Origin of the sequence: Pseudomonas sp. B10(2017) (assembly GCF_002113295.1) — a bacterium.
Taxonomy (GTDB): domain Bacteria; phylum Pseudomonadota; class Gammaproteobacteria; order Pseudomonadales; family Pseudomonadaceae; genus Aquipseudomonas; species Aquipseudomonas pudica.
This window is the reverse complement of record NZ_NEJU01000006.1, coordinates 226895-275562: the sequence shown is the minus strand read 5'-3', so window position 1 is coordinate 275562 and position 48668 is coordinate 226895. Positions and strand designations below refer to the sequence as shown.

At 63.9% G+C, this 48668-nt stretch carries 39 protein-coding genes and 1 pseudogene (1 of these 40 cut by a window edge); 21 read left to right on the top strand and 19 right to left on the bottom strand.

Annotated features, from left to right (window positions below; translation table 11 throughout):
• The first annotated feature begins 152 nt into the window (after positions 1 to 152).
• The 5 genes from CAF92_RS10850 to CAF92_RS10830 all read left to right on the top strand — a co-directional run bounded on the left by CAF92_RS10850 (position 153) and on the right by CAF92_RS10830 (position 6906).
• Positions 153 to 2870: a LuxR C-terminal-related transcriptional regulator gene (locus tag CAF92_RS10850; protein ID WP_046616038.1), complete on the top strand. Its 2718-nt coding sequence runs from the start codon at positions 153 to 155 to the stop codon at positions 2868 to 2870.
• 159 nt (positions 2871 to 3029) lie between these two features.
• Complete coding sequence (locus CAF92_RS10845; RefSeq protein WP_085600731.1) at positions 3030 to 4637, top strand: response regulator; 1608 nt, start codon at positions 3030 to 3032, stop codon at positions 4635 to 4637.
• Positions 4634 to 5326, top strand: a complete 693-nt coding sequence (locus CAF92_RS10840) for a sensor histidine kinase KdpD (protein WP_046616040.1) — start codon at positions 4634 to 4636, stop codon at positions 5324 to 5326. Before CAF92_RS10845 ends, CAF92_RS10840 begins: the two co-directional genes overlap by 4 nt.
• A 116-nt stretch (positions 5327 to 5442) precedes the next feature.
• Complete coding sequence (locus CAF92_RS10835; RefSeq protein WP_085600729.1) at positions 5443 to 6087, top strand: MBL fold metallo-hydrolase; 645 nt, start codon at positions 5443 to 5445, stop codon at positions 6085 to 6087.
• Positions 6088 to 6195: 108 nt separating this feature from the next.
• Complete coding sequence (locus tag CAF92_RS10830; protein WP_046616042.1) at positions 6196 to 6906, top strand: OmpA family protein; 711 nt, start codon at positions 6196 to 6198, stop codon at positions 6904 to 6906.
• A 135-nt stretch (positions 6907 to 7041) separates the two neighbouring features.
• Here CAF92_RS10830 and pta read toward each other — a convergent pair whose 3' ends face one another.
• Positions 7042 to 9129 carry a phosphate acetyltransferase gene (pta, locus tag CAF92_RS10825; RefSeq protein ID WP_046616043.1) on the bottom strand — a complete coding sequence of 696 codons (2088 nt, stop codon included), beginning with the start codon at positions 9127 to 9129 and terminating at the stop codon, positions 7042 to 7044.
• 31 nt (positions 9130 to 9160) lie between these two features.
• Positions 9161 to 9463 (bottom strand): DUF3565 domain-containing protein, encoded by a 303-nt coding sequence (locus CAF92_RS10820; protein ID WP_046616044.1) that lies wholly within the window; start codon positions 9461 to 9463, stop codon positions 9161 to 9163.
• Between CAF92_RS10820 and CAF92_RS10815 the strand changes: the two genes are divergently transcribed.
• Together CAF92_RS10815 and CAF92_RS10810 are read left to right on the top strand one after the other, a co-directional pair.
• Positions 9462 to 9947 carry a peptidylprolyl isomerase gene (locus CAF92_RS10815; protein ID WP_003259610.1) on the top strand — a complete coding sequence of 162 codons (486 nt, stop codon included), beginning with the start codon at positions 9462 to 9464 and terminating at the stop codon, positions 9945 to 9947. The two genes, CAF92_RS10820 and CAF92_RS10815, sit on opposite strands and share 2 nt — an antisense overlap.
• A gap of 144 nt (positions 9948 to 10091) precedes the next feature.
• The gene (locus CAF92_RS10810; RefSeq protein ID WP_085600727.1) at positions 10092 to 10574 is read left to right on the top strand and encodes a glutathione peroxidase; all 483 of its coding nucleotides are present in this window, start codon (positions 10092 to 10094) and stop codon (positions 10572 to 10574) included.
• Between the two features lie 131 nt (positions 10575 to 10705).
• On the opposite strand, the gene CAF92_RS10805 is transcribed toward CAF92_RS10810, so the two are convergent.
• On the bottom strand, positions 10706 to 11896 hold the full coding sequence (locus CAF92_RS10805; RefSeq protein WP_085600725.1) for a glycosyltransferase family 1 protein: 1191 nt from the start codon (positions 11894 to 11896) through the stop codon (positions 10706 to 10708).
• Positions 11897 to 12029: 133 nt separating this feature from the next.
• Here CAF92_RS10805 and CAF92_RS27845 point away from each other — a divergent pair.
• Together CAF92_RS27845 and CAF92_RS27840 are read left to right on the top strand one after the other, a co-directional pair.
• Positions 12030 to 12797, top strand: a pseudogene (locus CAF92_RS27845) (PAS domain-containing protein); the annotation flags it as partial.
• A gap of 156 nt (positions 12798 to 12953) precedes the next feature.
• A complete protein-coding gene (locus CAF92_RS27840) occupies positions 12954 to 13385 on the top strand; it encodes a methyl-accepting chemotaxis protein (protein WP_371262304.1) in 432 nt (143 codons plus the stop codon).
• A 170-nt stretch (positions 13386 to 13555) separates the two neighbouring features.
• Here the strand turns inward: CAF92_RS27840 and cysZ are convergent, their stop codons facing one another.
• On the bottom strand, positions 13556 to 14284 hold the full coding sequence (cysZ, locus tag CAF92_RS10795; protein WP_085600724.1) for a sulfate transporter CysZ: 729 nt from the start codon (positions 14282 to 14284) through the stop codon (positions 13556 to 13558).
• Positions 14285 to 14613: 329 nt separating this feature from the next.
• Between cysZ and trxB the strand changes: the two genes are divergently transcribed.
• Complete coding sequence (gene trxB, locus CAF92_RS10790) at positions 14614 to 15576, top strand: thioredoxin-disulfide reductase (protein ID WP_025337720.1); 963 nt, start codon at positions 14614 to 14616, stop codon at positions 15574 to 15576.
• Positions 15577 to 15636: 60 nt separating this feature from the next.
• Here trxB and nadC read toward each other — a convergent pair whose 3' ends face one another.
• A complete protein-coding gene (gene nadC / locus CAF92_RS10785) occupies positions 15637 to 16485 on the bottom strand; it encodes a carboxylating nicotinate-nucleotide diphosphorylase (RefSeq protein WP_046616049.1) in 849 nt (282 codons plus the stop codon).
• Between the two features lie 242 nt (positions 16486 to 16727).
• Here nadC and CAF92_RS10780 point away from each other — a divergent pair, with 242 nt between their 5' ends.
• The 3 genes from CAF92_RS10780 to ampE all read left to right on the top strand — a co-directional run bounded on the left by CAF92_RS10780 (position 16728) and on the right by ampE (position 20402).
• Positions 16728 to 18875, top strand: a complete 2148-nt coding sequence (locus CAF92_RS10780; protein ID WP_085600722.1) for a DUF1631 domain-containing protein — start codon at positions 16728 to 16730, stop codon at positions 18873 to 18875.
• 127 nt (positions 18876 to 19002) lie between these two features.
• On the top strand, positions 19003 to 19575 hold the full coding sequence (gene ampD / locus CAF92_RS10775; RefSeq protein ID WP_085600720.1) for a 1,6-anhydro-N-acetylmuramyl-L-alanine amidase AmpD: 573 nt from the start codon (positions 19003 to 19005) through the stop codon (positions 19573 to 19575).
• Positions 19572 to 20402 (top strand): regulatory signaling modulator protein AmpE, encoded by an 831-nt coding sequence (gene ampE / locus CAF92_RS10770; RefSeq protein WP_025337724.1) that lies wholly within the window; start codon positions 19572 to 19574, stop codon positions 20400 to 20402. Before ampD ends, ampE begins: the two co-directional genes overlap by 4 nt.
• A gap of 126 nt (positions 20403 to 20528) precedes the next feature.
• Here the strand turns inward: ampE and CAF92_RS10765 are convergent, their stop codons facing one another.
• On the bottom strand, positions 20529 to 21305 hold the full coding sequence (locus CAF92_RS10765; RefSeq protein ID WP_085600718.1) for a TatD family hydrolase: 777 nt from the start codon (positions 21303 to 21305) through the stop codon (positions 20529 to 20531).
• Positions 21306 to 21307: 2 nt separating this feature from the next.
• Positions 21308 to 22303 carry a catabolite repressor/activator gene (gene cra, locus CAF92_RS10760; RefSeq protein ID WP_046616053.1) on the bottom strand — a complete coding sequence of 332 codons (996 nt, stop codon included), beginning with the start codon at positions 22301 to 22303 and terminating at the stop codon, positions 21308 to 21310.
• A gap of 284 nt (positions 22304 to 22587) precedes the next feature.
• Between cra and ptsP the strand changes: the two genes are divergently transcribed.
• The 3 genes from ptsP to CAF92_RS10745 are packed head-to-tail and all read left to right on the top strand — an operon-like array spanning position 22588 to position 28124.
• A complete protein-coding gene (ptsP, locus tag CAF92_RS10755; RefSeq protein ID WP_085600717.1) occupies positions 22588 to 25440 on the top strand; it encodes a phosphoenolpyruvate--protein phosphotransferase in 2853 nt (950 codons plus the stop codon).
• The gene (gene pfkB, locus CAF92_RS10750) at positions 25441 to 26388 is read left to right on the top strand and encodes a 1-phosphofructokinase (RefSeq protein WP_085600715.1); all 948 of its coding nucleotides are present in this window, start codon (positions 25441 to 25443) and stop codon (positions 26386 to 26388) included.
• Positions 26385 to 28124: a PTS fructose-like transporter subunit IIB gene (locus CAF92_RS10745; protein WP_046616056.1), complete on the top strand. Its 1740-nt coding sequence runs from the start codon at positions 26385 to 26387 to the stop codon at positions 28122 to 28124. The genes pfkB and CAF92_RS10745 overlap by 4 nt, the downstream gene beginning before the upstream one ends.
• Before the next feature lie 121 nt (positions 28125 to 28245).
• Here the strand turns inward: CAF92_RS10745 and CAF92_RS10740 are convergent, their stop codons facing one another.
• Complete coding sequence (locus CAF92_RS10740; protein ID WP_085600741.1) at positions 28246 to 28467, bottom strand: DUF3820 family protein; 222 nt, start codon at positions 28465 to 28467, stop codon at positions 28246 to 28248.
• Positions 28468 to 28670: 203 nt separating this feature from the next.
• Here CAF92_RS10740 and CAF92_RS10735 point away from each other — a divergent pair, with 203 nt between their 5' ends.
• On the top strand, positions 28671 to 29147 hold the full coding sequence (locus tag CAF92_RS10735; protein WP_046616057.1) for a PA2169 family four-helix-bundle protein: 477 nt from the start codon (positions 28671 to 28673) through the stop codon (positions 29145 to 29147).
• On the opposite strand, the gene CAF92_RS10730 is transcribed toward CAF92_RS10735, so the two are convergent.
• The 11 genes from CAF92_RS10730 to norR form a co-directional block, all read right to left on the bottom strand.
• Entirely contained in the window at positions 29144 to 30634 is a 1491-nt protein-coding gene (locus CAF92_RS10730) for a GGDEF domain-containing protein (RefSeq protein ID WP_085600713.1), read from the bottom strand. The genes CAF92_RS10735 and CAF92_RS10730 overlap by 4 nt on opposite strands.
• Before the next feature lie 223 nt (positions 30635 to 30857).
• The gene (locus CAF92_RS10725; protein WP_085600711.1) at positions 30858 to 32192 is read right to left on the bottom strand and encodes an OprD family porin; all 1335 of its coding nucleotides are present in this window, start codon (positions 32190 to 32192) and stop codon (positions 30858 to 30860) included.
• Positions 32193 to 32397: 205 nt separating this feature from the next.
• Positions 32398 to 32622 carry a hypothetical protein gene (locus tag CAF92_RS10720; protein WP_085600709.1) on the bottom strand — a complete coding sequence of 75 codons (225 nt, stop codon included), beginning with the start codon at positions 32620 to 32622 and terminating at the stop codon, positions 32398 to 32400.
• 315 nt (positions 32623 to 32937) lie between these two features.
• Positions 32938 to 34326 carry a heavy metal sensor histidine kinase gene (locus CAF92_RS10715; protein WP_085600707.1) on the bottom strand — a complete coding sequence of 463 codons (1389 nt, stop codon included), beginning with the start codon at positions 34324 to 34326 and terminating at the stop codon, positions 32938 to 32940.
• Positions 34301 to 34975: a heavy metal response regulator transcription factor gene (locus CAF92_RS10710; RefSeq protein ID WP_025337735.1), complete on the bottom strand. Its 675-nt coding sequence runs from the start codon at positions 34973 to 34975 to the stop codon at positions 34301 to 34303. Before CAF92_RS10710 ends, CAF92_RS10715 begins: the two co-directional genes overlap by 26 nt.
• Before the next feature lie 9 nt (positions 34976 to 34984).
• Positions 34985 to 38077: a multidrug efflux RND transporter permease subunit gene (locus CAF92_RS10705; protein WP_085600705.1), complete on the bottom strand. Its 3093-nt coding sequence runs from the start codon at positions 38075 to 38077 to the stop codon at positions 34985 to 34987.
• Positions 38074 to 39237 carry an efflux RND transporter periplasmic adaptor subunit gene (locus CAF92_RS10700; RefSeq protein ID WP_085600703.1) on the bottom strand — a complete coding sequence of 388 codons (1164 nt, stop codon included), beginning with the start codon at positions 39235 to 39237 and terminating at the stop codon, positions 38074 to 38076. The genes CAF92_RS10705 and CAF92_RS10700 overlap by 4 nt, the downstream gene beginning before the upstream one ends.
• A gap of 293 nt (positions 39238 to 39530) precedes the next feature.
• The gene (locus tag CAF92_RS10695) at positions 39531 to 40265 is read right to left on the bottom strand and encodes a YkgJ family cysteine cluster protein (protein WP_085600701.1); all 735 of its coding nucleotides are present in this window, start codon (positions 40263 to 40265) and stop codon (positions 39531 to 39533) included.
• A complete protein-coding gene (locus CAF92_RS10690) occupies positions 40262 to 40573 on the bottom strand; it encodes a hypothetical protein (RefSeq protein WP_046616065.1) in 312 nt (103 codons plus the stop codon). The genes CAF92_RS10695 and CAF92_RS10690 overlap by 4 nt, the downstream gene beginning before the upstream one ends.
• Before the next feature lie 88 nt (positions 40574 to 40661).
• Positions 40662 to 41561, bottom strand: coding sequence for a chemotaxis protein (locus CAF92_RS10685; protein WP_046616066.1), 900 nt, complete (start codon positions 41559 to 41561; stop codon positions 40662 to 40664).
• Positions 41562 to 41743: 182 nt separating this feature from the next.
• Positions 41744 to 43297, bottom strand: coding sequence for a nitric oxide reductase transcriptional regulator NorR (gene norR / locus CAF92_RS10680; RefSeq protein WP_085600699.1), 1554 nt, complete (start codon positions 43295 to 43297; stop codon positions 41744 to 41746).
• A gap of 154 nt (positions 43298 to 43451) precedes the next feature.
• On the opposite strand from norR, the gene hmpA reads away from it, so the two are divergent.
• The 4 genes from hmpA to cyoB all read left to right on the top strand — a co-directional run.
• Positions 43452 to 44630, top strand: a complete 1179-nt coding sequence (gene hmpA / locus CAF92_RS10675; protein ID WP_085600697.1) for an NO-inducible flavohemoprotein — start codon at positions 43452 to 43454, stop codon at positions 44628 to 44630.
• Positions 44631 to 45025: 395 nt separating this feature from the next.
• On the top strand, positions 45026 to 45532 hold the full coding sequence (locus CAF92_RS10670; protein ID WP_039613829.1) for a disulfide bond formation protein B: 507 nt from the start codon (positions 45026 to 45028) through the stop codon (positions 45530 to 45532).
• A 559-nt stretch (positions 45533 to 46091) separates the two neighbouring features.
• A complete protein-coding gene (cyoA, locus tag CAF92_RS10660) occupies positions 46092 to 47036 on the top strand; it encodes a ubiquinol oxidase subunit II (protein WP_046616069.1) in 945 nt (314 codons plus the stop codon).
• Between the two features lie 3 nt (positions 47037 to 47039).
• Positions 47040 to 48668, top strand: the 5' portion of a protein-coding gene (gene cyoB, locus CAF92_RS10655) for a cytochrome o ubiquinol oxidase subunit I (RefSeq protein WP_013970980.1). It continues 390 nt past the right edge of the window; the window shows 1629 of its 2019 coding nt (coding positions 1-1629); its start codon is at positions 47040 to 47042; its stop codon lies off the right edge, out of view.

Genomic DNA, 48668 nt, shown 5'->3' with positions numbered 1-48668 from the left:
CCCCCGCCCCAGCCCCTGTCCATCAGACGTGTTGCTTTTTGTCGCAGTCTTTTCCAGGGGAATTGAGCCCATCATCTTCAAATGGGCAGCGTTACCCGCTAGTCTCGCAAGCATCCATACCGCCGTAGTCTTCCAACCAGAACGAGCCGGCCATGACAGATCTGTCCCGTACGCATGGATTCACCAGCCAGGCCCTGGGCCTGCTGGACGGGCGTTTCTTCCGGCCGCCCTTGCCGGACGGTCATGTACCGCGCCTGCGCCTGTGCCAGCGGCTGCAAGCCGGCCTCGGCGGGCGGCTGTTGCTGGTCAATGCCCCGGCGGGTTTCGGCAAAAGCTCCCTGGCCATTGAATTTTGCGAAGCGCTGCCCGAGCACTGGCGTAGCCTGTGGCTGGGCCTGAGCCAACGGGATGCCGACCCTGGCCGCTTCCTCGAACGCTTGCTCGAAGGCCTGCAACAATATTGCCCGGCACTGGGTGGCCAGGCCATGGGCCTGCTGAAAATGCGCCAGCGCCACCAGCCGTTCGCCTTCGAGGAATGGCTCGACGGCCTGCTCGACGAGCTGGCGTTGTATCTGCAAGCCGATACTCCCTTGTTGCTGGTGCTGGACGACTATCATCTGGCCCAGGGGCCAGTGCTCGATCGTTGCCTGCAGTTCTTCCTCAATCACCTGCCCCCCGGCCTGGTACTGCTGGTCACCAGCCGCCAGCGCCCGGACTGGCACCTGGCGCGCCTGCGCCTGTCGCGGCAACTGGTCGAGCTCAACGAACAGGACTTGCGCCTGACCGCCGAAGAATCGCTGGCGGTGATCGGCCGTCAACCCACCGGCCTGCGCGGCCAGGCCCTGGACAACCTGATCCAGCGCAGCGACGGTTGGGTGGCCGGGTTGCGTTTCTGGCAACTGGCTGCCAGCGAGTCCGCTGACGACCAGGCCTTGCCCCAGGCCTTGCATGGTGGTGAGGGCCTGATCCGCGACTATCTGCTGGAAGAAGTCATCGACATGCTGCCCGCCGACGTGCAGGCCTTCCTGTACGAAACGGCCTGCCAGGAGCGTTTCTGCGCTCCGTTGTGCGATGCCGTGCGCGGCCGCCACGACAGTGCCTCGATCCTGCGCTTCCTGCAGGCGCACCAGGTGTTTCTGGTGCCGCTGGACGAGCATGGCCACTGGTTCCGCTATCACCACCTGTTCTCCGACCTGCTGCGCAGCCGCCAGGCCAGCGAGCCGCTGGCCGGCCTGCAGTTGCGTGCCTGCCGCTGGTTCGAAAGCCAGGGCCTGCTGGACGAAGCGGTGGAGCAGGCGCTGCGGGCCGGTCACCTCGATGTCGCGGCCGACCTGGTGCAGAGCCTGTCCGAGGAGCAACTGCTGGCCGAACAGAACGTCGGCATGCTGCTGCGCTGGAAGATGGACCTGCCCGACAGCCTGTTGATAAGCACGCCGCGGTTGATCGTGTTGTACAGCTGGGCGTTGGGCCTGGCGTGCCAGCTGGACGCGGCCGAGGAGCTGGCGGGGTATCTCAGCCGCTTCCTGCCCGCGCCTTCGGCGACCGCGCAAAAGTCCATGCTGGCCCAGTGGCTGGCGCTCAGTGGTGTGATCGCTCGTGGCCGTGGCGACCGCGAGCGCACCCTGGCCTATTGCGGCGAAGCGCTGCAGAGCCTGCCGAGCAAGCGTTATGGCCAACGCCTGGTGTGCCTGTCGACGCTGTCCAACCTGGCGATTGCCGATGGCGACTTCTGGCGGGCCCGCGGCTGGAACCGCGAGGCCCTGGAGCTGGCCCAGCGCGTTGGCAACCCATTGTTCGAGGCCCTGGCCCATTACGACCGGGCGCGGGTGCTGCATGCCCGTGGCGAGGTGTTGCGCGCGCTGGACGAAGTGCGCGAGGGGCTTCAGCGCCTGCAAGGGCTGTCGGCACAGCGGCTGTATGCCGTGCGCGCCCGCCTGACGCTTTACGAAGGGTACCTGCTGGTATCGCGTCTGCAGCCGTCCCAGGGCCGTGCCCGGTTGCGTGCGGGATTGGGCGAGGCGCGGGCCTGCCGCGATATCAGCGTGCTCATCGGCCACTGCGTGATCGCTACGCTCGATGGCCGCGAAGGGCACTTTGCCGAGGCTTTTGCCGAACTGGCCGAGGCCGAGCGGCTGATGCACATCTGGGATGTGCCGCCGGTCTACTACCTGGCCATGATCACGCTGGTCAAATGCGAATTGTGGCTGGCACAGGGGCGCATCGACCTGGCCGAGTCCTGGTTGCTGCGCCTGGGCCAGACCTACGGTGGCGAGCAACCGGCGGCGGCCCCGGAGTTCCACCCGTTGCTGCCGTTGCACATCGCCTTGCAGCAGGCATCGCTCGAGCGTATCCAGGCGCGTAGCGGCGACGCGGCGCAACGCCTGGCCAGCCTGGTCGAGCACGGCCAGGCCAGTGGCGGCATGATGCTCAGCGTCAGTGCCCTGTGCCAGTGGCTTGGCTTGTTGCTGGGCGAAGGCCGGGAAGGGCAGGCCGCCCAGTTGTTGCCACGGTTGCTGGAGGCAGCCCAGGGCGGCGTGCTGCAACCGTTCCAGCCTCTGCTGGAGCAGCACCCGCAGTGGCTTCTCGAACAGCTGCGGGCTGTTGCCGCTTGCCCGGTGCAGGCCGAGCTGCTCAAACGCCTGCCGCAGATGCCAAGCACCAGCACCGGCAGCGGCGAAGCCCTGAGTAGCCGCGAGCTGGCCGTGCTCGAGCTGATTGCCCAGGGTTGTTCCAACCAGCAGATCAGCGAGCGGCTGTTCATTTCCCTGCACACGGTGAAAACCCACGCCAGCCATATCAACAGCAAGCTGGGGGTGGAGCGGCGTACCCAGGCGGTGGCCAAGGCCAAGTCCCTGGGGCTGTTGGCGTGATCCTGGCCCTCCAGGGCCTTGCTCGCTAAAGTGGTGGCACAAGGCTTTGGTTCGTGGCCGCCAACGCTCTACCCTCATCTTTCCCGACCAACTGCCGATACAGCTATCGGTGGCATCGCCTCGCGCGATTTTTCAATTATTCCAAGGCAGGTCGTGTTGATGCTGCAGTACGGGCAAAAGAGCTTTCTGATCGTCGACGACTTTACCGACTTTCGCACGTCGACCCGTTCCATGCTGCGCGAGCTGGGCGTACGTGACGTGGACACCGCCGACAGCGGCGAGCAGGCGCTGCGCATGTGCGCGCAAAAGCGTTATGACGTCATCCTGCAGGACTTCCACCTGGGCGACGGCAAGAAGAACGGCCAGCAGGTGCTCGAAGACCTGATCCTCGACAAGCACATCAGCCATGAGTGCATATTCATCATGGTCACGGCCGAGAGCAGCCAGGCCATTGTCCTCAGCGCCATCGAGCACGAGCCTGATGCCTACCTGACCAAACCATTCAACCGGGTTGGCCTGGCCCAGCGCGTGGAGAAGCTTTACCAGCGCAAGACCCTGCTCAAGCCGATACTGCAGGCTCTGGACCGCAATCGCCCGGCCGAAGTACTGGCGGCCTGTGCCGAGTTGTGCAAGCGCGACCCGCGCCTGGCCCCGCTGTGCCTGCGTTATCGGGCCGATGCCTTGCGCAACCTCAACCGTTTCGAGGAGCTGGAGAAGTTCCTCAAGGCCATCCTGGCCAGCCGCCCGCAGCCGTGGGTGTACTCGGCGTTGGGCAGCCTGATGCACAAACGTGGCCAGAACGCCCAAGCCCAGGGCGTGTACGAGCAGGCGCTAAAGGCCTTTCCGATCATGCCAGGCCTGTACGATGGCATGGCCGAGGTGCTGGTGGCCCAAGGCGAAACCAGGCGTGCGCAGAACATGCTTGAAGAGGCCGTGCGCCTGTCGCCGCTATCGGTGCGCCGGCAGTCGACGCTGGGCAAGCTGGCGTTGGAAAACGAAGATTTCGAAAGTGCCTCGAAGGCGTTCCGCCATGCGGTGAACCAGGGCCAGAGCTCACGCTACAAGGACCCTGAGAACAACCTGGGGCTGGTGCAGGCGCTGATGAGCAGGAATGCCGGCTTTGGCCTGGATGCGCGCACCCGGGTCGAGATCAACAGCACGCTGAGCGAAGTGGCCAAGGAAAACCCCGAGGACCAGGGCCTGCAGGTGCGTGCCCGCATGATGAAGGCCGCCAGCCTGCAGCAGGCCGGCGACCCTGAAACGGCTGCCAAGCTGACCGAACAGGCGATCCAGCGCCTGGACAAGATGAACCAGTTCTTCTCGGTCGATTCGGCCCTGACCGTTGCCGCGCAGTTGCAGGCCATGGGGCAGGAAGCCGCTGCCATCGGTGTACTGAGGAGCTGTGTGGAAAGTTATGGCGACGACCCCAAGGTCATGGAGAGGGTCGGCAAGCTGACGGACGACCCCAGCGTGCTCAACGCCATTACCGAAGCGGTCACCCTCAATCGCCAGGGTGTGCGCAATTACCAGGGGGGGCAGCTCGGCGAGGCGTTGCAGCTGTTCCGCAAGGCGCTGGGTTTGCAGCCGAAGAACATCAGCATTGCCCTCAACACTGCCCAGGCGCTGCTGCGCATCGGCGGAGACAGCCCTCAGCCCGCCATCATGCAGGAGTGTCGCGACGCCCTGACCAGCGTGGCCGGCATACCTGCCAGCGACAACCGCTACGACCGCTACCGCAAACTGCACATCCGAGTGTTCGGCGCATGAATCAAGATAACCAGGGGCTTGATTTTTCCACGGTGATCGCCTCCACCGTGCACGACCTTAAGAATTCCCTGTCGGCGCTGATCCAGTCCCACAACCAGTGGATGCAGCGCTTGCCCGAGGAACTGCGCGGTGGTGCCGAGCAGGGGGCGATGGAGCATGAATTTCGCCACCTCAACGGCATGCTGGTGCAGTTGCTGGGTTTGTACAAACTGGGCGTGAACCAGTTGCCGGTGTGCCCGGACTACCATGAACTGGACGATTTCATCGAAGCCCAGCTGGCCGCGCACGAGGAAGTGCTCAAGCACAAGGACATCCTTGCGACCTGGCGCATCGACACCGACAACCCGCTGGGCTTCTTCGACCGCGAGCTTGTGGCCTCGGTGATCGCCAACGTGATCACCAACGCCACCCGCTTTGCCGCGCATGCCTTGCTGATCACCATCGAAGAGGCAGACAACCAGTTGGCCATCTGCGTCAACGATGACGGCCCGGGTTATCCACAGCGCATGCTAGAGCGCCAGGAAGAATTCATCCAGGGTATCGACTCGACCAGCGGCAGTACCGGCCTGGGTCTGTATTTTGCGGCGCGGATCGCGGCACTGCATGAAAGCGGCGGGGTGCGCGGGCGGATCGAGATCTCCAATGGCGGCGCGCTTGGGGGTGGGTTGTTCAGATTGTTCTTGCCTTAGGATGTATGGCGCTCGATCTCACAGGCGCCACACATCTCAAGACATGAACCTCGTGCACCCACCCCAATTTCCTGTCAGGCTCTCAGCAGAACTCCAGCTTTGCCATCGAGAACACCATGACCCAAGCCCCGCCTGCGCTCATCCGCGAAACCTTCCCCTTAGGCCCCCTGCAATGCAATTGCACCCTGATCGGCGACCCGCTTACCAAAAAGGCCATCGTCGTCGACCCGGGCGGTGACCCGGACAAGATCCTGGCTCGCCTGCAGGCCCACGGCCTGACGCTGGTGAGCATCATTCACACCCACGCGCACTTCGATCACTTCCTTGCCTCGGGCAAGCTCAAGGAACTGACCGGCGCGACGCTGCACCTGCACAAGGATGACCAGGCGCTGTGGGACAACCTGGAAATGCAGTGCCAGATGTTCGGCGTGCCCTACACCCCGGTGCCTGCACCCGACCGCTGGCTGGGGGATGACGAGGAGCTGGCCTGCGGTTGTGGCGTGGCCTTGCATACGCCAGGCCACACGCCGGGCTCGATGAGCTTCTGGTTTGCCGATGCCAAGCTGCTGATTGCCGGCGATACTCTGTTCCGCCGTGGCATTGGCCGTACCGATTTGTGGGGTGGCGATCAGCGGGCCATCGTCCGTTCGATCAAGGAGCGCCTGTACCGGCTGGACGAGGAGGCAATCGTGGTGACCGGCCACGGGCCGGATACCTGCCTGGGTGACGAAATGCGTGAAAACCCCTTCGTGCGTGCCTGATGGCACATGAAGGCACTTTCATGGAATTTTTCGTTGCCGATGCAATCCAAGGCTTGCATAGATCCGTTTATGATCTGCCGCATTCATGAATTCAGTAGGAGCTTGTCCATGTTCACCATGCGTCGTCTGATTATCGTCGCAACCGCCGCTGCCTTGATGACCGGCTGTGCCGGCCAGAACCCTTATGACAGCCAGGGGCAGGCGCAGGGCTCCACAGGGATGAGCAAGACCGCCAAGTACGGCGGCCTGGGCGCGCTGGCCGGTGCTATCGCCGGTGCCGCCATCGACCACAACAACCGTGGCAAGGGTGCACTGATCGGTGCTGCTGCCGTGGGTGCCGCCGCAGCCGGTTATGGCTACTACGCTGACAAGCAGGAAGCCGAGCTGCGCGCGCAGATGGCCAATACCGGCGTTGAAGTGCAGCGCCAGGGTGACCAGATCAAGCTGATCATGCCGGGCAACATCACCTTCGCCACCGACTCGGCCAACATCGCGCCAAGCTTCTACTCGCCGCTGAACAACCTGGCCGGTTCGTTCAAGCAGTTCAACCAGAACACCATCGAAGTGGTCGGCTTCACCGACAGCACTGGCAGCCGCCAGCACAACATGGACCTGTCCCAGCGCCGTGCGCAGGCGGTCAGCACCTATCTGACCTCGCAGGGTGTGGATGCCTCGCGTATCTCCGTACGTGGCATGGGCCCGGACCAGCCGATCGCCAGCAACGCCGACGCCAATGGCCGCGCGCAGAACCGCCGGGTGGAAGTGAACCTGAAGCCGATTCCGGGTCAGCAGTATGACCAGGGGCAGGTTCAGCAGTAAGGCATCAATCCTGGGGCCGCTTTGCGGCCCATCGCCGGCAAGCCAGCTCCCACAGGTACTGCACAAGGCTCAAGGGCTATGCAAATCCTGTGGGAGCTGGCTTGCCGGCGATGGGCTGCAAAGCAGCCCCAGCTTTTAGCCCGCCACGCTGGCCTGAATCGCCGTCAGGGCAATGGTATGCACGATATCGTCAACCTGAGCCCCGCGCGGCAGGTCGTTCACCGGCTTGCGCAACCCTTGCAGCATCGGTCCCAGGCTGACCCCGTCGGTGCTGCGTTGCACCGCCTTGTGGGTCGTGTTGCCGGTGTTCAGGTCAGGGAACACGAACACCGTAGCCCGCCCGGCTACCGGGCTGCCCGGTGCCAGGTCCCGTGCGATCGCCGGGTTGGCCGCCGCGTCATACTGCAACGGCCCGTCGATCAGCAGGTCTTGCGCCGCGTCCTGTGCCAGGCGAGTCGCTTCGAGCACTTTCTCGACTTCCTCGTCGCTGGCCGAATCGCTTGAGTAACTGATCATCGCCACCCGTGGCGCGATGCCGAAGGCCTGCGCCGATTCGGCACTCTGCCGGGCGATCTCGGCCAGTTCGACAGCACTTGGGTGTGGGTTCATCACGCAGTCGCCGTACACCAGCACCTGCTCGGGGAACAGCATGAAGAAAACCGACGACACCAGGCTCGAGCCCGGTGCGGTCTTGATCAACTGCAGGGCCGGGCGGATGGTGTTGGCGGTAGAATGCACCAGGCCCGAGACAAGGCCATCCACTTCGTCCAGCGCCAGCATCATGGTACCGATCACCACCGGGTCTTCCAGTTGCTGCTCGGCCATTGGTGCATTGAGGTTCTTGCTCTTGCGCAGTTCGACCATCGGCTCCACGTAGCGCCGGCGAATCACCTCGGGGTCGAGGATTTCCAGGCCCGGAGGCAAGGTGATGCCCTGGGCGCGGGCCACGGCATCGACATCCTCGGGCTTGGCCAGAAGCACGCAGCGGGCAATCCCGCGGGCCTGGCAGATAGCTGCAGCCTGCACCAGCAGCGGCTCGGCGCCTTCCGGCAGGACGATGCGCTTGTTGGCCTGCTGCGCTCGCTGGATCAGCTGATAGCGGAACACTGCCGGCGACAGGCGCAGTTCGCGCGGGGTGCCGCAACGCTGGTGCAGCCAGGCGGCGTCGAGGTGGCTGGCGACGAAGTCGGTGATGAATTCGGCGCGCTCGCGGTCGTCCACCGGGATTTCTCGGTTCAGCGAGTTGAGCTGGTTGGCGGTGTCGTACGAGCCGGTACTGACCGACAGGATCGGCAGGCCAGCCTGCAGGGCGCCACGGCACAAGCCCAGGATGCGTGGGTCTGGCTTGCCGTCACTGGTCAGCAGCAGGCCGGCCAGTGGTACGCCGTTGATCGCTGCCAGGCTGACGGCGAGGATGATGTCGTCGCGGTCGCCCGGCGTCACCACCAGGGTACCCGAGGTAAGCAGCGGCACCGTGTTGGCCACGGTGCGCGCGCAGATGATGATCTTGCTCATGCGCCGCTGTTCATAGTCGCCGGCATTGAGCACCTGGGCACCGAGCAGGTCGGCCACGTCTCGGGTGCGCGGTGCGTTCAGTTCGGGCTGGTAGGGGATGCAGCCGAGCAGGCGGAAGTCGTTGCCGCGCAGTAGCGGCGAGTGTTCGCGCAGGCGGGTGGAAAAGTCCGCCATGCTTTCGTCGGTGCGCACCTTGTTGAGGATTACGCCGAGCACTTTCGGGTCGCGCGGGCCGCCGAACAATTGTGCCTGCAGTTCGACCCGGCCGGACAACTCGCTGAGCACTTCGTTTTCCGGTGCAGATACCAGTATCACCTCGGCATCCAGGCTCTTGGCCAGGTGCAGGTTGACCCGCGCCGCATAGCTGGCGTGGCGCGTGGGCACCATGCCCTCGACCACCACCACGTCGTTGCCGATGCAGGCTTGCTGGTAGAGGCGGATGATTTCTTCGAGCAACTCGTCCAGCTGGCCATCGCCGAGCATGCGCTCGACGTGGGCCAGGCTCAGCGGCACAGGGGGCTTGATGCCGTGGGTGCGGGCGACCAGCTCGGTGGAGCGCTCGGGGCCGGTATCACCCGGGTGGGGCTGGGCGATCGGCTTGAAGAAGCCGACCTTCAGGCCGGCACGCTCCAGGGTGCGCACCAGGCCCAGACTGATAGAGGTCAGGCCGACACCGAAATCGGTCGGCGCAATGAAAAATGTCTGCATGCGTGCTTCTCGAAATAAGCGGTGCAAGAAATTAACGGCCAAGGGTAGCGCTATCGGCCCCTTGTGCGCACCAGCCGCAAGCGAAAGGCTGGCCGATGCTCTGTGCGCGCTGGGCCGGGTCGAGCACCCAGGGGCGCGTCTGCCACGGCGGCTGGTGGCGCAGGTGCTGGGTGTGGCCGCAGGACAGTTCGGCCACCCAGTGGCCCTCTTCGTCCTGGTGGAAGCCGGTGATCCGACTGATGGGCCGTTGCTCGTCCGCAGTGCGTTCGCAATCGGGCGATGGCTTGGTTACACTTGTTCGCTCTACATACTTTTGCAAAAGGTCTTGCCCCATGCTGATCGCCGCCAACAAGGCTGTCTCCATCGACTATACCCTGACCAACGACGCCGGGGAGACCATCGACAGCTCCGCCGGCGGTGCACCGCTGGTTTACCTGCACGGTGCCGGCAACATCATCCCGGGCCTGGAAAAAGCCCTGGAAGGCAAGCAGGCCGGTGACGAGCTGAACGTTTCCATCGAGCCGGAAGATGCTTACGGCGAATACCTGGCCGAGCTGGTCAGCACACTGAACCGCAGCCTGTTCGAAGGTGTCGACGAGCTGGAAGTGGGCATGCAGTTCCATGCTTCGGCACCGGATGGCCAGATGCAGATCGTCACCATCCGCGACATCGACGGCGACGACGTGACCGTTGACGGCAACCACCCGCTGGCCGGCCAGCGCCTGACCTTCCAGGTCAAGGTAGTCAACGTGCGTGATGCCAGCGACGAAGAAATCGCTCACCGTCACATCCACGGTGAAGGTGGCCATCACCACTGATTTTCTGCGCTAAGCTCAGATAGTCGCCAGGCGCTCGGGCAAGCCGATTTGCCTTCCTACGGGAGGTGGACGGCTTGGACGAGCGCCTTTTTAGTGGGCGGAATTCGTCTGCGCGGCAACCGGGAACCTGAGAGGGGATTCATCATGAGTGCATTTCACGACCTGAAACTGGACGCGTTGAACGGCGGGGAGCTGCCCCTCGCACCGTTCAAGGGCCAAGTGGTGCTGGTGGTCAACGTTGCCTCCAAGTGTGGTCTCACGCCGCAATACAAGGCCCTGGAGAACCTCTACCAGATTTTCAAGGAACGGGGCTTCAACGTGCTTGGCCTGCCATGCAACCAGTTTGCCGGCCAGGAGCCAGGCAGTGAAAAGGAAATCCAGGAGTTCTGCAGCCTCAACTACGGGGTGAGCTTCCCGCTGGGCGCCAAGCTGGAGGTCAACGGGCCGCAACGCCACTCTCTGTACCGCCTGCTGGCGGGTGAGGGGGCAGAGTTCCCAGGGGACATTACCTGGAACTTCGAGAAGTTTCTGGTGGGCAAGGACGGGCGGGTGCTGGCGCGTTTTTCGCCGCGCACGGCACCGGATGATCCGACTGTGGTACAGGCTATCGAGAAAGCCTTGGCCTGAAGCGCCTGACGCGGTCCCTCTGTAGGAGCGGTCTTGTGTCGCGATCGGGCCGCATAGCGGCCCCCGGATATCAGCATTGTCGCAACTATCGAGGGGCTGCTCTGCAGCCCGATCGCGACACAAGGCCGCTCCTACACAGATCGCGTAGCACCCAGCCTCGAAGTTGGTGAAGTCGCAGCCTGGTTCCGGGCTGCATGCAGATACCCCTCGAACTGCTCGACAATCCCTGGCCAGCCCTGGCGGCTGGCATGCCGCCGCGCATTCAGGCGCACCCGGCGCAACGTCTCCTCTTCTTCCAGCAGCCAGCAGGCAGAGTCGATAAACGCTGCCTGATCCCCCGGCATGGCCAGTGCACCGCTGTGGCCATGGCGAATATGCTGCGCAGCGGCCGCTTCGTCATACGCGACCACCGCCAACCCCGAGGCCATGGCTTCGAGCACTACATTGCCAAAGGTTTCGGTCAGGCTCGGAAACAGGAACAGGTCACCGCTGGCATAGTGTTCGGCCAGCACCTCGCCGCGCTGGGCACCGCAGAACACGGCATCCGGTACCTGCTGTTCCAGGGCGGCACGCTGAGGGCCGTCACCCACCATGATCAGGCGCAGGCGCTTGTGTGGATACGTTTTCTTCAGGGCCTCCAGGCATGGGCGCAACAAACCCAGGTTCTTTTCTGCCGCCAGCCGCCCGACATGCAGTACGGCGATGTCATCCGGGCCGAGCCCCCAGCTTTCCCGTAATGCCGGGCTGCGCCGGGCCGGGTTGAACAGGCAGGCATCGACCCCTCGGGCCAGTAGCTCCAGGCGTTCGAAACCGCGGCGTTCAAGCTCCAGGCGCTGGCTGAGGCTGGGTACCAGGGTGGTCGTCGTGCGCCGATGGAACCAGCGCAGGTAGTTGGTGAGCAGGCGCGTCAGCAGGCCCAACCCGTACTGGCCGGAATACTGCGGGAAATTGGTGTGGAAGCCGCTGACCACCGCTACTCCCAGGCGCCGGGCCGCGCGCAGTGCGCTGAGCCCAAGTGGCCCCTCGGTGGCGATGTACAGCACATCCGGCCGCTGCCGACGCCAGCGGCGCATCAGCTTGTGCATCGACACCTCGCCCCACTGCAAGCCCGGGTAGCCAGGCAGTGGCCAGCCACGGCACAGCATCAGGTTCGGGTCGTTGTGCAGCGGTGCTTCACCGGCCTGGCGCGGGCGCACCACTTCGATTTCATGGCCGCGTTGGCGCAACCCTTCGCTCAGGCGGCCAAGGGTATTGGCCACGCCGTTGATTTCGGGTGGGAAGGTTTCGCTGACCAAGGTAATGCGTAGGGCGGGTGTATTCATGACAAAAAGTGTCCGCCTGCTGGATTGCGCCAATGTGACTGTCGTGTGACGTACAGGTGACGCCTGATCGCCGACGCTTTTCGCCTTGTGAATTTTCCTTGCAAGGGTGCTCAAGAGGGAGCAACGGCAGCCGATGAAGATGCATTCGACGATGCGCTCCAGGAGAGCGGTGATGTTCAACAACAAGCTCAAGCAAGAAATCCGGCAGTTGCGTGAAGACCTGATGTCCATCGAACAGGTCAAGAGTAGCCTCGACAGCGAGATGCTGGTACTGCAACTCGACCCCCAGGGGCGGATCGAGATGGTCAACGGCAACTTCGAGAGCGAGATGCTCTACCGTGCCGAACAATTGCTTGGGCGCAACATCGAGGACATCGTCCCCGCCCATGTGAAGTCGCTGGATTTCTACCAGCGCATGAAAGGTGCGATCAGCCGCGGTGAACACCTGAACGGTGCATTCCGCCTGCTGCGCGGCAATGGCCAGGAGGCGTGGTTGCGGTCGATCCTGCAGCCGGTAAAGAACAGCGAGGGGCGCATCAAGTATTTCACGCTGCACTCCAGCGATCTTACCCGCACCATCGAAACCTCCCGCGAGCACGAAAGCCTGATCAAGGCCCTGATGCGCTCCACCGCCGTGATCGAATTCGCCCTCGATGGCACCGTGCTCACCGCCAACGAACGCTTCCTGGCCACCGTCGGTTACCGCCTGGAGCAGATCCGTGGCAAGCATCACCGCATGTTCTGCGAGCCGGAGGAGGCCAACTCGGCCGGCTACCAGGCGTTCTGGGACAAGCTGCGCCGTGGCGAATATGTTGCTGACCGCTTCAAGCGTATCGATGCCCATGGCCGGGTGGTCTGGCTGGAGGCTTCATACAACCCCATCTTCGATGCCCATGACGTGCTGTACAAGGTGGTCAAGTTCGCCACCGTCATCACCGAGCAGGTCAACCAGGAGCAGGCGGTGGCCGATGCGGCGGATGTCGCCTACAACACCTCGCTGGGCACCGATGCCAGCGCCCGCAAGGCCACCGATGTGGTCACCCAGAGCGTCAGCGTGATGCGCGGGCTGGAAGCTTCGATGCAAGAGGCGGCAGAGGGCATCCAGGCGCTGGATACCCAGTCGCGGGTGATCGGTTCGATCATCAAGACCATCAGCGACATTGCCGGGCAGACCAACCTGCTGGCGCTGAATGCAGCCATCGAAGCGGCCCGCGCCGGCGAGCAGGGGCGCGGGTTTGCCGTGGTTGCAGATGAAGTGCGCCAGCTGGCCTCGCGCACCAGTACCGCCACCGAGGAAATCGCCCGGGTGGTGCAGCAGAACGAGCAACTGGCCCAGGCGGCAGTGGCGATCATCGACACCAGCAAGCGCCAGGCCGAGCAGGGGCTGGCGCTGGCGGACGAGACAGGGAGCGTGATTGTCGAGATCCAGGACGGGGCGAAGCGGGTGGTGGATGTGGTCGGGCAGTTTTCCAGCCGGTTGGGGCAGTAGGAGCAGGATCAGACGCGGTCTGCTTCTTGTGGGAGCGGCCTTGTGTCGCGAAAGGGCCGCAGAGCGGCCCCAGCAATTTGTGCATTAGTGCTGATATCCTGGGGCCGCTCTGCGGCCCTTTCGCGACACAAGGCCGCTCCCACAGGAGGCCGCGCAAGGTCCGAGAGGGATCAGTTGCGCTCCCGCACCCAGAACAACGTGGCCCCGGCCACCGCCGCCGGCATCATCAGCACGTTGACCAGCGGAATCATCAGTGCCAGGTAGGTTATTCCGCCAAAGCCCAGCGACTGCCAGCGCTTGCTGCGCAGCCAGGCCAGCATGTCCTGCCAGCTCATCTTGTTGTTGTCCGCCGGGTAGTCGATGTACTGGATTGCCATCATCCACACCCCGAAGATCAGCCAAAGCGGCGCTGCCACCACGTTGACCACCGGGATCAGCGACAGGATGAACAGGCCGATGGCCCGCGGCAGGAAGTAGCCCAGCTTGCGCATTTCACGGCCAAAGGTACGTGGCACCATGGCCACCAGTTCGCCCCAGCTGAACGCCGGGAAGTTGTCCTGGCCACGCACCACCACCTCGACCTTTTCCGCCAGAAAGCCATTGAAAGGGGCGGCAATGATGTTGGCCACCAGGGTGAAGGTGAAGAACACCATCAACACCACCAGGGCGACGAACAGCGGCCAGAGGATGTAGGTAAGAAAGCTCAGCCAGCTTGGCAAGCTCGGCATCAGGGCGTCCACCCACAGGCTGAACTGGTGGCCGGCGAAGTAGATCAGGCCGCCGAACAGCAGCAGGTTGACGGCCAGTGGCAGCAGCACGAACAACCGCAGGTTGGGGCTCAGCACCAGTTTCAGGCCTTCGCGCAGGTACTGGGGGCCAGAGAGGACAGGGGCTTGCATCGAGATACTCCGCAGAGAAGGAAAACGCGCTGACCTTACCGAGTTTGCCGCGCCGACGGAAGGCGAGCAGCGGGCGGGAAACCGGCTGTAACAAAAGCGGCAGGGCTTGGCTATCGATGAAATCGCTGAATAGACGATGCCTATGAGGTGGATTGTCGAAGGATATTTCCTTAATCTTTGCGACCTCGCTACAGTGCGCTCAACTTTCCGCTTTCTGGGCCTGCGCGTTGTAGCCTTCCCCAAGTGCTGCGTGGGTCCTTTTTAATTTTCCTGCTGGCGCAGCCGGCACACCGATGCCGGCCCAGCGGCCCGCTCGACAGGAGTTCGACATGTCTGAAGTACGTCATTCGCGCGTCATCATTCTCGGTTCCGGCCCTGCCGGTTACAGCGCCGCGGTGTATGCCGCCCGTGCCAACCTCAAGCCGCTGCTGATCACCGGCATGCAGGCCGGCGGCCAGCTGACCACCACCACCGAAGTCGACAACTGGCCGGGCGACCCCCACGGCCTGACCGGTCCTGCTCTGATGCAGCGCATGCAGGAGCACGCCGAGCGTTTCGAAACCGAAATCGTCTTCGACCACATCAACGCCGTCGACCTGGCCAACAAGCCCTTCACCCTGCAGGGTGACAGCGGCAAGTACACCTGCGACGCGCTGATCATCGCCACTGGCGCCAGCGCCCGTTACCTGGGCCTGCCGTCGGAAGAAACCTTCATGGGCAAGGGTGTGTCGGCCTGCGCCACCTGCGACGGCTTCTTCTACCGCAACAAGCCGGTTGCCGTGGTTGGTGGCGGCAACACTGCCGTGGAAGAGGCGTTGTACCTGGCCAACATCGCCAGCAAAGTGACCCTGGTACACCGTCGCGACACCTTCCGCGCCGAGAAGATCCTGGTCGACAAGCTGCACGCCCGTGTGGCCGAAGGCAAGATCGAGCTCAAACTCAACGCCACCCTGGACGAAGTGCTGGGTGACAACATGGGCGTGACCGGTGCGCGCTTGAAGAACAACGACGGCAGCAGCGACGAAATCAAGGTCGACGGCGTGTTCATTGCCATTGGCCATACCCCGAACACCTCGCTGTTCGAAGGCCAGCTGACCCTGAAGGACGGCTACCTGGTGGTCAACGGCGGCCGTGAAGGCAATGCCACCGCCACCAACGTCGAGGGCGTGTTCGCCGCCGGTGACGTGGCTGACCACGTTTACCGCCAGGCCATTACCTCGGCCGGTGCCGGCTGCATGGCGGCGCTGGATGTCGAGCGTTACCTGGATGGGCTGGCCAACGCTTCGTTCTGATCCGAGAGCGCCCCCCAAAAAACCGGCTCAATGGCCGGTTTTTTCATGCCTGCAATCAGCTCACAGGCTCAACCGCATCGACAGGTCCACCGCCTTCACATCCTTGGTCATGGCGCCAATCGAGATGTAATCCACCCCAGTCTCGGCAATCACCCGCAAGGTCGTCTCGTTGACCCCGCCACTGGCTTCCAGTTTGGCCTTGCCCGCGGTAATGCGCACTGCTTCGCGCATCTCCTCCAGGTTCAGTTCGTCGAGCATGATGATGTCGGCACCTGCGGCCAGTGCCTGGCGCAGTTCATCGAGGCTTTCCACTTCGATTTCCACCGGCTTGCCCGGCGCAATGCGGTGCGCCGCAGCCACGGCCGCGGCCACTCCGCCACTGGCGGCGATGTGGTTTTCCTTGATGAGGAAGGCGTCGTACAGGCCGATGCGGTGGTTGTCGCAACCGCCGCAAGTCACGGCATACTTTTGCGCCAGGCGCAGGCCCGGCAGGGTCTTGCGTGTGTCCAGCAAGCGCACCTGGGTGCCTTCCACCAAGTCTGCCAGGAAGCGCGCACGGGTGGCGACACCCGACAGCATCTGGAGGAAGTTCAGTGCACTGCGCTCGCCACTGAGCAGCGAACGCGCGGGCCCTTCCAGATGGAACAGCGGCTGGTTGGCCGTGGCGCGCTCGCCATCGGCCACCTGCCAGTGCACCGCCACGCGTGGGTCGAGTTGGCGGAACACGGCGTCGACCCAGGCGGTGCCTGCGATCACGCAGTCTTCGCGGGTGATGATGGTTGCCTTGGCCAGGCGCTCCGCCGGGATCAGCTGTGCTGTGATATCGCCACTGCCGATGTCCTCCAACAGCGCGCGGCGCACGTTGGCTTCGATTTCAGCGGTCAGGTCGGCAAGGCGTAGGTTCGGCATGGTCGGCTCCACAAGCTAGATGCCGGCGATTATAGGGCAGGGGGCCGGTGTGTACAGTCGCCTCGGCGATGACCTTTGGTCGGCCGGTGTGAGCAAGCGGGGTAAATCAGGGTCATTAGCCAGCCAGTGAAACGGCGCTGGCAGCTGTGCGGGTTTTTACCGATAATGGTGACCAGTATTTGGCGTCATGACTTTGACGATCTTCAGCCCCTTTGGGCGAGACACCCTGCAAGGAGTACAGGATGCAAAAAGAAGGCAAGGTGGTGCCCTTGGCGGCAGCCATCGATCGAGGCGGGCGTGCGCCTCTCCCTTGCCTTCCGATGTTGCTCCTGCAAGTGCGGGACAAGGCCGCCTTGCAGTTGCGTCAGGGCCTGCAGGACTTGTTCGACAACGCCGACGACACCCTCTTCGAGATGGCCGACAAGGCCTTCGACCGCAGTGACCAGAACCTGTACTTCGAGGCCATGCGTGACCTGCGCCTGAAGCGCAAGAGCATCGAGCGCGGTTTTCTCGACACCTTCTATGATGCCTTTGCCCGTATCGGCCAGGTCGACCTGCTGGCGCGCCTGGTCGAGCCGGGCAACCTGCGCAGCAAGGCCCAGGTAGAGAGGGCCGCCGCGATCGAAGGCATGGTCGCGCGGGTGCTGTCACGTGACGGCATTGCCTTGCAGCAACTGGGCCTGCGCTTGCAGCTACTGCTCGACCGCCCCCTGCACGAGCAGCACAACCCGCTGGGGCCCGCGGCGCTGTGCGGCTACTTCCTGGACGCAGGCCGTAACCTGGGGGTTGGCCTGCGGGTCAAGCTGGTCCTGCTCAAACTGTTCGAGCGCTATGTGTTGCGCGATGCCGATGTGATCTATGGCGAAGCCAACCAATTGCTGGCCGCCGCCGGTGTGCTGCCCGAGTTGCCACCGGCACCGCGCCGGCGCGCCGAAGACCGGCGCATGAACGCACGGCGCGGGCCGGCGAACCTGGGGAGCGAGGTGGGTGCGGACGCGGCAGGGCAGGCGTTCTTTGCCTCGTTGCAAACTCTGCTGGCCCCGGCGCGTGGGCAGTTCGCGCCTCGTTTGCAGGCGGTGGCCGCCGCCCAGCCAATCAGCACCGCCGACCTGCTGCGGCTGCTTTCGCATTTGCAGCACTATGTGCCCGCTACCCACGAGGACGATGATTTCGAGCTTGGCCAACAGCTTGAACAATTGCTGCTGCGGGTGAGCGTGCGCAGCGGCACACGGCGGCGCATCGACGTGGCCGACGAGGACATGATCAACCTGGTTGGCCTGCTGTTCGCCTTCATCCAGAGCGACGACAACCTGCCGGCCAGCCTGCGTGCGCTGATCGGGCGCCTGCATATTCCGCTGTTGAAAGTGGCGCTGCTGGACAAGGGGCTGTTCAGTCGGGCCAGCCATCCGGCCCGCCGCCTGCTCAACGAGATCGCTGGCGCGGCAATCGGTTGGGAATGCGGCAGCGACGGCATGCGCGACAGCCTGCACCTGCGTGTGGAGCGTATCGTCCAGCGCCTGCTCAATGATTTTGCCGAGGATGCCAGCCTGTTCGCCGAACTGCTCGAAGACTTCCTCGCTTTCAACCAGGACGAGCGGCGGCGCAACGAGCTGCTTGAACAGCGTACCCGCGACGCCGAAGAAGGGCGTGCCCGCGCGCTGCAGGCCAGGCAGCAGGTGCAGCATGCACTCAATCAGCGGCTGCGCGGCCGGTTATTACCGCAGGTGGTGGTACAGATGCTGGTGCAAGCCTGGAGCCAGGTACTGCTGCTGGCCTGGCTAAAGCAGGGTGAGGCATCCCAGGCCTGGCGAGACGCCTTGCAGACGATGGACACGCTGCTGGTCAGCATCACCCCGCCGCATGAACCGCATGCCTTGCTGCAGCAGGTGCCGGACCTGCTCAAGGCACTGCGCGATGGCCTGGCCAGCGTGGCCCTGGACTCGGCAAAGACCCGCGAGTTCTTTCTGCAACTGGAGCAGTTGCACCTGCGAGCCTGCGCGGGTACCGCGATGCAGCCCGGTGGAGAGGGCCAGCCGCTGAACGAGGTGCTGGTGGACGAGGACATCGTCCTGGCGATTGCCGAAGAACCCGCTTGTGCTCCGTTGCAGTTTGCCGACGGGCAGGCTGTGGCGCTGCGCCAGGTGCAGCGCCTGCGTATCGGTACCTGGGTCGAGGTGCGGGACGAGGACGAACCGTTGCGCTGCAAGCTGGTGGCTCGCATCGACAGCAGCGACCGGCTGGTGTTCGCCAACCGTACCGGCATGAAAGTGCGTGAATGGAACGGGGCCAGCCTGGCCCAGGCACTGCACCGAGGCGACGTGCGAGTGCTGGATGACGGGCTGCTGTTCGAGCGGGCGTTGGAAGCGGTGCTCGACAGCTTGCGCCGTTAGGAGCAACGGCCCTGCGCTAGGGCTGCAAGCATGCCCGCTCCCTCAGCATTACAATGATTCACATGCAAACGCCGTTGGCCACAGGGCATACTGTTGACCTGTTCACGGCGTTTTCAGGATCTGCCCCATGCAATTGGACCGTGCCACTGGCTGGTTCCACGGAATCGGAATCACCCACTGCCCCTCGCCGAACTTCAATCCCCGCCCCGAAGGCGAATCGATTTCCCTGCTGGTGATCCACAACATCAGCCTGCCGCCTGCCTGTTTCGGTACCGGCAAGGTCCAGCAATTCTTCCAGAACCGCCTGGACGCCGACGAACACCCTTACTTCGCCAGCATCAGCCACCTGACCGTCTCGGCGCACCTGTTCGTCGAGCGTGACGGTACGGTGACCCAGTTCGTGTCGTTGCTCGACCGCGCCTGGCATGCCGGTGTGTCGTGCTTCGACGGGCGTGAAGGCTGTAACGATTTCTCCATCGGCATCGAACTGGAAGGCACCGACGACCTGCCTTATACCGATGCGCAGTACGCGGTGCTGGAGCAACTTACCCGGCACATCCGCGGTGCTTGGCCGGCCATCGACCTGGGCCGCATCCAGGGTCACAGCGACATTGCCCCGCAGCGCAAGACCGACCCCGGCCCGGCTTTCGACTGGCCGCGCTACCGACAGGCGCTGCAGCAAAACGAGGACAAGGCATGAGTTTTCTGGTGTTGTTGCTGGCGCTGTGGGTCGAGAAATTCTCGGCCCTGCGCCATCAGGTGCAGCGCGATGGGTTCTTCCTTGGCGAACTGGTGCGCCTGGAGCGCAGCGGCAAGGTGCACCCGTGGTGGACGCTGGCCATCCTGGTACTGGCACCGGTAGCGCTGCTGGTGTTGCTGCTGCATGTACTGGACCCGGTGGCGTACGGCTTGCTGGCATTGCCGGTGCACCTGCTGGTGCTGATCTACAGCTTGGGCCGCGGCGATGCCAAGGCATCGTTGGGGCCGTTCCGCGATGCCTGGCGGCGCGGTGACGACCAGGCCGCGTTGCATGTGGCCGAGCGCGACCTTGGGCTGGCGGCCGACGAACCGCACAGCCTGTTGGTGCGGGTACAGGGCAACCTGCTGTGGCAGGTGTACCAGGGCTTTTTCGCGGTGATCTTCTGGTACTTCGTGCTGGGTCCGGGGGCAGCCCTGGCCTATCGCCTGCTGGCGCTGTGCGGCGAACACAGCAAGCAGCCGACGTTGAAGGCCCGTGCCGAGCAGCTGAGGCATATCATGGACTGGTTGCCGGTGCGGGTGCTGGCCTTGAGCTTTGCCCTGGTCGGCAACTTCCTCGCGGTCACCCGTGTGATGCTGCACGAGGTGCTCAACTGGCACATCAGCGCAGCGCACCTGGTGGCCCGGGTCGGGCGCATTGCCGATGACATTCCCGAGGAAGAAGACAGCCAGCGCGGGCTGGGGCGGCTGGACAGCCTGTGGGAGCTGTTGCTGCGCTGTGCGGTGCTTTGGTATGCCGGGTTTGCGCTGTGGACGGTGCTTGTCTGAACTGACACGCTGGCTTCTTCGCGGGCTTGCCCGCTCCCACAGGTACTGCGCCGGCCTACGATTTGCGCGGCCCCTGTGGGAGCGGGCAAGCCCGCGAAGAGGCCCACGCAGGTGCCAGCACTTCAGTTACCAGCCAAACAACTCGCAAGCATTGCGGGTGCTGGCTTCAGCCAGCTCCGCGACATCCACACCCATCACCTGCGCCAGCGCCCCGGCAATTTCCGGCAGGTGCTCCGGGCTGTTCCTCACCCCTGGGTACATGACCGGCGCCATGTCCGGCGCATCGGTCTCCAGCACCACGCTGTCCAGCGGCAACCGCGCCAGGGTCTTGCGCAGCCGTAGGGCCTGCGGCCAGGTACCCGCACCGCCAAGCCCAAGCCGGAACCCCAGCTTGATGTATTCGCGGGCCTCTTCGTAACTGCCGGCAAACGCATGTATCACCCCCGCCCGCGCCGGCTTGTAGCGCTTGAGCGTGGCGATCACCTGGGCATGGCTGCGGCGCACGTGGAGCAGGGCGGGCAGTTCGAAGTCGCAGGCCATCTGCAGTTGCGCTTCGAACAGCGCCTGCTGGCGGGCCTTGTCCAGGTCTTCGAGGTAATAGTCCAGGCCAAACTCGCCTACGGCACATAGCCGTGGGTCGCCGTGCAGGCGCTCCAGCCATTCGCGCAGCTGCACCAGGTGCTCCGGGCGATGCTGGTCCAGGTAGATGGGGTGCAGGCCGAGCGCGGCGAACAGGTGCTGGTCGGCACAAGCCAGGTCCCACACCCGCTGGAAATTCGCCTGGTACACCCCCAGCACCACCATCCGCTCAACCCCTCGCGACATCGCGTTGGCCAGCAAGCGCGGGCGGTCGGCGTCGAAGTCGGCGAAGTCCAGATGGGTGTGGGTGTCGATCAGGCGCATGTTCAGGCCGCTGTAATGCGTTGCTTGAACGTTCGACCGACGGCATGCACGCCAGGTTCGTAGCGTTTGTCCTCGATCGCGGCCAGTGCCAGTTCCAGGGCGGTGGCGGCAATCAGGCCATGCTGCTGGGCCATGGCATTGACTGGCAGCGGCAGGAAGTCGAGCAGCTGGTTGTCGCCAAAGGTACCCAGTTGCAGCTGGCGCGAGTCGGCAGGGCGCGCTTGCAGGGTGTCGAACACCCCTTGCAACAGCACGTAGGAGGTAGTCACCAGGGCGTCCGGCAGGCCGCCAAGGTCGTCGATCAACTGCTGCATCAGGCGCTGGCCGCACTCACGGCTGAACGCTTCGCCCTGATAGCGGCGAACTTCGCCGGCATAGCCTTGCAGTGCTTCGTCGAAGCCGCCGGCACGTGCCTGGCTGACCGACAGCTCTGGGCGTGCGCCGATCAGTGCGATGCTGCGCGGGGCGGCGTTGAGCAGGCTGGCGGCCAGCTGGCGGCTGGCATCGCGGTCGTCGCTGATCACCGAGCAGAAGTGCGCAGGGTCCAGGCGGCGGTCGATGGCGATCACCGGCAGGCCTTTGTCCTGCAGTTCGCGGTAGCTGTCGTCCTCTGGCGGCAGGCAGCTGGCGACAAACAGTGCATCGCAACGGCGGGCGCGGAACAGCTGCTGCAACTGGCGCTCGCTGTCGGGCTGGTCGTCGCTGCTGGCGATCAGCAACTGGTAGCCGCGGGCGCGGGCACCTTGTTCGAGTTGCTTGGCGATGCGGGCGTAGCTGGGGTTCTCCAGATCCGGGAGAATGAAGCCCAGGGTGCGGGTATGCCGGCTGCGCAGGCCAGCGGCCTGCGGGTTGGGGGTGAAGCCGTGGGCCTCGACCACCGCGCGTACCCGCTCGACAGTGCTGTTGCTGATGCGCTGCTGTTCGGCCTTGCCATTGATGACGTAGCTGGCAGTGGTCACGGACACACCGGCCAGACGGGCGATATCGCTGAGTTTCACCGAATTTTCCTTGTTATTACCGGGGCTGGCTGTGAGCCCTGACCGGGTATTTTGACCCGGCGAGGGCGCCACGCGCAGACGACCATTGTCGCAATTGTCCGACAGGATGGGGCTTTTTCCTCGGCAGATTATCGAGTAACGTGGCCGCCTGGTCAGATTAATCGTTTCAGCTGCCTAATTTTCTGCCTCGGCTGCCATCCGTGCAAGGCTGTTGAACTGGCCGTTCATGTGAATTTCACAACAATACTCCAGTACCCGACCGGGAACTGCAAAAGGAGAAGGTCATGCTCGAGCTCGCCAAGGAGCAGATAGCCATGGGCCAGAAGGCCGCCGACAAGGCCGAGGCATTGCGCCTGCTGGCCGACCGGCTGGTCGCTGACGGCCTGGTCGCCGAGGGATACCTGCAAGGGCTGCAGGCCCGAGAGGCACAAGGCTCCACCTTCCTTGGGCAGGGCATCGCCATCCCCCATGGCACGCCGCAGACCCGAGACCTGGTGTACGCCACCGGCGTGCGCCTGTTGCAGTTTCCCGAGGGCGTGGACTGGGGCGATGGCCAGATGGTCTACCTTGCCATCGGCATTGCCGCCCGTTCCGATGAGCACCTGCGCCTGCTGCAACTGCTGACCCGCGCCCTGGGCGAGACCGACTTGGCCGAAGCATTGCGCCGCGCCGGCTCCGCCGAGGCGTTGCTGAAACTGTTGCAGGGCGCGCCACAGGAACTGGCGCTGGATGCACAACTGGTCGGCCTGAACCTGCCGGCCGAAGACTTCGATGAACTGGCCTGGCGCGGCGCCCGCCTGTTGCAGCGCGCCGACTGCGTCGACAGCGGTTTTGCCGCCGTGCTGCAGCAGGCCGAGCCGCTGCCGTTGGGCGAGGGCCTGTGGTGGCTGCACAGCGAGCGCCAGGTGCGCCAGCCGGGCCTGGCCTTCATCACCCCGCAGCAGCCGCTGCGTTACCGCGACCAACCGCTCAACGGCCTGTTCTGCCTGGCCAGCCTCGGTGCAGCCCACCAGGCCTTGCTCGAACGCCTGTGCGAAGTGCTGATCGAAGGCCGCGGGCAGATGCTCTACCAGGCCACCAGCAGCCGCGCGGTGCTGGAGGTGCTGGGCGGTGAGGCACCGGTGGACTGGCCCAGCGCGCGCGTGGTGCTGGCCAACCCGCATGGTTTGCACGCCCGGCCGGCAAAGGTATTGGCGCAGCTGGCCAAAGGTTTCGAGGGGGAAATACGTGTACGCCTGGTCGACAGCGCGCAGCCAGCGGTGTCGGTGAAGAGCCTGAGCAAGCTGCTCAGTCTCGGTGCCCGGCGTGGCCAGGCGCTGGAACTGGTGGCTGAGCCAGGCATCGCCGCCGATGCCTTGCCGGTGCTGCTGGCCGCCATCGAGCAAGGCCTGGGCGAAGAGGTGGAGCCACTGCCACAGAGCGCGGCGACCGTAGCAGGCGCAGCCGCCGAAGTGCTGCAAGCGCCCGCAGCCGGTAGCCGCATCCACGGCGTGGGTGCGGCGCCCGGCATTGCCAGTGGCCCGGCGCATGTGTGCGTCGAGCGTGAGTTCGACTACCCCCTGCGCGGCGAGTCCTGCGTCCTGGAGCGGCAGAAGCTGCGTGAAGCCGTGGCGACTGTCAATGGCGAGCTGCAGGCCTTGGTCCAGCGCAGCGACAAGGCCATTGGCGAAATCTTCGTCACCCATCAGGAAATGCTCGCCGACCCGGCTCTGACCGATGATGTCGAGCAGCGCCTGGGCCAGGGCGAGAGCGCCGCAGCCGCCTGGATGGCGGTGATCGAGGCGGCGGCGCGACAGCAGGAGTCGCTGCACGATGCCTTGCTCGCCGAACGTGCTGCTGACCTGCGTGACATCGGCCGCCGTGTGCTGGCGCAGTTGTGTGGTGTGCAAGCCCAGGCTGAACCCGAGCAACCCTACGTGCTGGTGATGACCGAAGTCGGCCCGTCCGATGTCGCCCGGCTGGACCCGAGCCGCGTAGCCGGTATCGTGACCGCCCAGGGTGGCGCCACCGCCCACAGCGCCATCGTCGCCCGTGCCCTGGGCATCCCGGCGGTAGTGGGCGCGGGGGCGTCGATACTGCTGTTGGACAGTGGCACGCCGTTGCTGCTCGATGGCCAGCGTGGCGTGGTCAGCGTGGCGCCGCCAGCGGATGAACTGCAACGGGCCCTGGCCGAGCGAGACCTGCGCGAGCAACGCTTGCAGGCCGCCTGGGCCAACCGCTTCGAGCCGGCGGTCACGCGTGATGGTCACGCGGTTGAGGTGTTTGCCAACATTGGCGAGAGCAACGGCATTGCCAAGGTAGTGGAGCAGGGCGCCGAAGGCGTGGGCCTGCTGCGCACCGAGCTGATTTTCATGGCTCACACCCAGGCCCCGGATGTGGCGACCCAGGAAGCCGAGTATCGCCGTGTGCTCGATGGCCTCGACGGGCGCCCGCTGGTGGTACGCACCCTTGATGTTGGCGGGGACAAGCCGCTGCCGTACTGGCCGATCGCCGCCGAGGAAAACCCGTTCCTCGGCGTGCGCGGCGTACGCCTGACCCTGCAGCGCCCGCAGGTGATGGAGGACCAGCTGCGCGCCTTGTTACGCGCGGCCGACCAGCGCCCTTTGCGCATCATGTTCCCGATGGTCGGGCAGGTGCATGAATGGCGCGAGGCGCGCGCCATGGTCGAGCGGCTGCGTGCCGAGATCCCGGTAGCCGACCTGCAGCTGGGCATCATGGTCGAAGTGCCCTCGGCGGCGCTGCTGGCACCCCAACTGGCGCGCGAGGTGGACTTCTTCAGCATTGGCACCAACGACCTGACCCAGTACACCCTGGCCATCGACCGTGGCCACCCCAGCCTCTCGGCCCAGGCCGACGGCCTGCACCCGGCGGTGCTCAGCCTGATCGACATGACCGTGCGCGCCGCCCATGCCCATGGCAAGTGGGTGGGCGTGTGCGGCGAACTGGCGGCCGACCCGCAGGCAGTGGCCGTGCTGCTGGGCCTGGACGTGGACGAACTCAGCGTCGCCGCGCGCAGCATTGCCGAAGTCAAGGCCCTGGTCCGCCAGGCCGATCACCAGACGGCCCGCGCCTTGGCGCGCGAGGCCCTGCAACAGGACAGCGCCGCAGCGGTTCGCGCGCTGGTGGAGCGTTACTGAATGGCCAAGATCCTCACCCTCACCCTGAACCCGGCGCTGGATATCACCATCGGCCTGGATACCCTGCGCCCGGGGCAGGTCAACCGCAGCCATGAGCAGCACAGCCACGCCGCGGGCAAGGGGCTGAACGTTGCCCAGGTACTGGCCGACCTGGGGCACAGCGTCACCGTTGGCGGCTTCCTCGGGCGTGACAACCTGCAGCCCTTCGAGGCGCTGATCGACTGGCGCGGCTTCGTCGACTGCTTTGTCCGCGTGCCGGGCGAAACCCGCAGCAACATCAAGCTGGTCGAGGATGATGGCCGTGTCACCGACATCAACGGCCAAGGCCCGGAAGTCGACGAAGCGGCACGTAGTGCATTGCTGCGGCGCCTGACGCAGATTGCCCCAGGCCACGACGCGGTGGTGGTGGCTGGCAGCCTGCCGCGCGGGATCAGTGCCGAGTGGTTCCGCCAGTTGCTCGAACAGCTCAAGGCGCAAGGCCTCAAGGTGGCCCTGGACAGCAGCGGCGAAGCCCTGCGTGCCGGCCTGCAGAGCTCGCCCTGGCTGGTCAAGCCCAATACCGAAGAGCTGGGCGAGGTGCTTGGCCTGGCTGTGGATGACCCGGCGCAGCAGCGCGCTGCTGCCGAGCGCCTGCTGGCCAGTGGCGTCGAACACGTGGTGGTGTCGGCGGGTGAGCAGGGCGTCAGCTGGTTTACCAATGGCCATGTCGTACATGCTTGCCCGCCCAAGGTGCAGGTTGCCAGCACGGTGGGCGCAGGTGATTCGCTGGTGGCAGGCATGGTCCACGGCTTGCTGCAGGGCGAAGCTCCGGCAAAGACCTTGACCCGCGCCACCGCGATCGCTGCACAGGCTGTTACCCAGGTTGGTTTCGGTATCCGTGACCGCGAGCAACTGGCGCGTCTTGAAGCCGCCGTGCAACTGACAGAACAACAAGAGGGTTGCCGATGAACATTGCCATTGTCACTGCCTGCCCCAACGGCCAGGTGTCGAGCCTGCTGAGCGCGCGCTTGCTGTCCGCCGCTGCACAGCGGCGCGGCTGGAGCACCAGCGTCGAAGTGCAGGATGCCGGCCACCCCGAGCGGCAACTGAGCGCCGCGCAGATCGCCGAGGCCGACTGGGTGCTGGTAGTCAGCACAGGCCCGGTGGACCTTGAGCGTTTCGTCGGCAAGCGTGTGTACCAGAGCACGCCGTCCCAGGCTTTGGCCGACCGCGAAGGCTTCCTCGATGAGGCAGCTTCCAAAGCCTGTCTGCTGGCCACGGTGCCAGGCCTTCTGGCCGAAACTGGCAGCGCTGGCGCACGCATCGTTGCCGTCACGGCCTGCCCGACTGGCGTTGCGCATACATTCATGGCTGCGGAAGCCTTGCAGCAGGCCGCGCAGCAACTCGGCTACCAGCTCACCGTCGAGACTCAGGGCTCGGTCGGTGCGCGCAACCCCTTGTCCGCCGAAGCCATCGCCGCAGCCGATGTAGTGCTGCTGGCCGCCGACATCGAAGTGCCCACCGCGCGTTTCGCCGGCAAGCGCATCTACCGTTGTGGCACCGGTATCGCCCTAAAGCAGGCCCGTGCCACCTTGGACAAGGCCTTGGCCGAAGCCAAGGTGGAAAACAGCAGCGATGCTGCAGCGGCGAGCACGCCAGCGAAGGGCGAGAAGACCGGGGTATACAAGCACCTGCTCACCGGCGTGTCGTTCATGCTGCCGATGGTGGTGGCTGGCGGCCTGCTGATTGCCCTGTCGTTCGTGTTCGGTATCGAGGCCTATAAAGAACCGGGCACCTTGCCGGCGGCGTTGATGCAGATCGGCGGTGAGGCTGCGTTCAAGCTGATGGTGCCGCTGCTGGCAGGCTATATCGCCTGGTCCATTGCCGACCGCCCGGGGCTGGCGCCCGGCATGATCGGTGGCCTGCTGGCCAGCACCCTGGGTGCCGGTTTCATCGGTGGTATCGTCGCCGGCTTCCTCGCCGGCTACAGCGCCAAGGCCATTGCCCGCTGGGCACGCCTGCCCAGCAGCCTGGAGGCACTCAAGCCGATCCTGATCATTCCGCTGCTGGCCAGCCTGTTCACCGGCCTGGTGATGATCTACGTGGTCGGCCAGCCGGTGGCGGCGATGCTGGAAGGGCTTACGCATTTTCTCGACAGCATGGGTACCACCAATGCCATCCTGCTGGGCCTGTTGCTGGGTGGCATGATGTGCGTCGACCTGGGTGGGCCGATCAACAAGGCGGCCTATGCCTTCTCGGTGGGGCTGCTGGCCTCGTCGAGCTATGCGCCGATGGCGGCGACCATGGCCGCCGGCATGGTGCCACCGATTGGCCTGGGTATCGCCAGCTTCCTGGCCCGACGCAAGTTCGCCCAGAGCGAGCGTGAAGCGGGCAAGGCTGCCCTGGCGCTGGGGCTGTGCTTCATCTCCGAAGGGGCTATCCCGTTTGCCGCCAAAGACCCGCTGCGGGTGATCCCGGCCAGCGTGGCCGGCGGGGCATTGACCGGGGCTTTGTCGATGTACTTCGGCTGCAAGCTGATGGCGCCGCATGGCGGCCTGTTCGTGCTGCTGATCCCCAATGCGATCAACCATGCGCTGCTGTACTTGTTGGCGATCGTGGCGGGCAGCCTGCTGACGGCGGTGGTGTATGCGGTGATCAAGAAGAGCGAGCGGGTGGAGTTGGCGGTAGCGCCGGTGAAGGGTTAGAGATTTCAGCGGGCCTTACTGGCCTCTTCGCGGGCACGCCCGCTCCCACAGGTACTGCATGATCCTGAAGCTTGCAGTGACCCTGTGGGAGCGGGCGTGCCCGCGAAGAGGCCGGAACAGGTCACCGCCGATGCTTCTGCCGCAACGGCACCAGCAGCTCACCCAGCCCGTTGTGATCGATCTCGTGCATCAGCGCCAGCAACCCACCCAATTCCCCCGCCGGCAAACCCTTGCGCGCAAACCAGGCCAGGTAATCCCCCGGCAGGTCGGCAATGATTCGTCCCTGGTACTTGCCAAACGGCATGGTGCGGGTCACCAGCAGTTCGAGGGTTTCCGGCTTCATCATCGGCGCACCTGGCTGTCGAAAAGCGCCGACCATACTGCAATCTGCACGAAGGCCCAAGCGGCAATCATGCAGAACGCCGTGTCCAACCTTTACCGGTATATTTATATCTAATTGATTTTAAATGATTTTATAGATGGGGCTCGCTTGGCACGAAGGCTGCTCCCTTACAGATGACTATCACCTGCCAAGGAGTTTGTGCCATGAGCAATCCCAACAAAGACGTTATCGACGTGCTCAACGACCTGATCGAGTACAGCAAGGATGGCGAGAAAGGCTTCAAGGCCTCGGCCGATGATGTGAAGAACCCAGAACTGAAAGCGTTCTTCGTTCAACGTGCCGGTGAGTGTGCCAATGCGGCCGGTGAACTGCAGAGCGAGGTGCGTCGCCTGGGTGGTGACCCGGAAACCTCTACCAGCATCAGCGGTGACCTGCATCGGGGTTGGGTCAACCTCAAGGCGATGGTCACCGGCAAGGATGAGGAAGCGGTGCTGAACGAGGTGGAGCGGGGCGAAGACCATGCCCTGAAGGCCTATAAGGAAGCCCGCGAAAAACTGGTGAAGTTGGGCCGCACCGCCAGCGACCAGACCTACAACCTGGTAGAAAAACAGTTGCAAGGTGTGCAGCGCAACCATGACCAGGTCAGGGCCTTGCGCAACGCCGCACGCGCTCGTAGCTAGTCGGCAGGCCCCTCTACCCGGTTGCGGCCCTTGGCCTTGGCCCGGTAGAGCGCTTCGTCCGCAGCACCCAGCACTCTCGCCAGATCGTGCTGGGTGCCTGACAGGCCGATGCCGATGCTCACCGTTACCGAGTGGGCATCATCGGCAAACGGCGCCAGGGCCTCGACACTGGTGCGAATGCGCTCGGCCAGCAATTGTGCACCTGCCAGGTCGGTTTCCGGCAGCACCACTTGAAATTCCTCCCCACCGTAACGCGCAGCCAGATCGGCCGGGCGGCGTATGCACGCCTCGATGGTCTTTGCCACCTCGCGCAGGGCATGGTCGCCACCGGCATGCCCATGGCGCTGGTTGAACGCCTTGAAATGGTCCACATCCACCATCAGCACCGCCAGCGGCTTGCGGTTGCGCTGGGCACGCGCCCATTCCTGGCGCAGTACATGATCCAGGTGACGGCGATTGGCCAGGCCGGTCAGGCTGTCGGTAGCGGCCAGGGTCGCCAGGCCCTGTTCGGCTTCGTGGCGGCGGCGTAGTTCGCGGCCCAGCAGCAGGGTCAGCCAGAGAATGCCCACACACAATACACCGGTGGCGACGCTGACCAGGGTTGCAGTGCGGCGCCACGATTCGAACACGTCTTCGGCCGAATGCACGACCAGTACGATCAGCGGCAACTGCGCGACCCGGGCGAAGGTGTACATGCGCGGTTTGCCGTTGCGGCTGGAGCGGGCGGTGAAGCTGCCGCTCTGCTCGCTGAGAATGCGTTTGAAATTGGGCCGCTCGGCATAGTTGCTGCCAATGCGCGGGTCTTGTGCGCGGCTGGGCTGGCGAGCCAGCAATTGGCCGTCAGTGTTGAGCAGGTTGATGCTGCTGTCTTCTCCAATGTCCAGGCGCTGAAACAGCTCACTGAAGTACGACAGGCGCAGTGCACCCGCTGCCAGGCCGGTGAACTCGCCATTGGCGCCGGAGATACGCCGGCTGAAACTGATGCACCAGCCCAGGTCGCCGAGCCCGGCCTTGAACGGCGGCCCCACCAGCAGGCCGAGGTTGGCATTGTGCAGGTGCGCCTGGAATATCCCTGTGTCGCTGAAGTTGGCCTTGCGTGGCACGCTGCTGGTGGAAGCGCCCACCACATTGCCTTGCTTGTCCAGCCACAGCACATCACCGCGCTTGCGGTCGACGAAGGCTTCATTGAACAGCAGGCGTTGGCGAACCGGGCCGGGGATTTCCGGCAATTCCTTGCGCCCGACCGCCCAGATCAGGCCCTGCAGCGACTGGTCGTAGAGTTCGACGTTGCGCAGGATGTCGCTTTCGATCAGCTGGACGATATTGTTGGACGAGCGAATTGCCGACAGCTCGACATTGTCGCGCTCGCGCGCCAGCAGATAACTGACGATGGCCACGATGGCGAGCACGGCAAGGCAACTGCCCAGGTTGAGGATCAGCTCGGGGTGCGACCTGTAGAGTGCGAAACGCGGTAATCGGGTGGTCATGCTCGCTACTGCGTGGGCAGGGCCATTCGCGGCGGCGACATTCTAGGGAAGCGGGGATTGTCGGACAAGATTTGTCCGACGGAATCACGCCGGGGCTGCTGCGCAGCCCATCGCTGGCAAGCCAGCTCCCACAATTACCGCACAAGGCTTGAGGTCTATGCGGGCGATGTGGGAGCTGGCTTGCCGGCGAAACGAGGGCGAAGCCCTCGCATCCGGTCCTGGATCAGAACACGTTCAACGGGTAATCCATGATCACGCGCAGTTCATCGTTGTCGCTGTTGCTGTCGATCGATGCATAGCCCTGGCTGCCACGGTGGGTGGCATAGCGCACCAGCACTGACAGGTCCTTCAGATCACCCTCCTGGAACACATACTTCACGTCCAGGTCGCGCTCCCAGTGCATGGCATTCTTGCCATCGGCACGGTAGTAGTCGTAGTGGGTGGTGTCCTGGACGGCTTTGGTCAGGTCGGCCTCACCGCGCGAGTACGACAGCACCGTGGTCAGGCCAGGGATGCCCACGCCAGCGAAGTCATAGTTGTACTGCAGCTTCCATGAGCGCTCGTTCGGAGCGTTGAAGTCCGAGTACATGCGCGAGTTGTCCAGGTAGATGCTGTCGCCCAGGTTGATGTAATCGAACGGCGTGTTGCCATTGACCCGCTGGTAGGCGGCGGTGACGCTGTGGAACCCGGCGTTGACGGTGAAATGCACGCTGTAGGTGTTGTTGTCGATCTTGCCCAGCAAGGCCTGGCCGGTGTCCTGGGTGTGGTAGAAGTGCACGCCCGGGTTCAGGCTTACCAGGTCGTTTACCGCATAGGTGTAGTCGAAATCGGCGTAGTACTGGTTCCAGATGTCCTTCAGCTCGGCCGCATACAGGTTGGCGGTGATGTCAGGGGTACCACTCCACGACGCGCCGGCCCAGTTCAGGTGCTTGCTCTTGTCATGCTCGCCCAGCGAACCGTAATAGGTGTCGATGCGGCGGTGGCCACTCTGGTTGTACGGCTTGGTGAAGCTCACCTGGCCGCCTTCGAGCAGCAGGCCGTCGATGCTGGTGTTGGTCAGGCTTACACCACGGAAGGTCTGCGGCAGCATGCGGGTTTCGCCGCCGGCGATCACTGGGTTGGTGAGGAACAGGTCACCGGCTTTGAGCTCGGTGTCGAACGCCTTGAGCTTGACTGCGGCACCGGCGGTGGAGAACGAGTGCGGGGCAGCACCCAGTTCGTCTTCGTTCTTTTGGTGAGTAGGCAGGATGCTGGTGCCAGCATGGCCGCCGCCACCGTCGAGCTTCAGGCCCAGCATGGCGTGGGCGTCCAGGCCAAAGCCGACCACACCTGGGGTGTAGCCCGACTCGAAGCGTGCAACCGCGCCCTGGCCCCACTCGCGGGTGTCGCGCACGCCGGCGTTGTGGTTGTCGCGGTTGAAGTAGGCATTACGGAAATGCAGGTTGAAGGACGAGCCTTCGATGAAGCCATCAGCCTTGTCTTCATCTGCCTGGGCGGCGAAAGGGATCGTTGCAGTCAACGCAATGAACAGCGGGGTAAAACGAAACGCGGAAGGCACCGTTACTAGCTCCTTGGGTCTGGCGGTGGGGCAGTTTTTATTTTCGAATGTGCGTCTTTTTTTTAAATGGACGTTACAGCTCGGCTGATAGTTGAAGCACATAAAAAAAGCCGCTGATCGGCAGCGGCTTTAAAAGGCTAACATATCGGCACCGGTGGTGCCCATGGCGTAGCCAAGGGAAAACGGGAGGAGCGAGAGCGCTTTATCAGCTGTCGGCATTGGCATCGACAGAGATCTTGGAAGCTGTCTGGTTTGCGTCTTTCGCGGTGTCTGCCTGTTGCGCGGCTACGGTTTCGCGGGCCTCTTGGTGGACCGCGGCGAACTCGGCATTACGGGTGACGAAAGCCTTGGATTCTTCAGCCATGGCCAGGGGCGACAACAACAGGGAAGACAGGACGAAAACGCTGGCAATACCCATACTGTTGGACATTTGAAACTACCTTCTTGCGGTGCAAGTGCTAATGAGGACGGGGGTAAAGTTAGTCCTTTCATAGCTCTTGAAACAGAGCGAAGCGCGATAAGCACTGTTGCGTAAAAGGTAACTATCGCAGGAAAAGCAATTGGACTTTCGCCGCAAACCTGCATGCTAGAGGGCCTACGCGGTCTTTACTTTTGTGGGAGCGGCCTTGTGTCGCGAAAGGGGCGCGAAGCGGCCCCAGGTTCTGTGCCATGGCAGCATTTGTCGGGGCTGCTGCGCAGCCCTTTCGCGACACAAGGCCGCTCCCACATCGACCGCGACCTCCTGTCAGGCATGGGTGGGTAGCCTGATACCAAAGGTATTGGCCCCAGCGGCACTACGCACGAACACTTCCCCACCATGCATCAGCGCAATCGCCTTGACGATCGCCAACCCCAAACCATGGTTACCGCCGCCACTGTTGCTACGTGCCGCATCCACCCGGTAGAAGCGTTCGAACAGCAACGGTAGATGCTCATCGTCGATCGCCGGCCCCGGGTTGCTCACGGCGATGCTGACCTGCTCCGGCCCGGCATCGATCTGCACCTTGATCACCTGGTGCGGTGCGGTGTGTTGCACGGCGTTGTTCAGCAGGTTGATCAGCGCCCGGCGCAGTTGGGCCTTTTCGATGGGCGCCTGGGCATCGCCGCTCACGCTCACGCCGACCTGCGCGTCTTCGAGAATGTAGTCCAGGTAATCGAGGGTGGTCGCCACTTCCTCGGCCAGCGAGGCTTGGGTCAGGGCCGTGGCCTTGCTGCCTTGGTCGGCACTGGCCAGGAACAACATGTCGTTGATGATGCTGCGCAGGCGCTCCAGCTCCTCAAGGTTCGATTGCAGCACTTCGAAGTAGTGCTCGGCGCTGCGTCCGCGTGTCAGCGCCACCTGGGTCTGGCCGATCAGGTTGGTCAGCGGTGAGCGCAATTCGTGGGCGACGTCGGCGTTGAAGGCTTCGAGCCGTGTATAGGCTTGGCTGACTCGGTCCAGTGCGGCATTGAAGGCGCCGGCGAATTGGGCCAGCTCCGGTGCCAGGCTCTCAGTCTGCAGGCGCCCGTCCAGGCGCGGTGGCGCCAGCGCCTGGGCCTCAACGGACAACGCCAGCAGCGGGCGCAGGCCGATGCGCGCCACCCAGTAGCCCAGCAGCGAGGCCAGCAGCACGCCGAGCACCGCCAGCCCGACAATCGCTACCAGCAGGCTGTGCTGGGCCTGCCAGAAAGTTTCGGTGTCTATGCCGATCAGAAAGCGCAGCGGCGGCCGCTCGCCCAGGGCCGGCAATTCGCTGACCAGCACCTTGTAAGGGTAGGGCCGGTCGGGCAGGCGCAGGTCGCGCATGCCCTGCGCACCTTCGGCGAAGGCGCGGACCAGCTCGCTGGGGTGCCCGTATTCGTAGGCCGGGTTGCTGCTGACCACCCAGAAGCGAATACGCTTGTCCTCTTCACTGAGCAGGTTGAGCTTGTTGTTGATCTTGACCCAGTGCTCCGGTGTGCCGAAGCGGTTGAGGGTGGACTCGAGCACGCTGAAGCGCGCATCCAGCTCGGCCTGCGGCAACAGGTCGAGGCTGCGGTCGACCTGGCGGTACAGCGCCGAACCGATCAGCAGGAACACGCCCAGCGCAACCAGGATGAACAGCGCCGACAGGCGCAGTGCGATGGAATTACCCCGCACGGTTTTCCAGGACATAGCCCATGCCTCGGATGGTGTGCAGCAACTTGTTGTCGAAAGGCCCGTCGAGCTTGGCGCGCAGGCGCTTGATCGCCACTTCGACGACGTTGGCATCGCTGTCGAAATTGATGTCCCAGACCAGCTCGGCAATCGCCGTCTTCGACAGGATTTCACCTTGCCTGCGGGCCAGCACGCTGAGCAGCGAGAACTCCTTGGCCGTCAGCTCCAGGCGCTGGCCGGCGCGTGTGGCCTTGCGCGCCATCAGGTCTATCCACAGGTCACCTACCTGCACCTGCAGTGGTTCATGGTTGCTGCTACGGCGGGTCAGGGCTTGCAGGCGGGCGACCAGTTCGAGGAAGGAAAACGGCTTGCCCAGATAGTCGTCGGCACCCTCGCGCAGGCCATGGATACGGTCCTCGACCCGTTCACGGGCTGTCAGCATGATTACCGGTGTCTGCTTGCGCGCGCGCAGGGCGCGCAGCACGCCATAACCGTCCAGGCCTGGCAGCATCACATCCAGCACGATCACCGCGTAGTCACCTTCCAGGGCCAGGTGAAGGCCGTCGATGCCGTCCCGCGCAAGGTCGACGGTAAACCCCTGCTCGCTGAGGCCGCGATGGAGGTAGTCGGCGGTTTTTTCTTCGTCTTCGATGATCAGCACACGCATGGTCTTGTCCTAACTGGCACTGGGCGCCGCCGCACGGGCGGCCCGGCGGCGGTGGAACAGGCGCTCCAGGGCCAAGTATATGACCGGGGTGGTGAACAGCGTCAGCGCCTGGCTCACCAGCAGGCCGCCAACCACGGCGATGCCCAGTGGCTGGCGCAGTTCGGCGCCGGTGCCGAAGCCGAACATCAGCGGCACCGCGCCGAGCAAGGCGGCCAGGGTGGTCATGATGATCGGCCGGAAGCGCGTCAGGCAGGCCTGGTGGATCGCCTGCTTCGGGGTCAAGCCCTGGCGGCGTTGGGCTTCGAGGGCGAAGTCGATCAGCAGGATGCCGTTTTTCTTGACGATGCCGATCAGCAGCACCACGCCGATCAGCCCCATGATGCTGAAGTCCTGGCCCATGGCCCACAACAGGATCAGTGCGCCGAGGCCGGCCGAGGGCAGGGTGGAGATGATCGTCAGCGGGTGGACGAAGCTTTCGTACAGCACGCCGAGGATGATGTACACCGCCACCAGCGCTGCCAGGATCAGCCACGGCTGGCTCGACAGCGAGCTCTGGAAGGCCTGGGCCGCGCCCTGGAAGTTGCCGCTGATGGAGTCGGGCATGCCCAGTTCGCGCTGGGTGCGCTCGAGGATGGTCACGGCATCGCCCAAGGCCACGCCCGGGGCCAGGTTGAACGACAGGTTGGCCGCCGGGAACAGCCCGTCGTGGCTGATCGACAGCGGCCCGGTGCTGGGCGGTGCCACGTGGGCCACTGCCGACAGCGGCACCATCTCGTTGGTCAGCGGCGAGCGCAGGTAGAAGTAGTTGAGGCTTTCGGCCTTGCCGCGCTGGCGGGCATCCAGTTCGAGGATCACCTTGTACTGGTTGGTCTCGGTCTGGAATTCACTGATCTGCCGCTGGCCGAAGGCGTCGTACAACGCCTGGTCGACGTCGGTGGTGGTCAGGCCGAAACGTGCCGCGGCCTGGCGGTCGATATCGATGCGGGTGACGCTGGCACCCAATTGCAGGTCATTGGACAGGTCGCGAAACGCCGGGTTTTCCCGCAGGCGCTCGGTCAGGCGCTGGGTCCACAGGTTCAGTGCCATGCCGTCGTTGCTCTTGAGCACATACTGGTACTGGGTGCGCGACGGGCCGGAGCTTAGGTTGATGTCCTGGCCGGCACGCATGTACAGGACGATGCCCGGTACCTGGGCCAGCTTGGGCCGCAGCCGGTCGATCAGTTCGCTGGCCGATACATCGCGTTCGCCACGCGGCTTCAGGGCGATCCAGAAGCGGCCGTTGGCGATGGTCTGGTTGCTGCCGGTGACGCCCACCGAGTGGGAGAACGCGCGCACCGCCGGGTCGGCCTCGATGATTTTGGCCAGCGCCTGGTGCTTCTCGATCATTGACGGGTACGACACATCCGCCGCCGCCTCGCTGGTGCCGAGGATGAAGCCGGTGTCCTGCAGCGGGAAAAAGCCCTTTGGGATACCCACGTAACCGGCCACCGCCAGGGCCAGGGTCAGGCCGAACATGCCAAGGGTCAGGCGCTGGTGGGCGAGGGCGCGGTCCAGGCCCTTTTCGTACCACCCGACCAGCCGCTCCCCAAAGCCGCCCTTGTGCTCTCCGGGCGGGCGACGCATGAACAGTGCGCACAGGGTTGGCGCCAGGGTCAGCGAAACCACCACCGAAATCAGGATGGTGGCGGTGGCGGTAAGGGCGAACTCCTTGAACAGCCGGCCGACCACGCCGCCCATGAACAGCAGGGGGATGAACGCGGCGATCAGCGAAAAACTGATCGACACCACGGTGAAGCCGATTTCCCCGGCGCCCTTGAGCGCCGCTGTGCGGCTGTCGTCGCCGGCCTCCAGGTGGCGGTGGATGTTCTCTACCACGACGATGGCATCGTCGACCACGAAGCCCACCGAGATGACGATGGCTACCAGCGTCAGGTTGTTCAGGCTGAAGCCGAAGATGTACATCAGCGCGCAACTGGCGATCAGCGATACGCCGAGCACGCTGGACACCACCAGGGTCGCAGACCACTGGCGCAGGAACAGCGCCATTACCCCGATCACCAGGGCCACGGCGATCATCAGGGTCAGCTCCACTTCATGCAGCGAGGCGCGGATGGTCTGGGTTCGGTCCTGCAGCACTGACACTTCGACCGAGGCCGGCAGCATCTCCTGCAGCTTGGGCAGGGCAGCCAGAACCCGGTCCACGGTATCGACGATGTTGGCGCCAGGCTGGCGGAAAATCACCAGGTTCAGCCCGGGTTGGTCGCCGGACCAGGCTTTGACGTAGGCGTTCTCGGCGCCATTGATCACCTTGGCCACGTCCTTCAGATGCACCGGTGCACCGTCACGGTAGGAGACGATCAGCTGGGCGTAGTCGTCGGGGTGGAACAACTGGTCGTTGGCGGCGATGGTCGACACGCTGTGTTCGCCGTACAGCGCGCCCTTGGCCAGGTTCAGGCTGGTCTGTTGGATGGCTTGGCGCAGGTCGGCCAGGGTCAGGCCGATGGCGGCCAGTTTCTCGGGTTGCGCCTGCACGCGGATCGCCGGGCGTTGTTGCCCGGTGATGTTGATCAGGCCAACCCCGTCAATCTGGCTCAGTTGGCGAGCGAGCAGGGTTTCTGCGTAGTCGCTGAGGTCGTTGCCAGGCATCTGGCTGGAGCTGACCGTCAGCACCAGTACCGGGCTGTCGGCCGGGTTGACCTTGCGCCAGGTCGGCGGGTTGGGCAGGTCTTGCGGCAGGCGCGCAGTGGCGGTGTTGATGGCCGCCTGCACTTCCTGGGCGGCGGTGTCGATGTTCTTGTCGAGCGTGAACTGCAGGATCAGGTTGGTTGAGCCCAGTGCGCTGCTGCTGGTCATCTGGGTCATGCCGGGGATGGCGCTGAACTGCACTTCCAGCGGCGTGGCCACCGACGAGGCCATGGTTTCCGGGCTGGCGCCTGGCAGCTGGGCGGTGACCTGGATGGTCGGGAAGTCGGCTTCCGGCAGCGGTGCAACCGGCAAGCGCGGGAAGGCGATAGCCCCCAGCAGCACCAGGGCGAAGGTCAGCAGCAGGGTGGCGATGGGGTGATCGATGCACCAGGCCGAAACACCGTTGCACGTGTTCATGGCTGGCTCCGGCGGTCGGCTATTTCTGACGGCGCGGGGGCGTCGGGGGCCACCTCGACCCGCGAACCGGGCTTGAGCCGCGACTGGCCATCGAGCACCAGGCGCTCGCCCGGCTTGACCCCGGCGATGACGTTAAGCCCGCTGTCCTGGTACAGCACCTTGACCGGCACACTGGTGACCTTGTCACCGTCCAGGCGGTAGACGAAATGCCCGTCGACGCCGCGCTGTACCACTGGCGGTGGCACTACCAGGGCGTTTTCCTCCACGGCGGTGCGCAGGCGGATGGTGACCAACTGGCCCGGCCACAGGCGGCCGTCCTTGTTGTCGAACTCGGCTTTTACCCGCACGGTGCCGGTGGTGGCGGAGATCTGGTTGTCGATCAGTGCCAGGTGGCCTTCACCGAGCAGGCTGCGTTCGCCGTCGGCATCCATGTAGGCCTGAACCAGTGCCGGGGTGGGCGCCTTAAGCAGGCTTTGCAGGGTTGGCAGCATCTGCTGCGGCAGGGAGAATTCGACGGCGATCGGATCGATCTGGGTGACGCTGAACAGGCTGCGGGTATCGCTGGTACGCACCAGGTTGCCGGGGTCGACGTTGCGAATACCCACCCGGCCGGTCACTGGCGAGCGGATCTGCGTGTACGACAATTGCACCTCGGCATTTGTGATGGCCGCCCGGTTGCCCTTGACCGTGGCTTGCAGGCGGTTGACCAAGGCCTGCTGCTGGTCGAGGGTCTGCTTCGACACGCCGTCGTCGGTACTCAGCAGGCGGTAGCGCTGCAGGTCGACGTCAGCTACCTGGATCTGCGCCTGGCTCTGGCCGAGTTCGGCGCGGGCCTGGTCGAGGCTGGCCCGGATGGCTCGGTCGTCGAGGGTGGCCAGCAGGTCGCCTTCCTTCACCCACTGGCCTTCCTTGACCAGCACCTGGGTCAGTACCCCCTCCACTTGCGGCCGCACTTCGACGCTGTGCAGCGACAGCACCGAGCCGATGGCGCTGGCGTAGCGCGGCACGTCCTGCTGCACGACACTGACCACGCGCACCGGGATGGCGGTTTGCGCACGGGCGGCAGGTGCTGGCTGGCGCTGGCCGAACCAGATACCCGCTACCGCCAGGACCAGGAGCGCCAGGGCGGCGAGGATGACAGGGCGGGACGGACGTCGCATCGGCGTGGGCACCTTGGCCAGAGGGGATGGGAATGGTTGTCTGTATTCAAGCTTATAGCCCCCGAACCGGGTCGGCAGCGTGACCGCTGGCTGACAGCGCTGTCAGTTTTGCCTGCACCACCATCACACATCTGGCATGCGAACTGCGACCCCTGTGGGAGCGGGCATGCCCGCGAAGAATACAACGCGGTGGATGGCACCGGCTGCGCCGGTGTTCGCGGGCACGCCCGCTCCCACAGGGACCACAGCAGGCTTTGGTTCTTGAGCAAGGCAGTTGCCCTGCAAGGGCATAGTTAGAAGCTGATGAAGGCGTAATACACCGGGGGCTCGTTGGTGGTGCGCAAACCATGTTCCTGCAAACTCGCCACCAGCGCCGCGTCCTCCACATGCAGAGCCCACTGTGCCCGACCAACCTCTGGTACCTGGGCCAGGGCCGCGCTGAACGCGCCCATGTCTGGCAGATAGGCAGTAAACCCGTTGCCCTTGAGCGCACTGGTGGTCATGCCCAGCGCCTGGCACACCGCCACCTTGGCGGCGATGTCATCGCGGTCGGCCTGGCGCGAGGCCTGCACCAGCGCCTCCAGCCCGGCATCGACCAGTTGCGTGCCGTGAATCAGCTCCGGCCCCTGTTGCCAGGCTTCCGGCGGGCAGTCCTTGCTGCCTGGCCGCAGCGGGATATGCGGGTTTATTTCCACCGGGTAGATGCGACAGACCAGCGGGCGCTGGTCATAGATAGTGCACAGGTCGTTGTCGTCGAGGTTGCGGCAGCGCCCGGGGTTGAAGGCGGCAAAGGTCACCGATACGCGCGCCTCGCCTTCGCCACAGGGCACAGGGTGGGAACGACGCAGCACATGATCACGCTGTTCTACCGGCATGCCGGGGCCGTCTGCCACGAAAGCTTCGATCAGCACCACCACCTGGCCGTCGTTGTCCGCCCAGCGGCGCGCTTCCGCCAGGGTCAAGGGCACGTGGTGGCCGGTACAGCACTTGCCGCAGCCGGTACAGGCGAAACGCAGGCTGTCGGTCACTTGACCTCCGGGCTCCACTCGCTGACAAAGGCGCGCTGGTGCTGGCGGTCGTACAGGCACAGCTCGGTGCCGGTGCGCTGCTGCATGTGCTTCTGGGGGTAGACACCTTCGATCAGCAGGGCGCTCATGCCGATCTGGTCATCGAACTCGGCGGGCTTGCTTCGGGCGTGGGCATCCTTGAACTGGCTGGCGGCCAGGCAAGCCTTGAGCATCTGCTGGCGCTGCTCGTTCCAGGCCTGGCTGCTGGAGGCTTGGGCGATACCGCTGAAGAGGGCGCAACTGATCAGGATAGAGCTGAGAAACTTCATACGCGATTCCGGCAAGTTACTTGCGAGGGGCGCGAATTATGCCCGACTCGACCCCGGCGGTAAGCCGGGGAGTTTGTCTCCGAATATATCAACGCTCGGCGAACACCACAGCGCGCGCCGCCACCACCAGACAATCGGTCAGCTCCGGCGAGGAGAATTTGGTGAGGATGGCATTGGCCCCGGCCTGGGTCGCCTTTTCGCTGCTCATGGCGCTGTCCAGCGAGGTGTGCAGCAGTATGTAAAGGTGCTGGAAGTCGGGGGTTTCGCGTAGGGTTCGAGTGAAGGCGTAGCCGTCCATTTCGCTCATTTCGATGTCGGAGACGATCACGTTGATTTCCTGCGCGGTGCCTTGCAGTTCAAGCAACACGTTGATGGCGTCCTTGGCGCTGCGCGCGGTGTGGCATTCGATGCCGAGGTTGCGCAGGGTGTGCACCGACTGCTGCAGGGCCACCTGGCTGTCGTCCACCACCAGGATGTTGGCGGCGGCCAGCAGGCTGGCGTCTTCCTCGCTCAAGTTGCCGTGAGGCTGCTCGGGCACCGGCGGGGCGATGGCGTGGATGACTTTTTCGATGTCCAGCACCTGCACCAGGGTGTTGTCGACCCGGGTCACGCCGGTGATGAACGAGCGGCTGCCCGAGCCGTAGGGGGGTGGTTTGATGTCGGTGCTCAGGCAATGCACGATGCGGCTGACCGCTTGCACATGCAGGCCCTGGCGTGAGCGGCTGATCTCGGTGACGATCAGGCAGCCGCCGTCCGGGTCGGCCAGCGGCCGTTCGCCAATGGCCCGGGACAGGTCGATGACCGACAGCGAATTGCCGCGCAGGGTCGCCACGCCTTTCACGTGGGGATGCGATTCGGGCAGTTTGGTCAGCGGCGGGCAGGGGATTATCTCGCTGACCTTTAGCAGGTTGATTGCCATCAACTTGCCGCTGCGCAGGGTGAACAGCAGCAGGGACAGCGAATCCGCGCGGGCATTTTGCGTGGCCATGGTGACCTTCGTGGGGAACAGGGGATAACCGGTTATCGGCCTGTTCGGGCTTGGCTTTAGTCATTTTGCACCGAGCCAGGGAATGCTCCGGACCCTGTGGGCTTTAGCCGCGAACACCGGCGCAGCCGGTTCCATGCACCGCTTGGATTCTTCGCGGCTAAAGCCGCTCCCACAGGTATCAATCAGCGCAGACCCAGCCGACGGGCCAGGCGACTAAGGTTGGCGCGGTCCAGGCCGAGTTCCCGGGCAGCCGCTGCCCAGTTTTCTCCGTGCCGCTGCAGGCAGGCCTCGATCACCTGGCGCTGGTAGTTGTCGACAGCTTCACGCAGCCCCCCCTCGGGTAGCGGCGCTGCTGGCGAGGGCGCGGCAGGGGAGGGCGGGGTGCCGGGCGTTGCCGTTGCGCGCAGGTCCAGGTCGATGGCTTCCAGGGTGAGGATGCGTGGCCTGTCGGAATGTTGGCCCAGCGCCTTGAGCGCCGAGCGGCCGATCAGGTGTTCCAGTTCACGCACGTTGCCTGGCCAGTCGTAGGCCAGCAGCGCGGCCTGGGCCTCGCTGCTCAGGCGCAGGCTGTTCAGGCCCAGGCGCGATCGGTTCTGTTCGAGGAAATAGCCGGCCAGTAGCAGCACATCGCGCCCACGTTCGCGCAACGGCGGCACATGCAGCGGATATACGCTGAGGCGGTGGTAGAAGTCGGCGCGGAAATTGCCATTGCGTACTTCTGCTGCCAGGTCGCGGTTGGTGGCTGCTATCAGGCGCACATCCACCCGGTGTTCGCGGTCCGAGCCCAGGCGCTGCAACTGGCCGCTCTGCAGCACGCGCAACAGCTTGGCTTGCACCGTCAATGGCAGCTCACCGACTTCGTCGAGGAACAAGGTGCCGCCATTGGCCAGTTCGAACTTGCCGCGGCGCTCGCCATGGGCACCGGTGAAGGCACCGCGCACATGGCCGAACAGTTCGCTTTCCACCAGGGTATCGGGCAGGGCGGCACAGTTGAGGCTGACCAGCGGTTTGTCGGCGCGGTTGCTGGCCTGGTGCAGGGCCTGGGCCACCAACTCCTTGCCGACACCGGTTTCACCGGTGATAAGCACGGTCAGGTCGCTGCCACCGACCAGGCGGATTTCCTCCACCAGGCGCTTGTGCGCGGGGCTCTGACCAATCAGCTCTTTGTCCTGGCCGCTGGCCTGGCGGTAGATCTCCGCGCGGTGGTGTTCGTCTTCCGCGCGCAGGGCCAGGTGCTCGATGCGCTCGGCCACGGTGACCGTGGCGGCGGCCAGGCTGGCGAAGGCCTGCAGGGCACCCAGCTCCAGGCTCTGGAATTGCCCGGGGGTGAGGGCATCGAGGGTAACCAGGCCCCAAGGGCGCTCATCGACCATCAACGGGCAGCCCATGCAGTCATGTACTTCCAGGTTGGCATCGGGGGCGTTGACCAGGCCGTCGTAAGGGTCGGGCAGCTCCGAGTCGCTGGCGAAGCGGGTTGGTTCCGCGCTGCTGAGCAGTATCTGGAAGCGTGGGTGCTCGCTGACCCGGAAGCGCCGGCCCAGGGTATCGGGGCTCAGGCCGTCCACTGCCAGCGGCACCAGCCACTCGCCGTCCAGGCGCAGCAAAGCGGCGGCATCGCAGGGCAGTAGCCCACGCATGGCCTGCAACAGGCGGCGATAGCGCTCCTGGTCGGGCAGGTCGCGGGAAAGGTCGCTAACCAGGGGCAGCAGGGTGGTGAGCAGAGGCTTCGTGGTCATATGGACTCCTGTGAGTCGATATGACTATACGTCGAAGTGGGTCGTTTTGACATGACCTGCGTCAACCCCCTGATTTTGCTGGAGATAAATGTTGGCACGATTGATGTAACAGCTCGAGCAGTCATTTGAAGCCACAGGCTCAGGAGTTGTTGCAATGCTCAATGCCGAACAACGTGCAATCATCAAGGCCACTGTCCCCCTGCTGGAAAGCGGTGGCGAAGCGCTGACCACTCACTTCTACAAGATGATGCTCAGCGAGTACCCGCAAGTGCGCCCGCTGTTCAATCAGGCCCACCAGGCCAGCGGTGACCAACCGCGCGCCCTGGCCAACGGCGTGCTGATGTATGCCCGCCACATCGACCAGCTGGAGCAGCTTGGCGGCCTTGTCGGCCAGATCATCAACAAGCACGTTGCCCTGCAGATTCTGCCGGAGCACTACCCGATCGTCGGCAGCTGCCTGCTGCGCGCCATCGAAGAAGTGCTGGGCAAGGAGATCGCCACCCCTGCGGTGATCGACGCCTGGGGCGCGGCCTATGGCCAGCTGGCCGATATCCTGATCGGCGCGGAAGAGAACCTCTATAAGCAGAAGGAAGAAGCCGAAGGCGGCTGGCGCGGTACCCGCGAATTCCGCCTGGTGCGCCGTGAGCAGGAAAGCAGCGAGATCGTTTCGTTCTACTTTGCCCCGGTGGATGGCGAGCCGGTGCTAAAGGCCGAGCCTGGCCAGTACATCGGCCTGAAGCTGGACATCGACGGCGCCGAGCAGCGCCGCAACTACTCCCTGTCTGCACTGTGCGACGGCAAGGAATACCGCATCAGCGTCAAGCGCGAGGCGGGTGGCAAGGTCTCCAACTACCTGCACGATGTGCTGGCGGTGGGCGATACCCTGCAGCTGTTCCCGCCGGCTGGCGATTTCACCCTGGCAGCGAGCGACAAGCCGCTGGTGCTGATCAGCGGTGGCGTGGGTATTACCCCGACTCTGCCAATGCTGCAGGCGGCACTGCAAACCCAGCGTGAGGTGCATTTCATTCACTGTGCCCGTAACGGCGCCGTGCATGCCTTCCGCGACTGGATCGACGAGCTGGCCAAGCGTTACCCGCAGCTCAAGCGCTTCTACTGCTATGCAGAGCCGCAGGGTGGTGCCGCCGCTGATGCCGTGGGCCTGCTGAGTGAGGACCTGCTCGGCGAATGGCTGCCGCAAGAGCGAGACGTGGATGCCTATTTCCTCGGGCCCAAGGGCTTCATGGCGGCGGTCAAGCGCCAGCTGAAAGGCCTGGGTGTGCCAGAGCAGCAGAGCCGCTACGAGTTCTTCGGGCCGGCGGCTGCGCTGGAGTGATGTAGTGCCTGCACCGGCCTCTTCGCGGGCCTGCCCGCGAAGAGGCCGGTGCAGGCTTGCAGAATAGTTATCCCGGCCGCTGGGCCGCACCTCAACTATCTCCCTATAAAGGAGAGATGAAAGCGGCTGTGCAGCTTTCATCTTTAATCTTCCTTTAATCACGGTATCCTTCACTCCCGGGTGTCGAGGGGCTTGCCCCTGCGCGGCACCCGGGCAGCCGCTTTTTTGCCGCCCGGCGTTGAACCGACGTCGTTGCGACCGGTCTCAGCCACACCGGATAGCCCTGCGCAGCGCTATCACGCCGCTTCCTCGGCACGCTCAAAGGCCCTGCCCAGCGTGTAGACTTGCGCCAGGCAGGCGGATCACGCTGCCACTATCCATCGAAGGAACCGGCAATGAACGAACAAACATCGCGCCTGAATCGGGAACGGCGCTTTCTGGTACTGTTGGGCCTGATCTGCATTTCGTTGATCGGCGGCGCCCTCTACATGCAGATAGTCCTGGGCGAGGCACCATGCCCGCTGTGCATCCTGCAACGTTATGCGCTGTTGTTCATCGCCGTGTTCGCCTTCATCGCCGCGGCGATGCCCGGGCGCCGTAGCCTGACCTTCTTCGAGGCACTGGTGGTACTCAGCGCCATTGGCGGAATCGTTGCGGCCGGCAACCATGTGTATATACTCGCCAACCCCATGGTCAGTTGCGGCATCGACACCCTGCAGCCGATCGTGGATGACCTGCCGCTCGCCAAGCTCTGGCCGCTGGTGTTCCAGGTCGACGGCTTCTGCAGCACGCCGTACCCGCCGATCCTCGGTCTGTCGCTGGCGCAATGGGCGCTGGTGGCGTTCGTCCTGACGGCCGTCCTGGTTCCGCTCGGCATCTACCGCAACCGACGCCAGGCTTAGACAAAAGTCCCGAATGGCATGGGGTCTTTTACGCCGCATGAGAAGAGGGAAAATTCGCTCACCGCTTGATCCAGATCAACCCAGAGGCCTTGCAGAATGCGGCTTTGGGGCCTATCAAGCGGGGTGCGACAAACTGTCGCGAAGTTGAATTTTTGAGCAGTATTGTTGCAGATTCTGTAAAGGACTGTTGCTCAATAAGTCATAGTCAAGGGTTGGCGACCTATCTACAATCGCCCCCAATTTCCGTTCGGCACTGCTTGCAAGTCGCAGGATTGAAGGAAGCCCCAGCGCTCCTTTTTGCTGACTTCGTCAAGTTTCGCCCAACGGCGATACCGGGCGGACCCCCCTCCGCGTTTTCCCGCACCAAATGGACTTGGTCTGAAGTACAGGCCTGTTGCCTACGAAACCATAAGCACCGCTAACCCGCTTGACGCCAAGGTCCTGCAGTCGGACCCCGGGCAGGAGCGAGTACGGGCGCGAAATGCCGCACTTGGCAGGACGAAGTGTTGGCTACCAAAACACAAATTGCATTGAAGCAAGCTGATCTAGAGGTCGTGAGATGAGTAAAAAGCGTTACCCCAGACTGTTTGGCATATTGCCCTTTTTAGGCATGCTTTTACTCAGTGGGTGCAACTGGACCCTGCTCGACCCGAAAGGTCAGGTCGGCATTGAGCAAAAGAACCTGATCCTGATCGCTACCGGCCTGATGCTGCTGGTGGTGATTCCTGTCATTATCATGACCGTGGTTTTCGCCTGGAAGTACCGTGCTTCCAACAAGGCTGCCACCTACACCCCTGACTGGTCGCACTCGACCAAGATCGAAGCCGCGGTGTGGATCATCCCGATCCTGATCATCATCGCCCTGGGCTACTTCACCTACCACTCCACCCACAAGCTGGACCCGTACCGTCCGCTGGATTCCGATGTGAAGCCGGTGCAGATCGACGTGGTCGCGCTGGACTGGAAGTGGCTGTTCATCTACCCGGAGCAGGGCATTGCCACGGTCAACAAGATCGTCTTCCCGGCTAACACTCCGGTCAACTTCCGCGTCACTTCCGACGCCGTGATGAACTCGTTCTTCATCCCGGGCCTGGGCGGCCAGATCTACGCCATGGCCGGCATGACCACCAAGCTGCACCTGATCGCCAACGAAAACGGCGAGTTCGACGGTATCAGCGCCAACTACAGCGGTGCTGGCTTCACCGGCATGAAATTCAAGGCTACTGCCACCTCTCAGGAAGACTTCGACAAGTGGGTCGCCGAGGTCAAGCAGTCGCCGAAGAAGCTGGACAAGGCCGAATACGAAGCCTTGGCCAAACCAAGCGAAAACAACCCAGTCGCGCTGTATAGCGAGGCTTCGCCTGACCAGTTCCAGCTGATCGTCGACAAGTACGAAGGCATGAACCGCGGTCGTCCGAGCCACGAAGAAGCAGGCAGCAAAGATCTGGCCACTACCAAGGGTGTGGAATCGAGTATGCAACCAGCTGCCGGTGCAGAGGAGTAAGAGATGTTCGGTAAACTAAGCCTGGAGGCGATACCCTATCACGAGCCGATAGTCATGGTGACGCTTGCCATGATCGCGCTCGGTGGTATCGCTGTCGTCGGTGCTATCACCTACTTCCGCAAGTGGACCTACTTGTGGAGCGAGTGGTTGACGACTGTCGACCACAAGAAAATCGGGGTGATGTACATCATCGTCGCGATGGTCATGCTGCTGCGCGGCTTTGCCGACGCCATCATGATGCGTACCCAGCTGGCTGCCGCTACCGGTGGCTCCGAAGGCTACCTGCCGCCTGAACACTATGACCAGATCTTCACCGCTCACGGTGTGATCATGATCATCTTCATGGCGATGCCGTTCTTCACCGGCCTGATGAACCTGGCGGTTCCTCTGCAGATCGGTGCACGTGACGTTGCCTTCCCGTTCCTGAACTCCCTGAGCTTCTACCTGCTGCTGGCAGGCGTGCTGCTGGTCAACATCTCGCTGGGCGTTGGTGAATTCGCCAAGACCGGCTGGGTTGCCTATCCGCCGCTCGCGGGCATTCAGTACAGCCCTGGGGTGGGTGTCGACTACTACATCTGGGCGCTACAGCTCTCAGGCCTGGGTACGACGCTTACCGGCGTGAACTTCCTCGTCACCGTGATGAAGATGCGCGCACCTGGCATGAAGCTGATGGACATGCCGATCTTCACCTGGACCTGCACCTGGGCCAACGTGCTGATCGTGGCTTCCTTCCCGATCCTGACCGCTGCACTCGCTCTGCTGACTGTTGACCGTTATCTGGACTTCCACATCTTCACCAACGAGCTTGGTGGGAACCCGATGATGTACGTCAACCTGTTCTGGGCGTGGGGTCACCCTGAGGTGTACATCCTGATCCTGCCGGCCTTCGGTGTGTTCTCGGAAGTTACCTCCACCTTCGCAGGCAAGCGTCTGTTCGGCCACCACTCGATGATCTACGCATCGGGCGCCATCGCCGTGCTGGGCTTCGCCGTATGGCTGCACCACTTCTTCACCATGGGTGCCGGCGCCAGCGTCAACACCTTCTTCGGCCTGGCGACGATGCTGATCTCCATTCCGACCGGTGTGAAGCTGTTCAACTGGCTGTTCACCATCTACCAGGGCCGTCTGCGCTTCACTGCGCCGATCATGTGGACCCTGGGCTTCATGATCACCTTCTCCATCGGTGGCATGACTGGTGTTCTGCTGGCTGTTCCAGGTGCTGACTTCGTGCTGCACAACAGCCTGTTCGTAATTGCTCACTTCCACAACGTGATCATCGGTGGTGCGGTATTCGGCTACATCGCCGGCTTCGCCTACTGGTTCCCGAAAGCCTTCGGTTTCACCCTGAACGAGAAGTGGGGCAAGGCTGCCTTCTGGTTCTGGATCTCGGGCTTCTACGTAGCGTTCATGCCGCTGTACGCCCTGGGCTTCATGGGCATGACCCGTCGTCTGAACCACTCCGACAACCCGCTGTGGGAACCCTACCTGTACGTAGCCGTTGTCGGCGCTGTGCTGATCCTGTTCGGTATCGCCTGCCAGCTGATCCAGCTGTACGTATCGGTTCGCGACCGCAACCAGAACCTGGACGTGACCGGCGACCCATGGGGCGGCCGTACCCTGGAATGGTCGACT

Bases quoted from the DNA above. Each gene is read 5' to 3' on its own strand.
- CAF92_RS10710 (WP_025337735.1), bottom strand. From the start codon at position 34,975: ATGCGTGTGCTGATCATCGAAGACGAAGAAAAAACCGCCGACTACCTC.
- cysZ (WP_085600724.1), bottom strand. From the start codon at position 14,284: ATGCAAGCCCCTGTCCTCTCTGGCCCCCAGTACCTGCGCGAAGGCCTG.
- CAF92_RS10845 (WP_085600731.1), top strand. From the start codon at position 3,030: ATGCTGCAGTACGGGCAAAAGAGCTTTCTGATCGTCGACGACTTTACC.
- ampD (WP_085600720.1), top strand. From the start codon at position 19,003: ATGCAATTGGACCGTGCCACTGGCTGGTTCCACGGAATCGGAATCACC.
- ptsP (WP_085600717.1), top strand. From the start codon at position 22,588: ATGCTCGAGCTCGCCAAGGAGCAGATAGCCATGGGCCAGAAGGCCGCC.
- CAF92_RS10835 (WP_085600729.1), top strand. From the start codon at position 5,443: ATGACCCAAGCCCCGCCTGCGCTCATCCGCGAAACCTTCCCCTTAGGC.
- CAF92_RS10720 (WP_085600709.1), bottom strand. From the start codon at position 32,622: ATGTCCAACAGTATGGGTATTGCCAGCGTTTTCGTCCTGTCTTCCCTG.
- nadC (WP_046616049.1), bottom strand. From the start codon at position 16,485: ATGCCGAACCTACGCCTTGCCGACCTGACCGCTGAAATCGAAGCCAAC.
- cyoA (WP_046616069.1), top strand. From the start codon at position 46,092: ATGAGTAAAAAGCGTTACCCCAGACTGTTTGGCATATTGCCCTTTTTA.
- CAF92_RS10840 (WP_046616040.1), top strand. From the start codon at position 4,634: ATGAATCAAGATAACCAGGGGCTTGATTTTTCCACGGTGATCGCCTCC.
- CAF92_RS27840 (WP_371262304.1), top strand. From the start codon at position 12,954: ATGCGCGGGCTGGAAGCTTCGATGCAAGAGGCGGCAGAGGGCATCCAG.
- CAF92_RS10735 (WP_046616057.1), top strand. From the start codon at position 28,671: ATGAGCAATCCCAACAAAGACGTTATCGACGTGCTCAACGACCTGATC.
- CAF92_RS10690 (WP_046616065.1), bottom strand. From the start codon at position 40,573: ATGAAGTTTCTCAGCTCTATCCTGATCAGTTGCGCCCTCTTCAGCGGT.
- norR (WP_085600699.1), bottom strand. From the start codon at position 43,297: ATGACCACGAAGCCTCTGCTCACCACCCTGCTGCCCCTGGTTAGCGAC.
- CAF92_RS10850 (WP_046616038.1), top strand. From the start codon at position 153: ATGACAGATCTGTCCCGTACGCATGGATTCACCAGCCAGGCCCTGGGC.
- CAF92_RS10715 (WP_085600707.1), bottom strand. From the start codon at position 34,326: ATGTCCTGGAAAACCGTGCGGGGTAATTCCATCGCACTGCGCCTGTCG.
- hmpA (WP_085600697.1), top strand. From the start codon at position 43,452: ATGCTCAATGCCGAACAACGTGCAATCATCAAGGCCACTGTCCCCCTG.
- CAF92_RS10765 (WP_085600718.1), bottom strand. From the start codon at position 21,305: ATGCGCCTGATCGACACCCACACCCATCTGGACTTCGCCGACTTCGAC.
- CAF92_RS10820 (WP_046616044.1), bottom strand. From the start codon at position 9,463: ATGGGGCAAGACCTTTTGCAAAAGTATGTAGAGCGAACAAGTGTAACC.
- CAF92_RS10685 (WP_046616066.1), bottom strand. From the start codon at position 41,561: ATGGCCACGCAAAATGCCCGCGCGGATTCGCTGTCCCTGCTGCTGTTC.
- CAF92_RS10670 (WP_039613829.1), top strand. From the start codon at position 45,026: ATGAACGAACAAACATCGCGCCTGAATCGGGAACGGCGCTTTCTGGTA.
- ampE (WP_025337724.1), top strand. From the start codon at position 19,572: ATGAGTTTTCTGGTGTTGTTGCTGGCGCTGTGGGTCGAGAAATTCTCG.
- CAF92_RS10815 (WP_003259610.1), top strand. From the start codon at position 9,462: ATGCTGATCGCCGCCAACAAGGCTGTCTCCATCGACTATACCCTGACC.
- pfkB (WP_085600715.1), top strand. From the start codon at position 25,441: ATGGCCAAGATCCTCACCCTCACCCTGAACCCGGCGCTGGATATCACC.
- trxB (WP_025337720.1), top strand. From the start codon at position 14,614: ATGTCTGAAGTACGTCATTCGCGCGTCATCATTCTCGGTTCCGGCCCT.
- CAF92_RS10810 (WP_085600727.1), top strand. From the start codon at position 10,092: ATGAGTGCATTTCACGACCTGAAACTGGACGCGTTGAACGGCGGGGAG.
- CAF92_RS10780 (WP_085600722.1), top strand. From the start codon at position 16,728: ATGCAAAAAGAAGGCAAGGTGGTGCCCTTGGCGGCAGCCATCGATCGA.
- CAF92_RS10745 (WP_046616056.1), top strand. From the start codon at position 26,385: ATGAACATTGCCATTGTCACTGCCTGCCCCAACGGCCAGGTGTCGAGC.
- CAF92_RS10700 (WP_085600703.1), bottom strand. From the start codon at position 39,237: ATGCGACGTCCGTCCCGCCCTGTCATCCTCGCCGCCCTGGCGCTCCTG.
- CAF92_RS10705 (WP_085600705.1), bottom strand. From the start codon at position 38,077: ATGAACACGTGCAACGGTGTTTCGGCCTGGTGCATCGATCACCCCATC.
- CAF92_RS10730 (WP_085600713.1), bottom strand. From the start codon at position 30,634: ATGACCACCCGATTACCGCGTTTCGCACTCTACAGGTCGCACCCCGAG.
- CAF92_RS10740 (WP_085600741.1), bottom strand. From the start codon at position 28,467: ATGAAGCCGGAAACCCTCGAACTGCTGGTGACCCGCACCATGCCGTTT.
- CAF92_RS10805 (WP_085600725.1), bottom strand. From the start codon at position 11,896: ATGAATACACCCGCCCTACGCATTACCTTGGTCAGCGAAACCTTCCCA.
- pta (WP_046616043.1), bottom strand. From the start codon at position 9,129: ATGCAGACATTTTTCATTGCGCCGACCGATTTCGGTGTCGGCCTGACC.
- CAF92_RS10830 (WP_046616042.1), top strand. From the start codon at position 6,196: ATGTTCACCATGCGTCGTCTGATTATCGTCGCAACCGCCGCTGCCTTG.